General features: G+C 61.8%; 51 protein-coding genes, 1 tRNA gene and 1 pseudogene (2 of these 53 only partly in view). 22 read left to right on the top strand and 31 right to left on the bottom strand.

Translation table 11 applies throughout. The features are described from left to right. Window positions 1-223: the 5' portion of a VOC family protein gene (locus tag P9292_RS06250; protein ID WP_309958357.1), read on the bottom strand. Its footprint begins 176 nt before the window's first position; the window shows 223 of its 399 coding nt (coding positions 1-223); it begins with the start codon at window positions 221-223; its stop codon lies off the left edge, out of view. Window positions 224-403: 180 nt separating this feature from the next. Here P9292_RS06250 and P9292_RS06245 point away from each other — a divergent pair. Beyond that, window positions 404-480: transfer RNA gene (locus P9292_RS06245), tRNA-Val, on the top strand. A 77-nt stretch (window positions 481-557) separates the two neighbouring features. Here P9292_RS06245 and P9292_RS06240 read toward each other — a convergent pair. The 6 genes from P9292_RS06240 to P9292_RS06215 form a co-directional block, all read right to left on the bottom strand. Then, window positions 558-776, bottom strand: coding sequence for a hypothetical protein (locus P9292_RS06240; protein ID WP_244830044.1), 219 nt, complete (start codon window positions 774-776; stop codon window positions 558-560). 89 nt (window positions 777-865) lie between these two features. Continuing rightward, a complete protein-coding gene (locus P9292_RS06235; RefSeq protein ID WP_250494175.1) occupies window positions 866-3,100 on the bottom strand; it encodes an EAL domain-containing protein in 2,235 nt (744 codons plus the stop codon). 141 nt (window positions 3,101-3,241) lie between these two features. After that, window positions 3,242-5,359, bottom strand: coding sequence for a hybrid sensor histidine kinase/response regulator (locus tag P9292_RS06230; protein ID WP_250527957.1), 2,118 nt, complete (start codon window positions 5,357-5,359; stop codon window positions 3,242-3,244). 161 nt (window positions 5,360-5,520) lie between these two features. Continuing rightward, window positions 5,521-6,159, bottom strand: coding sequence for a DUF5074 domain-containing protein (locus P9292_RS06225; RefSeq protein WP_244830040.1), 639 nt, complete (start codon window positions 6,157-6,159; stop codon window positions 5,521-5,523). 393 nt (window positions 6,160-6,552) lie between these two features. Beyond that, entirely contained in the window at window positions 6,553-8,622 is a 2,070-nt protein-coding gene (locus P9292_RS06220; protein ID WP_309958356.1) for a YadA-like family protein, read from the bottom strand. 972 nt (window positions 8,623-9,594) lie between these two features. Then, a complete protein-coding gene (locus P9292_RS06215; protein ID WP_309958355.1) occupies window positions 9,595-10,815 on the bottom strand; it encodes a helix-turn-helix domain-containing protein in 1,221 nt (406 codons plus the stop codon). Between the two features lie 101 nt (window positions 10,816-10,916). Between P9292_RS06215 and P9292_RS06210 the strand changes: the two genes are divergently transcribed. The 4 genes from P9292_RS06210 (at window position 10,917) to P9292_RS06195 (ending at window position 16,183) form a co-directional block, all read left to right on the top strand. Continuing rightward, window positions 10,917-11,678: a DUF899 domain-containing protein gene (locus tag P9292_RS06210; protein ID WP_250527960.1), complete on the top strand. Its 762-nt coding sequence runs from the start codon at window positions 10,917-10,919 to the stop codon at window positions 11,676-11,678. A 241-nt stretch (window positions 11,679-11,919) separates the two neighbouring features. After that, window positions 11,920-12,894 carry a glycosyltransferase family 2 protein gene (locus tag P9292_RS06205; protein WP_309958354.1) on the top strand — a complete coding sequence of 325 codons (975 nt, stop codon included), beginning with the start codon at window positions 11,920-11,922 and terminating at the stop codon, window positions 12,892-12,894. A gap of 190 nt (window positions 12,895-13,084) precedes the next feature. Further along, window positions 13,085-14,641 (top strand): methyl-accepting chemotaxis protein, encoded by a 1,557-nt coding sequence (locus tag P9292_RS06200; protein WP_284503442.1) that lies wholly within the window; start codon window positions 13,085-13,087, stop codon window positions 14,639-14,641. Between the two features lie 225 nt (window positions 14,642-14,866). Continuing rightward, on the top strand, window positions 14,867-16,183 hold the full coding sequence (locus P9292_RS06195; protein ID WP_309958353.1) for an MFS transporter: 1,317 nt from the start codon (window positions 14,867-14,869) through the stop codon (window positions 16,181-16,183). A gap of 58 nt (window positions 16,184-16,241) precedes the next feature. Here the strand turns inward: P9292_RS06195 and P9292_RS06190 are convergent, their stop codons facing one another. Continuing rightward, window positions 16,242-17,165, bottom strand: coding sequence for a LysR family transcriptional regulator (locus tag P9292_RS06190; RefSeq protein WP_309958352.1), 924 nt, complete (start codon window positions 17,163-17,165; stop codon window positions 16,242-16,244). Between the two features lie 169 nt (window positions 17,166-17,334). Between P9292_RS06190 and P9292_RS06185 the strand changes: the two genes are divergently transcribed. Genes P9292_RS06185 through P9292_RS06165 form a run of 5 tightly spaced genes read left to right on the top strand, consistent with a single transcriptional unit; the run spans window position 17,335 to window position 22,777 of the window. Continuing rightward, entirely contained in the window at window positions 17,335-18,510 is a 1,176-nt protein-coding gene (locus P9292_RS06185; RefSeq protein WP_244830028.1) for an L-rhamnonate dehydratase, read from the top strand. 53 nt (window positions 18,511-18,563) lie between these two features. After that, on the top strand, window positions 18,564-19,850 hold the full coding sequence (locus tag P9292_RS06180) for an MFS transporter (RefSeq protein ID WP_309958351.1): 1,287 nt from the start codon (window positions 18,564-18,566) through the stop codon (window positions 19,848-19,850). Between the two features lie 22 nt (window positions 19,851-19,872). Next, entirely contained in the window at window positions 19,873-20,874 is a 1,002-nt protein-coding gene (locus tag P9292_RS06175) for a 4-hydroxythreonine-4-phosphate dehydrogenase PdxA (protein WP_244830026.1), read from the top strand. Between the two features lie 6 nt (window positions 20,875-20,880). Continuing rightward, window positions 20,881-21,837, top strand: a complete 957-nt coding sequence (locus tag P9292_RS06170; RefSeq protein WP_250527964.1) for an amidohydrolase — start codon at window positions 20,881-20,883, stop codon at window positions 21,835-21,837. A 19-nt stretch (window positions 21,838-21,856) separates the two neighbouring features. Continuing rightward, window positions 21,857-22,777 carry a dihydrodipicolinate synthase family protein gene (locus P9292_RS06165; RefSeq protein WP_309958350.1) on the top strand — a complete coding sequence of 307 codons (921 nt, stop codon included), beginning with the start codon at window positions 21,857-21,859 and terminating at the stop codon, window positions 22,775-22,777. A gap of 28 nt (window positions 22,778-22,805) precedes the next feature. Here the strand turns inward: P9292_RS06165 and P9292_RS06160 are convergent, their stop codons facing one another. From P9292_RS06160 to P9292_RS06130, 7 genes are all read right to left on the bottom strand, one after another. Continuing rightward, a complete protein-coding gene (locus P9292_RS06160) occupies window positions 22,806-23,195 on the bottom strand; it encodes a hypothetical protein (protein WP_309958349.1) in 390 nt (129 codons plus the stop codon). Beyond that, window positions 23,192-23,884: a substrate-binding domain-containing protein gene (locus tag P9292_RS06155; protein ID WP_309848164.1), complete on the bottom strand. Its 693-nt coding sequence runs from the start codon at window positions 23,882-23,884 to the stop codon at window positions 23,192-23,194. Before P9292_RS06155 ends, P9292_RS06160 begins: the two co-directional genes overlap by 4 nt. A gap of 1 nt (window position 23,885) precedes the next feature. Beyond that, window positions 23,886-24,569, bottom strand: coding sequence for a 4-carboxy-4-hydroxy-2-oxoadipate aldolase/oxaloacetate decarboxylase (ligK, locus tag P9292_RS06150; protein ID WP_250468575.1), 684 nt, complete (start codon window positions 24,567-24,569; stop codon window positions 23,886-23,888). Between the two features lie 2 nt (window positions 24,570-24,571). Then, a complete protein-coding gene (locus tag P9292_RS06145) occupies window positions 24,572-25,597 on the bottom strand; it encodes an amidohydrolase family protein (RefSeq protein ID WP_244830019.1) in 1,026 nt (341 codons plus the stop codon). A 14-nt stretch (window positions 25,598-25,611) separates the two neighbouring features. Then, complete coding sequence (locus P9292_RS06140; RefSeq protein WP_309958348.1) at window positions 25,612-26,964, bottom strand: aromatic acid/H+ symport family MFS transporter; 1,353 nt, start codon at window positions 26,962-26,964, stop codon at window positions 25,612-25,614. 30 nt (window positions 26,965-26,994) lie between these two features. Further along, the gene (locus P9292_RS06135; protein WP_309958347.1) at window positions 26,995-28,296 is read right to left on the bottom strand and encodes a gallate dioxygenase; all 1,302 of its coding nucleotides are present in this window, start codon (window positions 28,294-28,296) and stop codon (window positions 26,995-26,997) included. 304 nt (window positions 28,297-28,600) lie between these two features. Next, complete coding sequence (locus tag P9292_RS06130; RefSeq protein ID WP_309958346.1) at window positions 28,601-29,806, bottom strand: MFS transporter; 1,206 nt, start codon at window positions 29,804-29,806, stop codon at window positions 28,601-28,603. Between the two features lie 108 nt (window positions 29,807-29,914). Here P9292_RS06130 and gcvA point away from each other — a divergent pair, with 108 nt between their 5' ends. Both gcvA and P9292_RS06120 read left to right on the top strand, forming a co-directional pair. Beyond that, the gene (gcvA, locus tag P9292_RS06125; RefSeq protein WP_309958345.1) at window positions 29,915-30,847 is read left to right on the top strand and encodes a transcriptional regulator GcvA; all 933 of its coding nucleotides are present in this window, start codon (window positions 29,915-29,917) and stop codon (window positions 30,845-30,847) included. An 89-nt stretch (window positions 30,848-30,936) separates the two neighbouring features. Further along, window positions 30,937-31,713, top strand: coding sequence for an EAL domain-containing protein (locus P9292_RS06120; RefSeq protein ID WP_244830014.1), 777 nt, complete (start codon window positions 30,937-30,939; stop codon window positions 31,711-31,713). 352 nt (window positions 31,714-32,065) lie between these two features. On the opposite strand, the gene flgM is transcribed toward P9292_RS06120, so the two are convergent. Further along, the gene (gene flgM / locus P9292_RS06115; protein ID WP_309848168.1) at window positions 32,066-32,371 is read right to left on the bottom strand and encodes a flagellar biosynthesis anti-sigma factor FlgM; all 306 of its coding nucleotides are present in this window, start codon (window positions 32,369-32,371) and stop codon (window positions 32,066-32,068) included. Window positions 32,372-32,622: 251 nt separating this feature from the next. On the opposite strand from flgM, the gene P9292_RS06110 reads away from it, so the two are divergent. From P9292_RS06110 to P9292_RS06095, 4 genes are all read left to right on the top strand, one after another. Then, the gene (locus P9292_RS06110; protein WP_309958344.1) at window positions 32,623-33,228 is read left to right on the top strand and encodes a TetR/AcrR family transcriptional regulator; all 606 of its coding nucleotides are present in this window, start codon (window positions 32,623-32,625) and stop codon (window positions 33,226-33,228) included. Between the two features lie 128 nt (window positions 33,229-33,356). Continuing rightward, window positions 33,357-34,043: a type 1 glutamine amidotransferase domain-containing protein gene (locus tag P9292_RS06105; protein ID WP_250527971.1), complete on the top strand. Its 687-nt coding sequence runs from the start codon at window positions 33,357-33,359 to the stop codon at window positions 34,041-34,043. 358 nt (window positions 34,044-34,401) lie between these two features. Beyond that, window positions 34,402-34,620: a hypothetical protein gene (locus P9292_RS06100; protein WP_309958343.1), complete on the top strand. Its 219-nt coding sequence runs from the start codon at window positions 34,402-34,404 to the stop codon at window positions 34,618-34,620. 122 nt (window positions 34,621-34,742) lie between these two features. Continuing rightward, window positions 34,743-34,976 carry a hypothetical protein gene (locus P9292_RS06095; protein WP_309958342.1) on the top strand — a complete coding sequence of 78 codons (234 nt, stop codon included), beginning with the start codon at window positions 34,743-34,745 and terminating at the stop codon, window positions 34,974-34,976. A gap of 21 nt (window positions 34,977-34,997) precedes the next feature. On the opposite strand, the gene kdgT is transcribed toward P9292_RS06095, so the two are convergent. Beyond that, window positions 34,998-36,014, bottom strand: a complete 1,017-nt coding sequence (kdgT, locus tag P9292_RS06090; protein WP_244830008.1) for a 2-keto-3-deoxygluconate transporter — start codon at window positions 36,012-36,014, stop codon at window positions 34,998-35,000. Between the two features lie 238 nt (window positions 36,015-36,252). Between kdgT and P9292_RS06085 the strand changes: the two genes are divergently transcribed. The 3 genes from P9292_RS06085 to P9292_RS06075 all read left to right on the top strand — a co-directional run bounded on the left by P9292_RS06085 (window position 36,253) and on the right by P9292_RS06075 (window position 39,226). Continuing rightward, window positions 36,253-37,143: a LysR family transcriptional regulator gene (locus tag P9292_RS06085; protein WP_309958341.1), complete on the top strand. Its 891-nt coding sequence runs from the start codon at window positions 36,253-36,255 to the stop codon at window positions 37,141-37,143. A 146-nt stretch (window positions 37,144-37,289) separates the two neighbouring features. Beyond that, window positions 37,290-38,465 carry a CoA transferase gene (locus tag P9292_RS06080; RefSeq protein WP_309958340.1) on the top strand — a complete coding sequence of 392 codons (1,176 nt, stop codon included), beginning with the start codon at window positions 37,290-37,292 and terminating at the stop codon, window positions 38,463-38,465. Further along, on the top strand, window positions 38,462-39,226 hold the full coding sequence (locus tag P9292_RS06075) for an enoyl-CoA hydratase (RefSeq protein WP_309958339.1): 765 nt from the start codon (window positions 38,462-38,464) through the stop codon (window positions 39,224-39,226). The genes P9292_RS06080 and P9292_RS06075 overlap by 4 nt, the downstream gene beginning before the upstream one ends. 10 nt (window positions 39,227-39,236) lie before the next feature. Here P9292_RS06075 and P9292_RS06070 read toward each other — a convergent pair whose 3' ends face one another. The 9 genes and pseudogenes from P9292_RS06070 to P9292_RS06030 all read right to left on the bottom strand — a co-directional run bounded on the left by P9292_RS06070 (window position 39,237) and on the right by P9292_RS06030 (window position 50,550). Next, the gene (locus tag P9292_RS06070) at window positions 39,237-39,614 is read right to left on the bottom strand and encodes a response regulator (RefSeq protein WP_250468600.1); all 378 of its coding nucleotides are present in this window, start codon (window positions 39,612-39,614) and stop codon (window positions 39,237-39,239) included. A gap of 11 nt (window positions 39,615-39,625) precedes the next feature. After that, window positions 39,626-42,766, bottom strand: a complete 3,141-nt coding sequence (locus P9292_RS06065; protein WP_309958338.1) for a CheR family methyltransferase — start codon at window positions 42,764-42,766, stop codon at window positions 39,626-39,628. A 385-nt stretch (window positions 42,767-43,151) separates the two neighbouring features. Then, window positions 43,152-43,919: an ABC transporter ATP-binding protein gene (locus tag P9292_RS06060; protein WP_250469491.1), complete on the bottom strand. Its 768-nt coding sequence runs from the start codon at window positions 43,917-43,919 to the stop codon at window positions 43,152-43,154. A 20-nt stretch (window positions 43,920-43,939) separates the two neighbouring features. After that, the gene (locus P9292_RS06055; RefSeq protein ID WP_309958337.1) at window positions 43,940-44,731 is read right to left on the bottom strand and encodes an ABC transporter permease subunit; all 792 of its coding nucleotides are present in this window, start codon (window positions 44,729-44,731) and stop codon (window positions 43,940-43,942) included. A gap of 9 nt (window positions 44,732-44,740) precedes the next feature. Next, window positions 44,741-45,570: pseudogene (locus P9292_RS06050) on the bottom strand (ABC transporter permease). Window positions 45,571-45,599: 29 nt separating this feature from the next. Beyond that, window positions 45,600-46,661, bottom strand: coding sequence for an ABC transporter substrate-binding protein (locus P9292_RS06045; RefSeq protein ID WP_244830000.1), 1,062 nt, complete (start codon window positions 46,659-46,661; stop codon window positions 45,600-45,602). Between the two features lie 64 nt (window positions 46,662-46,725). Then, window positions 46,726-47,661 (bottom strand): TauD/TfdA family dioxygenase, encoded by a 936-nt coding sequence (locus tag P9292_RS06040; protein ID WP_309958336.1) that lies wholly within the window; start codon window positions 47,659-47,661, stop codon window positions 46,726-46,728. Window positions 47,662-47,809: 148 nt separating this feature from the next. Continuing rightward, window positions 47,810-48,901, bottom strand: coding sequence for a nitronate monooxygenase (locus P9292_RS06035; RefSeq protein ID WP_309958335.1), 1,092 nt, complete (start codon window positions 48,899-48,901; stop codon window positions 47,810-47,812). A gap of 137 nt (window positions 48,902-49,038) precedes the next feature. Continuing rightward, a complete protein-coding gene (locus P9292_RS06030) occupies window positions 49,039-50,550 on the bottom strand; it encodes a CoA-acylating methylmalonate-semialdehyde dehydrogenase (RefSeq protein WP_309958334.1) in 1,512 nt (503 codons plus the stop codon). 108 nt (window positions 50,551-50,658) lie between these two features. On the opposite strand from P9292_RS06030, the gene P9292_RS06025 reads away from it, so the two are divergent. Continuing rightward, window positions 50,659-51,600, top strand: coding sequence for a LysR family transcriptional regulator (locus P9292_RS06025; RefSeq protein WP_309958333.1), 942 nt, complete (start codon window positions 50,659-50,661; stop codon window positions 51,598-51,600). A gap of 94 nt (window positions 51,601-51,694) precedes the next feature. Here P9292_RS06025 and P9292_RS06020 read toward each other — a convergent pair whose 3' ends face one another. Beyond that, the gene (locus P9292_RS06020; protein ID WP_244829995.1) at window positions 51,695-51,994 is read right to left on the bottom strand and encodes a DUF4148 domain-containing protein; all 300 of its coding nucleotides are present in this window, start codon (window positions 51,992-51,994) and stop codon (window positions 51,695-51,697) included. A gap of 282 nt (window positions 51,995-52,276) precedes the next feature. Between P9292_RS06020 and P9292_RS06015 the strand changes: the two genes are divergently transcribed. Beyond that, window positions 52,277-53,515, top strand: a complete 1,239-nt coding sequence (locus P9292_RS06015) for an FAD-dependent oxidoreductase (RefSeq protein ID WP_309958332.1) — start codon at window positions 52,277-52,279, stop codon at window positions 53,513-53,515. 45 nt (window positions 53,516-53,560) lie between these two features. Here P9292_RS06015 and P9292_RS06010 read toward each other — a convergent pair whose 3' ends face one another. The 3 genes from P9292_RS06010 to P9292_RS06000 form a co-directional block, all read right to left on the bottom strand. Next, the gene (locus P9292_RS06010) at window positions 53,561-54,463 is read right to left on the bottom strand and encodes a fructose bisphosphate aldolase (protein ID WP_284503973.1); all 903 of its coding nucleotides are present in this window, start codon (window positions 54,461-54,463) and stop codon (window positions 53,561-53,563) included. 183 nt (window positions 54,464-54,646) lie between these two features. Then, window positions 54,647-55,063: a hypothetical protein gene (locus tag P9292_RS06005; protein WP_309958331.1), complete on the bottom strand. Its 417-nt coding sequence runs from the start codon at window positions 55,061-55,063 to the stop codon at window positions 54,647-54,649. Window positions 55,064-55,261: 198 nt separating this feature from the next. Next, window positions 55,262-56,131: an alpha/beta hydrolase gene (locus tag P9292_RS06000; RefSeq protein WP_309958330.1), complete on the bottom strand. Its 870-nt coding sequence runs from the start codon at window positions 56,129-56,131 to the stop codon at window positions 55,262-55,264. 106 nt (window positions 56,132-56,237) lie between these two features. Here P9292_RS06000 and P9292_RS05995 point away from each other — a divergent pair, with 106 nt between their 5' ends. After that, entirely contained in the window at window positions 56,238-57,089 is an 852-nt protein-coding gene (locus P9292_RS05995) for a LysR substrate-binding domain-containing protein (RefSeq protein WP_250527980.1), read from the top strand. Here the strand turns inward: P9292_RS05995 and P9292_RS05990 are convergent. Then, on the bottom strand, window positions 57,067-57,671 hold the 3' portion of the coding sequence (locus P9292_RS05990; RefSeq protein WP_309958329.1) for a phytoene/squalene synthase family protein. 457 nt of this gene lie beyond the right edge of the window; only the last 605 of its 1,062 coding nucleotides appear in the window; its start codon lies off the right edge, out of view; the stop codon is at window positions 57,067-57,069. The genes P9292_RS05995 and P9292_RS05990 overlap by 23 nt on opposite strands.

Raw genomic sequence — 57,671 nt, 5'->3', positions numbered from 1 at the left:
CGGCGACGTGTCCGTAGCCATCGCCATGGGTGTAGGGCTCGGCGCGTCCCTTGTTCCACGTAAGTTCGATTTCAGCGTCGGTTTCGTCGTTACGCAAATAGACGAGCGTGAAGTCCGGGAAGTCCAGCCGGTGCGCCGTCTCGAGATTCAGCGCGTTCTGGTAAAAGCGCAGCGAGCGGTCGAGGTCCTGCACACGAATCATCGTGTGGATCAGCTTTGACATGGCGTCTCCTCCTTGTGACGGAAGTTTAGGGAGACGCTTGGGGTCAAGGTAATGCCCGGCTAAATAGCCGACTCGGGACTTGCCCTGAGAGGCGAATTGAAAGCCTGCCGCGCCGCCGCAAAAATTTTTGCGTGCGCTCTTGTGCATTGCGATGCCGCTCTCTATAATCCGCCGCTCCACAGGCTCGTAGCTCAGTTGGTTAGAGCACCACCTTGACATGGTGGGGGTCGTTGGTTCGAATCCAATCGAGCCTACCAACGAATGCATTGCATCAAGAAAAAAACGCCGCGTATAAGAACGCGGCGTTTTTTTTCGTCGATCAGATCGAGTGTTTTCAGTCCCAGCAGTTACGGAACGCGACAGCGGCGATCACCGGCACGGTGAGAACGAGCGGAATGGCGAAGTAAGGCACTTCCAAATCCACGACCCAGCTATAGATCAGCCAGCCGATACCCACGCCAAGCGTGCCGATGCCAACGAGCGCGGTCAGCACGTTGAGCATGACGGGAGACATCCGCTTCTTGGGCGTTTCCTTGGTCGATGGAGTTTCCATGATGGCGGCAGGCGCATTCGAACGCGCGACAGATAAACAAGTCGATTGTATACCCGCCTGCGAGCCGTGCCGACAAGCAGGCCGCAGCGTCAGCCCGCTGCCAGCCGCTGCACTTTCGTGACTGTCTTGAGCAGCGAGTCGAGCGGGACCGGCCGGCTCAGCAAATAGCCCTGCACCTTGTCGCAACCCGCCTCGCGCAGACAGTCCAGCTGCTCTGCCGTTTCCACGCCTTCCGCGACGACCGTCACACCGAGCTTATGCGCGAGCTCGATCACGCCTTCCACCACGATGCGCATCATCTCGTCGGTGGCGATGTTATCGACGAAAGACTTGTCGAGCTTCAGCACGTCGGGCCTGAAACGCGTCAGATAGTTGAGACTGGAATAGCCGGTGCCGAAATCGTCGATGGCAATCCGCACGCCCATCTCGCGCACTTTCGACAGCACGTCCTGTGCATCGTCGACGTTTTCGATCAGCGCCGACTCCGTGATTTCCAGCGTGACGTTGTTCGGGTCGATACAGCATCGCTTGATCGCGTGCCTAAGCACGGAGACGAGACGCGGATCGCGAAACTGTTTCGGCGATACGTTCACCGCCATCGAATGCACGGCGGGCATTGCATGCGAGAGTCGGGACGCCGCCTGCACGGCTTCGCGAATGATCCAGTGCCCCGCTTCGACGATCAAGCCGCTCTCTTCGAGCATCGGCACGAACGCGCCCGGACCGAGCAGACCGAGCAGCGGATGATTCCAGCGCAACAGCGCTTCCACGCCCACGAGCGTGCCGGAATCCACGCGATATTGCGGCTGAAAATGCAGCAGGAACTGGTTCTGGCGAATCGCGTTCAACAGTTCGGATTCGAGATGCGCACGCGCCAGTTCGTCCTTCTCGCGCTCGCCGAACACGCGGAACGTGTTGCGGCCCGCGCGTTTGGCCGCGTACATGGCCATGTCGGCGCTGATGAAGAGCGACTCGGGCGAACTGCCGTGCTCGGGAAAGAGCGCCACGCCGATCGAACAGGTCATCGCGATGCTCTTGCAATCCATCGCTATCGGGCGATGACACGCAATGGCAAGCCGTCGGCACGCCCGCGCGATTTGTTCGTGATCGAACGCGCCCGGCAGGATCACGGTGAACTCGTCGCCGCCCGGCCGCGCGACGATTGCATCGGGCGGCAGCGCTTCCTGAATGCGCGAGGCCAGGGCTTTGAGCACGGTGTCGCCGGCGGTGTGGCCGGCGGTGTCGTTGATGGACTTGAAGCGGTCGATATCGACGAAGAGATAAGCGAACGGCTCGCCCGATGCGCAGCGCGCGTCGAGCGCCTCGACAATCGCGTTGCGATTATGAAGACCCGTGAGGCTGTCGATGTTCGCCAGGCGATGCAATTGCTGAAGCCGGTTGCGCTCCTCGGTGGCATCGACGCAAACGCTCACCACGCGCGACACCGCGCCGTCTTCGCTGACGGGATAGATATCCGCGCGAACCCAGCGCGTGCGTTCCTCCGGCAAGCGCAAACGGAAATAGCTTTGCGCGGGCATGGCCGTGTTGACGGCGGCGCGCATCTGCGTGCGCAGCCCGGCGATATCCTCGGGATGCACGCGCTGCGACCATGCGGTCTCGTCCGCTTCGAGCGCGGACACGGGCATTTCCCACATGCGCTCGAATGCCGAACTCACATGCAGCAGTTCGCGGAAGTCGTGGCTCGCGGTCCAGAACACGGCATCGACGTGATCTTCCATGTCTTTCTGCACGCGCGCCTTGCCCCGCAATTCGTCGATGAGCGTGCGCTCCGCCGTGATGTCGCGCGACTTGCAAAGTACCGCTATCAGCTTGCCGAACTCGCCGTAGACCGGCGCGAAAGTGGAAGTCCACCAGCGCAGATTGCCGCGCATGGTGCAGCACGCGCCGGTAAAGGACGTGGATTCGCCGGCCTTGGCGCGTTCGAAAGCGCGGCGCGCGTCGGGGCCGTCCCAGAGCGCGAGCCAGTCGATGCCGACGACATCGTCGGCGGCGCGCGCTTCAATCAGGCGCTGGCCGACTTCGGAGATGCAGACGACCTTGCCTTCCGGACTCAAAAGCTTGATGCAGTCGTCCGCGATGGAGAGAAGACCATTCGAGAGCTGACGCGCGACGAAGGTTTGCCGGTGCGCGCGCTGCATCTGCTGGATCACGACGACCGCCGCGATGGCGATGGCCGCCAGCAGCAGGTTCCACGGCAGCGGAATGAAAGGCGTCACCGCGGCGACCAGCAAGACGCCGAAGAACGCGGCTCCGAAGCCGTCCAGGCGCCGTGTGCATTCGACATAGTGAGATTCGCCGGCCACGCTTTCGCCGATGATCCCGAGAAAATCAGACGCTCTGCCCTGCACCTTCGACCCCGTCCGCTGTTGCTGTTGCTTTTGGTTTATCTTACTGATGCATAACGGCGGGATCGGTAAATACTTTAGATGGAATGGAAAGCGCGCTCACTCGCGTTTCAACACCGACGCAATTTCCTTCGCCAGTTGCTCCGCCCGATAAGGCTTGTTCAGCAGCGTCACGTTGGGTCGCAGCACGCCGTCGCGCGAGATGATGTCGCGGGTATAGCCGGACGCGTAGATCACCGGCACCGGCTGCGGCTGGGCGAACGCCCATTCGGCGAGATCGGCACATTTCACCTTGCCCGGCATCACCACGTCGGTCAGGATCACGTCCACGCCGATGCCGCTTTCCAGCACGCTCATCGCCGCGTCGCCGCTTGCGGCCTTGAGCACGGTGTAATGCATGGCTTCGAGAATCGCGACCGTCGAGGAGAGCACGGCGACGTCATCGTCGACGACGAGCACGGTTGCGCTGCCCGTGTGCGTGGGAATGCTGCCCGCTTCGGCCGACGAGGTCTCGTCGTCGTAACTGCGCGGAAAGTAGATCTCCACCGTCGTGCCGACATCCACCGTGCTCGACACATGGATATGGCCGCCCGACTGCTTGACGAAGCCGAACACCATCGACAAGCCGAGCCCCGTGCCGTGTCCTTCCGGCTTGGTGGTGAAGAACGGCTCGAAGGCGCGTTCGAGGACATCGGGCGGCATGCCGGTGCCCGTATCGGATACGGAAAGACGCACGTACTCGCCGGGACGCAGGTCGTTGCCCTCACACGCGGCGTGATCCAGCGACTCGTTCGAACACGTGAGCGTGAGCCGGCCATCGCCGCTAATGGCGTCGCGCGCGTTGATCGCGAGATTGAGGAGCGCGTTCTCCAACTGATTGCGGTCGACGCAGAAATTCCACGCCTGTTCCGGCAACGCGGCGCCGATCACCACCGACGCGCCCACCGCGTGCTGCAGAAGTTCGCGCAACTCGGCAAAAAGCCGCTGCGGATTGATGACCACCGGCGAGAGCGGCTGCCGCCGCGCGAACGACAGCAGTTGCGAGGCGAGCGTCGCGCCGCGCTGCACGGCGTCCAGCGCAGCCTGAACGCGTTCGGGCACGCGCGGGTCGGTCGGCGGCAGATACTGCATCAATTGCAAATTTCCGCTGATGGCCTGCAGCGTGTTGTTGAAGTCGTGCGCGACGCCGCCCGTCATCGCGCCGAGCGCTTCCATTTTCAGGCTTTGGCGCAATTGCGCCTCGACCGCGGTGCGCGCCGCCACGGCTTCGGAAATCTTGTCTTCGAGACCGCGCGTCAGCTCCTTGAGGCTTTCTTCGGCGATCTTGCGGTCGTTGATATCGACGATCACGCCGGGAAACCGCTGCGGCGCTCCGGCTTCGTCGTATTCGCAGCGGCCGGACGCGAGAATCCAGATCCAGCCCTCGTCCGGCGTGCGGATGCGATATTCGGCGCGATACGGCGCGCCATCGCGCAAGGTCGCGGCGATCAGCGAAGTCACGCGTCCGCGGTCGTCCGGATGGATGATCTCGAGCGCCGCCTCGATCGGCAAGCCGGTTTCCACTTCCTGAAGCGAGAAGAGGAAAGTGCGCGCGAAACGTTCGTCGCCCTTCACGCGGTTTTGCGTGATTTCCCATACGAAGGTGCCGCGCACGGCGCCCGAATTCAACGCGAGTTGCAGCCGCTCGTTGGTTCCGCGAAACGCCGCTTCGGCCGCACTGCGATTGCGTTCGAGCAGCACGCGCTCGGTCGTCTCGACGACGACTGCAAGCACGCCCACCGGCACGCCTTCATCCGATGCAACCGGGCTGTAGTGCAGATCGAGCCATGTTTCGACGGGATCGTGCTCGCGCGCCAGCACGAAGCGCGTGTCGCGGTAAGTCAGCGACTCGCCGCGCATGCCCGAATCGATCACGTTACGGTTGAAATCCGCCGCCTCGGGCCATGCCTTCTCGATAGCCATGCCGAGGATGCCCGGATGCCGCACACCCGAGAACTTCGCATAGGCTTCGTTGTAGACGAGCGTGCCTTCGTCGCCCCAAAGCAGGGCCATCGGCAATGCGTTGGGCAGCATGACCTGCACGACCGACCGCAAGACCGGCGGCCAGTCGTTGATCGGGCCCAACGGCGTTTTGCGCCAGTCGAAATCGCGTATGAAGCGCGCCGTTTCGCCGACCCATGAATCGAGTTGAGGGCGACCGAAAAAAGTCGAATCCAAATCGGGGAATCCTTTTCCTTTGAACGATGCGCGAAGGGCGCGCACCAATCCGACAGAGTAAAGCTAATTCGCGGCGCGCGAAATGTCGGAGTAGCGTGTTCGCAAGGGGGATGCCTGGTCTTCGACTCGAGGCTTGGCGGTTTCGGCACAGCGCCGGTGCATCATTCTGGCTTCGGCTTTTTCACGGCTCTTATCTTGCCTGTGCGCCCGCCGCCGCAAAAAAAGCGCTCGCCGCCGTCCGATTCGAGTCCCGAGACGCCCACGCCTTCCGGCATGTCGAGCCGCTCGAAGACTTCGCCGGTGGCCGGGTCGATGCGTCGCAGTTCGCTCGCGTCGCTTTCCCACGTGGCGTGCCAGAGTTCGCCATCGACCCAGGTGACGCCCGTGACGAAGCGATCGGAATCGATGGTGCGTAGAATTTTGCCATCGCCCGGATCGACTTGATGAATCTTGCGCTCGCGATATTGTCCGACCCAGAGCGTGCCTTCCGCCCACGCGAGACCGGAATCCGCGCCACCGCCGGGAGCGGGAATGGTCGAGACGACCTCGCCGGTTTTTGGATCGACCTTTTGAATGCGGTCCTCGGCAATCTGATACAGATGCTCGCCATCGAAGGCAGTGCCCGCGTGCGCCGCGACCGCGAGCTTGCGTCGGGTCTTGCCGCTTTCGGGGTCGAGCGCGTTGAGGGCATCGCCCGAGGCGAACCAGACTTGCTGTCCGTCCCAGCTCACGCCGTGCACGCCTTCCACTTCGGGAAAAGGTCCGTATTCGCGGATGATCTCCGCCTTTGCGCGTTTCATGTCGCCTTCCTCTTTGCTCACTGGTTGATCGAGACTTCATGCTAGTCGTAGGCCAAACCAGCAGGGAGTAACAAGGCCGTCGTGAAACCGGGCAGGGGCGGGACGACGCCCCGCATTTCGTTATCTTCGCCGCGTACCTAGCTTCATCAGCCGAATCCTGACCATGCCTTAACGAACCGCGGGCTTTGCCATGCTCCGGAAAATCGCGAGGAGTGGGTAGAGCACGTGGCCATAATCTTCAACGATTCAGATGCGTTGGTACCCGCTCAGCGAATCCGCCATTCCAGAGCAAATGTAAAAGCGGCAAGGCGTGAACCGCGCCTTGCCGCTTTTCTGCCGAAGTGCCCACGAAGAGCATCGATCGAGCGCACGTCCGTCGCTCGATCGCCTGGATTACCAGCGGTAGCCGGCCTGAGCCTTAACTGCGGTCGAACCGCCGTTCGCCGACGAAACGCCGACTCCCAAGTTCAAGTTCATTGTGACCTGATAGGCCGCGGCAACGCCCACAGCGGTGGCGCTACCATAATTGCCAACAGCCACACCGGCCCACTTCTCGCCCTTGTTCAGCGCCGGAATGCTCGGGATGGCAAGCGTCGCTGCGGCGGCGCGATCCGAATAGCGCTCCATGTCATGCTTTGCACCAGCGATTGCCTGATCTGTGTAGGCAGTCATGCCTGCTACTGCTTGGTCGGTGTAGCCGTTCGCCTGGGAAACGGCGCTATTCAACTGGCCCACGTTGACAGCATCGGTGGCCTGCGTGCCGGCCGCAACATTCGTTATCTGACGCTCGCTGCCCGAGGCGCCCACCGACACGGTGTTCGCACGATCCGCTACCGAGTTTGCGCCGAGTGCAACCGAATCGTCGGCGCTGGCGTTGGCGTTAGCGCCCGAGGCCGTAGAGCGCTTGCCGCTTGCCGTAGCGGCTTCCGAAGCATCGCCATCCGCCGCAAACAACGGACTCGATGCGGCTGCGGGCGCGACCGGAGCGGCATTCACGTTGGACGCTGCGCTTACAGGCGATGCAGCGCCGGTGTTGGAAGTGTCGGCGACTGCGTTCAACCGGGTCGACTGCAACAGTGGGCTGTTGGCGCGGAGATTCAGGTTGTGCTGCAGATCGTTGATGTCTGCGGTGTTCTGGGCCACTTGAGCGGAAACGGTATTCAATTGCCCCTTGTTCACGGCATCATTGTTCGCGATCCCGTCAGCGACGTTCGTGATACGTCGCACGATCCCATCGCCGCCCACGCTGAAAACGTAGCTTTGGCCACCATCGCTACTGTTCTGGCCAATAGCGATTGAACTCGTACCTGATGCGTTCGCGGATGTGCCAATTGCATAGGAATAGTCTCCCTTTGCATAGGCGCCATTGCCAACGGCGATGCTCTCTGAACCCTCCGCCGTGGCGTTAACGCCGATACCAATACTCTTCCACCCCAAAGCCGTTGAGAAGTCGCCGAGCGCCACGGAGTCCCGGCCGGTCGCATGTGCGGCATTTCCCACCGCGGTGGCGCCGAAGGTTCCTGCGCTGGAGAAAGCACCGATCGTGGTCGTACCGTCCGCGCTTGCCACTGCGTTAGAACCAAGCAGCGTGACGTTACCGCCATTTGCCTGCGCGAATCGACCGATTGCAATGCTCAAATCTCCGTTTGCAAGCACATGATCGCCGATTGCTATGGTATTAAGCCCAGTGCTCTGTGAGCTGAGCCCCATTGCGATCACGCCATCTCCTGACGCGATGGCTTGTTGCCCGAGCGCCAGCGGCCCGAAGCCAGACGCATTCGCCTGATTACCGACAGCGACAGCTGATTGATTTGCGTACGCTCCGAGGCCGAAAGCGACACTGTTATGGAAGGCCACCGAGTCCGATCCGACTGCGACTCCATAGTCATACGCGTTTGCTCTCGCGCCAATCGCGACCCCGCCTTGCGCAGCGGCCTTGTAGCCCATCGCAGTGCCGTCGTTGCCGCTAGTAGCCATCGAGCCTATGGCGCTTCCGAAATCGCCTCCAACGGCATTGCGTCCGACCGAAACACCATTTGCGTATGCCTGTGCGCCTGACCCGATTGCAGTACCGTACACGTCGCCGTGAGCATTCCCGCCAATAACCACACCTTCCTGCTTTGCATGAGCATTGGAACCGATCGCAACGGCGGCCGCATTACTGGAATTTGCGTCGCCGCCCTCGAAATACGGCGAAGTCGTATCTGCCGTGACGCTGACTCCATTGCCCATCAAGACACTTTGGGCAATATTGTTGTATTGACTGTCGCCGAACATGGCGACGTTGGCGGTCGTCGTATTGTTATCGCCAAAGATGTTCGTCCCGTCGCGCGACACACTGGAAGGCACCGTGTCATTCCAGCCAGTTATCGTCCCTGCGACAGCATTGGCCGCTGCCAGAACCGTCATGCCAGTCAAAACCGCCGACGCGATAGGCTTGAATCGAAGCGTACGAACTTTCATATAATTTTCCTTTTTAACAATGACCTAAACTCACTACTGCTCTGCATTCGGCGTCCGGCCAAGACGCCCTCAATGCAACACTCCGCTTGCGCGGAATCTGTTATGTCGTATGTGCTGTTTCTTTGAAATTAGAATGCTAAGTAGCTCAGAAGTTAATCGAATCAATGAGCCCTGGAACGACTTAACAAGGTAAATCTATCCCATCAACAAGAACGCCTAATTTATTGAGACGACGAAACACACGCCTGCAGCTGTAGACATAAGAGGCTTAATCACTACGCTTAATTAGGACGGACAAAGAGCATCCGTCGAGCGGATAGCCATTTTTAGCTTTGTTTATCGAGTTCCAGATAAATCAAATGCGTCTACATCTCAAGGGTGCGCATTGGCATCGTTCCGAAATGAGAATATTACGGCTTATTTCATTTTTTTCATTATAAGGACGAGACAGCGTCTGAATTTCATTTTGATTAATTTTCAAAGAAACGCTGAATTTGTTTGCAGACTCTCAAATTAGACAAAAACCCTTTCAAAGTCAGTGGATGATTTGAGAGCCGTACCGCCTGAAATCACCGAAGGTGGCGTTGAATAAGGGATAACGACGACGTGACGTCAGGAATACAGCTAGAGGTCGAAGTGAACTCGAACACAAGCGCGAAATGTTGTCGCCGATCAAACACTACCGCGAGCCGTTGATCCACCTTTTGCATTTCAAGAAATCTTGCAGAGTGCATAGTCTTGCTTGACTTGGTTATTCGGACGCACACCGCTTTACAGCGAGTCGAACGACATATAAAAGACGTAACGCGGATAGACGATCATGTGGCACGACCGAAATTCCACACGCCAACCAATGCAAGCGCCTTCGGCTCGGCTGTGCCACGCGAGCTATTTAATCAGACGTTTACCACGCGACCGCTCCCCATTCTGCCGCTGTCCCAAGTGCCAACGACCGCACGAGCCTCCAAGCAATCAGTCGTAGGCCAAACCAGCAGGGAGTAACAAGGCCGTCGTGAAACCGGGCAGGGGTGCGGTCATCCAGCGGCGCGCGCGTCCTTGTCCGTATGCCTGAATCTTGCCCGCCGCCGCGAGCGTCGTAAGCGCGCGCTGTACCGTGCGCTGGCTCGATCCAAGCGCCAACGCAAGCGCCGAACTGGACCACGTTTGACCATCGGCGAGAACGGCTAGCAGCGTCGCGTAGGCGTCTTCCGTCGGCTGCGCCAGAACGACGACTTCATCTGCCCGACGCGGCGTCAGCGTGAAGCCGCGCGGCGTCGCGCTCACCGTTGCGAGCGATTGCAGCATCGTCCTCAAGCGCCCGATCTCGACCCGCAAGCGCGCCCGATGCGTGTCGTCCGCATGCTTCATGCGAAACGCCCGCACGATGAGCGTGTCGCGCGGCACATCGTCCGGCCATGCTTCAGCAAGCGCGCGCGCCAGCGTGAAAAGCACCGGACGCGTGGCGAGCGCAATGGTCACGCCGCCTTCGCGCACGACATTGCGACACGCATCCACGATGAACGCAGCCGATGCAAACAGCGCCTCCACTTCATCGAGCCGCAGGAGCCGCGCTTCGCCTTGTGCGATACGTCTGGCCGCTGGCGCATCGAGCACGCTCGACGCGCTTTCCGCTTCGGCTTCGAGCGCGGCGATACCCGACCGATGCGCCGCCTCTCGCGCGCGCGTCAACGCTTCGCGCGCAGGCTGCGTCTCCACACGCCGTATCGCGATTGCCGCCGCAATGAGTTCGCGCGCGGCCTCCGATGCCGGTGGAAGACTTACCGCGTCGAGCGATGCGAGCAAGAGCCGAGCATCGTCCAACCGGCCGAGCAACGCGAGCCTGCGCACCGCCAAAATGCGCGCATGGACCGCGTTGACGTGGTCGCCATGCGCTTCGAGCGTGACGCGCGCGGCATCGAGCGCTTTCTGCGGCCACGCAAGATCGCGCGATGCCAACGCGATCTCCGCTTCGGCGACCACGCATCGCGAACGCGCAACCGCTTCCTTCGCGCCGAATCGACGCGCCGCGCTGCGCAGCAAGGTCTTAGCGCGCGCGAACTCGCCGAGCTGCGCCATGGCGATGCCACGCAGTGCGAGCGCGGCGGCGTCGTCGCGCAATGCAACACGATTGAGCGCGCCAAGGGGGTCGCCGCCCGCGAGCGCGCGCGCCGCCGCGTTGATCAGTGAATCCATGTCGCCTCAAATTCCCGCCACAATTGTCACTCCCCTCAGCTGTGCGTCCGGTACTAATCTAACACCGTGCATTTCGAAACCTCACTCGGGAGACAAGCACGATGACGAGTCATACGACAGGAACGCGCGACGACTGGCTGGCCGCACGCTTGAGCCTTCTTTCGCGCGAAAAGGAACTCACGCGGCAAAGCGATGAACTCGCCGCGGCACGTCAGGCGTTGCCGTGGGTTCGCATCGACAAGACTTATCGCTTCGATACGGAAACAGGAAGCGCCACGCTGGCTGACCTATTCGGCGGCCGCTCGCAGTTGCTCGTTTATCACTTCATGTTCGGGCCGGACTGGAAGGCGGGCTGCCCGTCTTGCTCCGCGATCGCGGATGGCTTCGACGGTTTCGCCATTCATCTCGCGCATCACGATGTCGCGCTGTGGTGCGTGTCCCGCGCGCCCATCGAGAAGCTCGCGGCCTACAAGAAGCGCATGGGATGGCACTTCCCATGGGCCTCCGCGCACGATGGCGACTTCAACTTCGACTTCAACGTGTCGTTCACCGAAGAGCAGCAGCGCGACGGCAGCATCGAATATAACTATGCGAAAAATCGCCACGCGATGGATCAGAAAGACCCGCCCGAAACCGTCAAGCAAGGCGCCGCCGATGTCGGCACGACCGCGCCCGCGTATTCGCTCGACAGACCAGGCTTGAGCGTCTTCGCGATGCAGGACGGCGACGTCTATCACACGTACTCGGCCTACTCGCGAGGTCTCGACAGTCTCTGGGGCATGTATCAGTGGCTCGATCGAGCGCCGAAAGGCCGCAACGAAACCGGCAACTGGTGGAAGCGTCACGACGAATATCCGGACTGACTGCGCGGGCATCGCGCCGGTTAGGCAGAGCGATGCACGCATAAATCGCGCGAATCGCGTAAACCGGTATGGCGTACGAATCCCGCCGCAAACGCCGTATTAATTACCCATTTTTTTCGGATTATTTTTCTTCCTCTTTCTTCTACCTTGCTAACGACGCGAAAGATTTCGCATTGTGAAGCGGCCGCTGAAAATCGCCGACAAAATCGCCGATATAAACAAACGACGAAGCGAGAAGAAGATGAAAAACGCGCTGACGGTCTCCATTTGCCTGCCCACCTGCAACCGACCCGAACTGATCGTACAGTGCCTCGACTCCTGCCTCGCGCAGAAGTATCCGCACATCGAAATATTGATCGGGGACGACTCGCGTGACGATCTCACGCAGCAGCTCATCACCGCGTGCTACGCGCACGACGCGCGCGTGCGATATCTACGCAACGACGTGCCGCTCGGGCAAGCACGCAATGTGTCGAGCCTCTTCGAGCGTGCGACGGGCGCGCTCGTCATGCTGATCCACGACGACGACTATCTCGTGCACGACGCCGTCGCGCGGCTTGCGGCGCTTTGGGCGACGTATCCGCATCTGCAAGTCGCGTTCGGCGATCAATACGAGGTCGATCCCGAAGGTCGCATCGATGTCCACAAAAGCGCGGCGCTCAATGCGGCGTTCCATCGAAAACCGCGCTCGCAAGGCATGCAGCCGCTGCCAGGACGAACCGGTCTTGTGCAAATGTTCCCCAACAATGGCTGGATGGCGCTCGCGGCGCTCGTGCGGGCAGTGGGGTATCGCGAGGAAGTCGGCGCGTGCTGCGATTACGTGTTCGGTGCGCAGTTGTGTCTGGCGGCCAAGCATGTCTACTATCTGCACGAATACGTTTCGTACTATCGCAAGACGACGGCTTCCGTGTCGCGCAGCACGCGCCGTTCGGTCAGCGCGGCAGCGTTTAGCGCCTACCAGTTCGTTTCGGCGATTACGCTCGATCCATCGCTCGAAGCGGCGCGCGGCATCGCGTTGCGCCGGTTGGCGCCGATCGTCGTTTCGCTGCACGCGCGGCACGATGCGCCGCTCGCCGCGCTGCGCGTCGCCTTCGAACATCCCGATGCCTATACGTATGGCGCAAGTCTCAGGCTCTACTATCACCTCTTGCTGATCGTGCGCGCGCTCGTCGCCATGCGTAGCCGGCAGCGTTCAGGCACGCCGCGTTTTCCCTGATGCGCTGAATGTCCGAGGTTTTCGCACGGTCGATCTCAAAGCCGCGCAGTTATCGGTAACCGTTTCCCTAAAGGCCATCGCGTTGCGGTCGTTATACAGGCGGCCGGTGACATTTCACTGGCCGCGTGGCAGGCGAGAGCATCGTCGCGTGCCGGCGCGCGAACAAGATGCAGCCACCTTTGGGACGAATATGTTTTCCACAATCAAGGGCCGCCTCGCCCTCGCCATGACTCTGCTGAGCATGCTCCTCATCGGCATCGGGCTGGTCGGACTCGTCGGCATGAGCAAGTCCAACGAGACGACCCACGACCTCTTCACGAATGAAATGCCGAGCGCGGTGTCGGTCGGCAATGCGGAAATGTTCATGGCGCGCGAACGTCTGAGCTTCGATCGCGCGGCGCTGAACATCGGCACGAACGCGGCGGACGAGGCCATCGGCCGGGGCGCGCTGATGCGCAAGACTTCCGACGACGCATGGACGAAGTACGCCGCCCTGCCCCAGGCTCCCGGCGAAAAGCAGCTTGCGGACAAATTCAACGAGCAGCGTCTGCAAATGCAAAAGCTGCTCGACGAAGGCTATGCCGACGTGCGCGCGAAGGACCAGGCGAAAGTCACCGCCGACGCCGCCACGATGCAGGCCGCGTTCAACGACTTTGCGAAGACCGGCGTCGAGTTGCGCAAGCTGCAGTTCGACCAGGCGCAAAGCGACTACGACGCGAGCCAGGCGACCTTCGCCATGTTCCGCATGGTGTCGATCATCGCGATCGTGATCGGGCTCGCTGCATCGTCGTATTCGTGGTTCTCGCTGCGCCAGCGCATTGCGCGCCCGCTCGACGCCGCGCTCGAACAGTTCGGCGCCATTGCCGCAGGCGACCTGCGCCGCGATGTGCGCATCACCTCGAACGACGAAATGGGCCAGTTGCTGCGCGGGCTTTCGACCATGCAGGCGAGCCTCGTCGAAACCGTGCGTTCGGTGCGCTCGGGTAGCGAATCGATTGCATCCGCGACCAAGCAGATTGCGGCGGGCAACGTGGACTTGTCCTCGCGCACCGAGGAACAGGCGTCGGCATTGCAGGAAACCGCGTCGAGCATGGATGAGCTCACGGGCACGGTCAAACAGAACGCCGACAACGCGCGCCAAGCGAGCGTGCTGGCCGCCAATGCATCGGAGATCGCGGGCAAGGGCAGCCATGTGGTGTCGCAAGTGGTGACCACCATGGGCGAGATCAACCAGAGCTCGACGAAGATCGCGGACATCATCGCGATCATCGAAGGCATTGCGTTCCAGACCAACATTCTCGCGCTCAACGCAGCCGTGGAAGCGGCGCGTGCAGGCGAAGAAGGACGCGGCTTCGCGGTCGTGGCAGGCGAAGTGCGCTCGCTCGCGCAACGCTCGTCGGCGGCGGCGAAGGAGATCAAGGAACTGATCGATACCTCCGTCGAACGCGTGCAATCCGGCGCGGCGCTCGTCGATGAAGCCGGCCGCACGATGAACGACATCAGCAACGCCGTGCAACGCGTGACCGACATCATGGGCGAGATCGCGGCGGCATCGGAAGAACAATCGAGCGGTATCGAACAAGTGGCGCGCGCCGTGACGCAAATGGACGAAGTGACGCAGCAGAACGCGGCGCTCGTCGAGGAAGCGGCGGCAGCGGCGCAGTCGCTCGAAGATCAGGCGGGCGCGTTGCGTACCGCAGTCGAAATCTTCCGTCTTCATGACGAAGGCGCACGCATCGCCGCTTGATCGTCTACTGGTTCACCCTGACGGCCCGCGTCTTCTCAAGGAAGCGCGGGCCGCTGCATTTTTTCGAAGCCGCTTTCAAGGACATAACCTGTGGTAATCGCCTCATAAGGCAAATTCAATAGACGGCTATCGCTGTTTTCTCCAGACTTCGGACGTCGGATCGATACACGATTCGCCCTCGATAAGAGCGCGCATGAAGCGCACAAGCCTCAGAGGAGACACGCTATGTTCCATCGACCCAAGGTCACCCGGTCGGTCCTCGCGCTCATGTGCGCGATGTCTTTCATCATGTATCTCGATCGCGTCAACCTGTCCGCCGCGGCAGGCCTGATTCGCGATGATCTTCATCTCAGCAATACCGATATCGGCTTCGTGTTCGGCGCCTTCGCCTACACCTATGCGATCTGCCAGGTGATCGGCGGATGGGTAAGCGATCGCTTCGGCGCGAAGACCACGCTCGTGCTGTGCGCGTCGATCTGGATCGTCGCCACGGTCGCGACGGGCTTCGCGGGCGGCGTCGTATCGCTCTTCTGCGCGCGCATGCTGCTCGGTGTTGGCGAGGGCGCGGCGCTTCCGGCGCAGGCCCGCGCGCTAGTCAACTGGTATCCGGCGCAAAAGCGCGGCTTCGTGCAAGGGCTCACGCATTCGTTCTCGCGCCTGGGCAATGCGCTGACGCCGCCGCTGATCGCGATTCTCGTCGCCTTCGCGTCGTGGCGTGCATCGTTCATTCTGGTGGGCGCGCTGACCGCGGTCTGGGTGCTGGTCTACGCGTGGTACTTCGCCGATAACCCGCGCAAGCATCGACACATCACGGCCGAGGAAATCGCCGAGCTGCCGCCCGAAAATAAAGTGGCCGTGGAGAAGACCCGCGAGCCGACGCCGTGGGGACGTCTCATCAAGCGCATCGGGCCGACCATGATGGTCTACTTCTGCTACGGCTGGACAGGCTGGCTCTTCTTCACGTGGCTGCCGACGTTCTTCATGCACGGACGCGGCCTCGATCTCAAGAGCTCGGCGCTTTTTTCAGCGGGCGTGTTTCTCTCGGGCGTCGTGGGCAATACAGCGGGCGGCGTGATCTCCGACCGCATTCTCAAACGCACCGGCAACGTGGTCGCCGCGCGGCGCAACATGATCATCGTCGCATTTCTCGGCGCGTTGATCTTTCTCGCACCCGTCATGGTGGTGAAGTCCTTGCCGGTCATGGCAGGCTGCATGAGTCTGTCGTTCTTCTTCCTCGAAATGACCATCGGTCCCATCTGGGCCGTGCCGATGGACATCACGCCCAAGCACGTCGGGATTGCGAGCGGGCTCGTCAATGCGGGATCGGCCATTGCGGGCATCTTCTCGCCGATCGTGTTCGGCTTCATCGTGGACCGCACCGGAAGCTGGACCTTGCCGTTCGGCGGCTCGCTGGGACTGCTTGCGGTGGGTATCGTGATGACGTTCTTCATGCGACCCGATATCGAACTCGATCCGGCGAACGATGCCGATTCCTCGTTGCGCGATGCCGAACGGAAACTGGCATTCGCGGATCGCCGATGACGGACGGCGACGGCGTCTCGCGCTCGACACGCATGACGCGGCCGCGCCGTCGCCCTAACTAGGCTGCCCGAATCGCCTCGATGACCAGTTGCGTAGCCGGACTGATGCGCCGGTTACTGCGCAGGATCAACCCATAAGGCGCGAGCCGTCCACGCAACGGCGTGGCAATGGAAGCGATGGTGTCGAGCGAAGCGTAGTAATCGGCAACCGAACTCGGCAGCACCGCCAACATATCGGAATCGCGCAACAGCGAAAGCGTCGTGAGAATGGAAGACGTCTCGACGGTGCTCACCGGCGGTGCGACGCGTGACTCCCTGAAAGTCTGATCGATGATCTCGCGCATCGGACTCGGATGCGGCTGCACGATCCACGCATACCCCGCGAGCTCATCCAGTTTCGGGCGCCCGGCCGATTCGAACACCGGATGCCCGGGCCGCGCGACAATCGACAATGCCTCTTCGGCAAGCGTTTCGAAACTCAAGTCGTTGGCGGGAAACCCGTAGGGAATGCGCCCGACCACGATATCGAGTTGGTCCTGCTGCAAGGCTTGCACGAGCACATCGCTGGTATCGATCTGCACGGTGATATGCAGACGCGGATGCGCGTCCTTCAACTGTACGATCACTTTCGTCAACAGCTCGGGCGCGGGCGCCATGACCGCGCCAATCCGCACCTTGCCGATATCCCCCGCTTCGATGGCCGCGAGTTCTTCGCGCAACTCGTCGAGGTCTTCGAACACCACGCGCGCATAACGCATGACCGCTTCGCCATATACCGTGGCCTGCATGCCGCGCGCATGCCGCACGAACAGCGACGCGCCCATGGTGTCCTCCAGTTCCTTCAACGCCTTGGTCGCGGCGGGCTGCGTCATGGCGAGTTCGTCGGCGGCGCTGCGCAGAGACTCTGTTTCGGAGAGCGCCATCATCAGTTGAAGATGACGCAAGCGCAGGCGTTTGCGGATGGTATTGGCAGGCGCAATCATGTCGGCGATAACCCTGTGAGCGCTTTCCCGCGATAACCGCAGGAAATAACCCGATGCAAATTATTCAATAGTCAGTTATCGCGCAGTTTCGCACACTAGCGTCACCCGAAACAGCCGCGCAAACCCTTCCTCGCGCGGCCTTCCATCAAACAAGAAGGAGACATTCGCGATGAAGATCAAGCATATCCGTGCACGCGTATTCGAATGGAAAGGCAAGGTCGTGCCGCCGCAAGCGCACTTCTGCACGAATGCCGTGGACATTCTCTACGAACGCGGCGACGCCATGGGCTCGTTCCGCTTTCACCAATGGCTCGTGGTCGAAGTGGAGTGCGACGACGGCACCATCGGCATCGGCAATTGCGCGCTTGCGCCGCGCGTGGCCAAGCAGATCGTCGACGAATATCTCGCGCCTATCGCCATTGGCGAAGACCCGTTCGATCACGAATATATCTGGCAGAAGATGTATCGGCGCACGCTTGCCTGGGGGCGCAAGGGTATTGGCATGGCGGCGATCTCGGCTGTCGATATCGCCTTGTGGGACATCATGGGCAAGGCGGTGAAGAAGCCCGTCTTCAAACTGCTCGGCGGACGTACCAAGGAAAAGATCTGGTGCTATGCCTCGAAGCTCTACAACAACGACGACCGCGACGTGTTTCTCGCCGAAGCAAAGAGCTATCTCGACGACGGATTTACCGCGATGAAGATGCGCTTCGGCTACGGCCCGAAAGACGGCCCGAGCGGCATGGCGAAGAACGTCGAACAGTTGCGTCTCTTGCGTGAACTCGCGGGCGACGACATCGACATCATGGTCGAATGCTATATGGGCTGGACGCTCGAATACGCACGCAGAATGTTGCCGCGCCTGGCCGAATTCAATCCGCGCTGGCTGGAAGAACCGGTCATCGGCGACGATATCGAGGGCTATCAGGAACTGAAGAAGATGAACGTGATCCCGATTTCGGGTGGCGAACACGAGTTCACCATCTACGGCTTCAAGGACCTGCTCGAACGCCGCGCCGTGGACGTCATTCAGTACGACACGAATCGCGTGGGCGGCATCACGGCGGCGCGCAAGATCAACGCAATGGCCGAGGCGTGGTCCGTGCCGGTCATTCCGCATGCCGGACAGATGCACAACTATCACCTCACCATGTCGAGCGTGGCGAGCCCCATGTCCGAGTTCTTCCCGGTCTACGACGTGGAAGTGGGCAACGAGCTTTTCTACTACATCTTCGACGGTGAACCGCAACCGGAGAACGGCTATCTGCAACTCTCCGATGAAACGCCGGGCCTTGGCATCACGCTCTCGGACAAGTATCTGGATGACTTCAACATCATCGAATAACGCATGAACGATGGGCCAATGCAGCCCTCGACATAAAGAATTGGAGACACGCAATGGAAAGCAGAATAGAGGCGCCCGCGCTCGACGCGGTTACGTCGGAGCGCGCGACGAGCGTGCGCTGGCGCATCTTTGGCGTGGTGTTTCTCATCACGCTGATCAATCTCGTCGATCGCATCTCGCTTTCCATCGCGATGCCCACCATCGCCAAGGAATACGCGCTCTCGCCCGCCATGCAGGGGCTGATCCTGTCGAGCTTCTTCTGGTCGTATGCGCTGTTGCAGATACCGGGCGGATGGCTCATCGACCGCTACGGTCCGCGCAAGATCATCGCGGGCGCGACGGTGTTGTGGGGCATTTTCCAGACCTTGATGGGCGCTGCCGGCGGCGGTCTGTCGATGCTGTTCCTGCGTGTGGGTCTGGGCGGCGCCGAAGCACCGCTCTTTCCCGCCGGCAGCAAGCTCAATGCATTGTGGCTCTCGAAGAAAGAGCGCGGTCGCGGCGCCGTATTGATGGATGCGGGCTCGCCATTGGGCGCGGCCATCGGCGGGCTTGCAATCTCCAATCTCATCCTCGCGTTCGGCTCGTGGCGCATGGCGTTCGTCGTGGCGGGCATCGCGACCATTGCGGCGGGCTGGCTCGCATGGCGTTATCTGCGCGACGATCCCGCGAAGCATCCCTTCGTGAATGGCGCGGAACTCGCGCGAATTCGTGACGGCGCGGCCCCGGTCGCCGCGAACGTCATCGCCGAGGAACCCTTGCCGCTGCGCTCGACCATCGCCATGTGCGTAGGCCGCATGAGCTGGGCGATGATCTTCTTCGGGCTCATCACGTGGGGACCGAGCTATCTGACGCAAGCGCGCGGCTTGAGTCTTTCGCAGATCGGCGCGGCCACGTTCTTCATCTTCTTTTCCGGCGCTTTGGGCTCGCTGTCGGGCGGCTTTCTCTGCGATGCACTTTGCACGCACGGCTTCTCGCGCGGCAAGGTGGTCAAAAGCATGATCGCGCTATCGGGCATCACGACGCTTGCCGTATTCGCCGCGCTGCCGACCATTCAGTCGCCGGTGAGCGCGGTCGCGGTGCTGTGCGCGGCGTCGTTCTTGCTGATGTGGGGTAGTCTCTACTGGAGCCTGCCTTCGTTGCTCGCGACGCCGGGGCGCGTCGGTCTGCTCGGTGCATGCATGAACTGCGCGGGCAGCGTCGGCGGCATCTCGATTCCGCTCATCACCGGCTTCATCCTGCAGCGTACCGGTTCGTTCGATACCGTGCTGCATTTCTACAGCGCCTGCGCGCTGGTGTATATCTTCGGCTCGATCGCCATCGATCTGCGCCGTACCCGCTAAAAAACTCAAAGGTTGATCCGTCATGAAACCTCGCATTGCTGTCCTTCTCGGCGACCCCGCCGGCATCGGCCCCGAACTCATCGCGCGTCTCGTTGCACGGCCGGAAAATCGCAAGCGTGCCGATCTGCTCATCATCGGCGACCGGCGCGAACTCGATCGCGGCATGGAGATCGCGCGGCAACGTTTCGATTACACCGTGGTGAACGATGAAGCCGCCGCCGCGCGCGATACCGACGTGCCTTCGCTCATCGACTTCCGCCTGCCCGACGACGCGCCTTACGAGCCCGCCGTATCCACGGAACGCGGCGGACGCTACAGCCTCGAAGCGTTCAAACAAGCCCTGCAACTGACGCGCGCGAACCGCACCAACGCCATGTTGTTCGCGCCCGTCAACAAGACCTCGCTGCACATGGCGGGCATGGACACGAACGACGAGATGGAATGGTTCGCGCATCAGCTCGACTATGCCGGCGCGTTTTGCGAATTCAACGTGCTCGATGAACTGTGGACCTCGCGCGTCACGTCCCACATTGCATTGAAGGACGTGAGCGCGCGGCTTTCTGACGAACGCATAGTCGGCGCGGTGCAGTTGATTCACGACGGACTCAAACGCGCGGGCATCGCGGCGCCTCGCATCGCGGTCTGCGGCTTCAATCCGCACAACGGCGACAACGGCGCATTCGGCCGCGAAGAGATCGATGTCATCACGCCGGCCGTGGAGCATGCACGCGCGCTCGGTTACGATGCGCAAGGCCCCTTTCCCGCCGACACCATCTTCGTGCGTGCACGCGACCAAAAGGTCTTCGATGGCGTCGTCACCATGTATCACGACCAAGGCCAGATCGCGATGAAGCTCATGGGCTTCTGGCGCGGCGTCACGGTGCACGGCGGCTTGCCTGTGCCCATCGCGACGCCCGCGCACGGCACCGCGTTCGATATCCACGGCAAGGGTTCCGCCGATGTCGGCGCTACACAGAAGGCCTTCGATATTCTCGTGCGCATGGCACAAGACCGCGTGAGCTAAGAGCCCATGATGCACGCCCATATCGATGCCTTGCGCGAGCGCTTCCTGCAAAGCGGCGACGATGCCGACCTGCCTGTCGTCGATGCGCATCATCATTTCTGGGACCTCGCGAACAACTATCATCCGTGGCTGCGCGATCTGCCGCGCATTCCGTTCCGTTATGGCGATTACGCGGCCATCTGCCATGACTTCCTGCCCGACGATTACTTTGCGCAGGCGGCGAGTCATCGCGTGGTCAAGACGGTGATGATGGAAGGCGAATGGGACGCGCGCGATCCGCTCGGCGAAGCGCGCTGGGCGAGCGCGCTCAACGCGCGCACCGGCCTGCCCAATGCAATGGCCGGGCAAATCTGGCTGGATCGCGAAGACGTGCGCGCGGTGCTTGATGGATATCGTGGCTTGCCGCTCGTGCGCAGCGTGCGTCATAAGCCCAAGACCGTGCCGCGCGCGGAGCATCGCGCGGATTTCTCGGCAGCGGGTTCCATGCGCTGCGAGCGGTGGCGGCGTGGTTACGCGCTGCTCGCGGCATATGATCTGATGTTCGAACTGCAGGCTCCGTGGTGGCATTTCGCGGAAGCGGCCGAACTTGCGCGCGACTTTCCCGATGTGAAGATCATCGTGAATCACACGGGCTTACCGGCCGATCGCAGCGAGGAGGCGTTGCGCGCATGGCGCGCCGCGCTCGATACGCTCGCGCGCTGGCCCAACGTGTGGCTCAAGATATCCGGCATCGGCGAAGCGGGGATAAACTGGAGCGTGGAGCGCAACGGGCCGGTGGTCTGCGAGGCCATCGCGAGCTTCGGCGTCGAGCGCTGCATGTTCGCGAGTAATTTTCCGGTGGATAGCCTCGTCGTTTCGCTGGACAATCTTTTCGGCGGCTTCAAGGCGATGGTCGCGCACCGAACGCCCGCGGAAAGACTGGCCCTTTTCCACGACAATGCCAGCGCCCTCTATCGCATCTAAATCCAGGAGACAACAATCAATGGCAGCTCCCCTTTATCGCGGCGTGTTCCCCGTCGCGCCTACCATCTTCGACGACGCAGGCAAGCTCGATCTCGAAGGCCAGAAGCGCGCCATCGACTTCATGATCGATGCCGGTTCGAACGGCTTGTGCATTCTCGCGAACTTCTCGGAGCAGTTCGCGCTGACGGACGCAGAGCGCGATGCCGTGCAGCGCACCGTGCTGGAACATGTCGCGGGCCGCGTGCCGGTGATCGTCACGACGACGCATTTCAGCTCGCGCGTTTGCGCCGAACGCAGCCGCGCGGCGCAGGACGCGGGCGCGGCCATGGTCATGGTCATGCCGCCTTATCACGGCGCGACTATCCGCGTGAGCGAGCGCGGCATTCAGGATTTCTACGCGAAGGTGTCGGACGCCATCGACATTCCGATCATGATTCAGGATGCGCCCGTCGCGGGCACGCCGCTGTCCGCGCCCTTTCTCGCGAAGCTCGCGCGTGAAGTCGAAAACGTGTCGTACTTCAAGATCGAAACGGCGCAGGCTGCGTCGAAGCTGCGCGAGCTGATCGAACTCGGCGGCGATGCCATCGTCGGCCCGTGGGATGGCGAAGAAGCGATCACGCTGATCCCCGATTTCGATGCAGGCGCGACCGGCGCGATGACGGGCGGCGGCTACCCCGACGGCATCCGCAAGATCGTCGATGCCTACGCTGCCGGCAACACCGACGAAGCCGCCGAGTTGTATCAGCAATGGCTTCCGCTCATCAATTACGAGAACCGCCAGTGCGGGCTTGCCGCATGCAAGACGCTGATGAAGGAAGGCGGCGTGATCGGCTCGGACGCGGTGAGGCATCCGCTTGCGCCGATGCATCCTAAAGTGCGCGAAGGCTTGCTCAAGGTGGCGCGAAAGCTCGACCCGCTGGTGCTGCGCTGGGGGCACTGACGCCGCTTTAATGGCCTGAAGTCCGCCCCTACTTTGCGCGGTCAATGAGCTGCCGTGCGGTCTCCGTCGCGAGATCCGCATGCAGCTCGGCCCACTTCCCGAGCAAGGTGGCGTCGTCGGTAAAGAAGATCGGCCGCTCGATCCAAGCTTGCACCTTGCCGTCTTTCGACGATGCTTCGAACACGCGCAGATCGGGGTCGTCGCTGACGCCCGCGCGAAGCAGCTCGCGAAACGACAGCGATTCGCGTACGCGCACTTCATGCACCGGCACTTCGCGAAGAATGGAGACGGCCGCGCGCGCGATGCGCAAGGCGCTCTCTCGTCCATCGGCCATCAGAAACACGGTGACACCGCCTGGCGCGGACAACGCCAGGCGGAAGAGTGCAAGTCTGCATCGTTCGCTCAAGCGCGTGCTCATCGAACGGGTTCCATGCCATGACGTTGCATGACAGCGCCGGCTTCCGGAGAACTCAGGTAAGCAAGAAGGGAGCGCGCGAGCACGGGTTCGCGCGCGGCCGTGCACACGGCGCCCTGAAATACCGTGAGCGTCTGAATGTCCGCAGGCAACGGACCCACTACGTCGATGCCCGCGACGCCGATCAGCTCGCTCATCTGCTGAAAGCCCAGCTCCACTTCTCCTTGCGCGATAAGTCCGCCCACGGCCACGCCGGGCGGCGCCTGCACGATACGCGACGACACCTCCTGAAGCACGCCCCAGCGCTCGAACAGCCGCATGAGATACGCGCCGCTCGGCCCGGTCGAATAGCCGATACTGCGCGCGGCCAACACTGCGTGACGCACGGCGCTTTCGTCGTCGATGGAAGGATGCGGCGCGCCCGCCTTCACCGCGACGGCCACGCCCGAACGCGCGATATCCACGCGGCTCGCCGGATCGATACGTCCCGCTTCGGCAAGACGCTCGATGGCGTTCGCGGCCAGCACGACGATATCGAACGCCTCGCCTTCCTCGATACGCCGCAACGCCGCCACGCCGCCCGTCGATTCGATCGCGACCGGCTGCGCGAATGCGCTTGCATAAGCATGGGCGAGATCGGCGAGCAGATGCTTCGTCGCCATCGACGAGATGCCGGTAATCGTCGTTGCCATATCAGTCGATGTAGCGCAGGCCCGCGCGTTGCAGCGGCTCGCGCATGTTGTACATGTCGAGACCCAGCACGCCGCTCGCGAGCTTGTCGCGCTTCTCTTCTTCCAGCGCCTCGCGCGCGCTCGCCTTGTCGAGCACCTGTCTCGCCGATGCAGCCGGCACCACGACCACGCCATCGTCATCGGCGACGATCACATCGCCGGGAGTAACCCATGCGCCCGCGCAAACCACCGGAATGTTGACCGAGCCAAGCGTCGCCTTGACCGTTCCCTTCGACGAGATCGCGCGGCTCCACACGGGAAAGTTCATTGCGGTCAGCACACGCACGTCGCGCACGCCGCCGTCGATGACGAGCGCACGCGCACCGCGCGCCTTGAAACTCGTCGCGAGCAAGTCGCCGAAGAAGCCGTCGGTGTTGTCGGTGGTGCAGGCGGCCACAACGATATCGCCGGGCTGAATCTGTTCGGCGGCGACGTGCAGCATCCAATTGTCGCCGGGTTGCAGAAGGACCGTCACCGCCGTGCCGCTCACCTGAGCGCCCGCATAGATGGGCCGCATGTACGGCTTCAACAGACCGACGCGCCCCATGGCTTCATGCACGGTCGCCGAGCCGAGCGCGCCGAGTTTGGTCGCGGCCTCTGCGTCCGCGCGATCGATGTTGCGATAAACCACTCCGAGTTCGACCATGTTCAACGTCCCTTTGACTTGAGCGCCGTATCGAGGCGCGGATACACACGGCGCGCGTTGCCTTCGTAGATCTTGTAGCGCGCTTCGGGTTCGATCTGCGCGGCTTCGACATAGCGCTTCGTATCGTCGAAATACTGTCCCGTTTGCGGGTCGATGCCGCGCACCGCGCCTATCATCTCGCTCGCGAAAAGGATGTTGTCGACGGGAATCACGCGCGTCAGCAGGTCGATGCCCGGCTGGTGATACACGCAGGTATCGAAAAAAATGTTCTTCAGCAAATGGTCTTCGAGCAGCGGCTTTTTCAGTTCCTGCGCCAGCCCGCGAAAACGTCCCCAGTGATAAGGCACCGCGCCGCCGCCGTGCGGAATCACGAAACGCAGACTCGGAAAGTCGCGGAACAGGTCCGAGGTCAGGCACTGCATGAAGGCGGTCGTGTCCGCGTTCAGATAATGCGCGCCGGTCGTGTGAAAGCACGCGTTGCAACTCGTGCTCACGTGGACCATCGCGGGAATATCGTACTCGACCATCTTTTCGTAGATGGGATACCAATAACGGTGGGACAGCGGCGGGCTCGTCCAGTGACCGCCGGACGGGTCCGGGTTCAGATTGATGGCGACATTGCCGTATTGCTCGACGCACTTCACGAGTTCGGGAATGCACGTCGCCACATCGACGCCTGGGCTTTGCGGCAGCATCGCGGCGGGGACGAAGTGATCGGGGAACAACTCGCTCACGCGAAAGCACAGCTCGTTGCAGATCGCGGCCCATGTGCTCGACACGTCGAAGTCGCCGATATGATGCGCCATGAAACTCGCACGCGGACTGAATATGGTGAGGTCGAGCCCGCGTTCGCGCATCAGGCGAAGCTGATTGCTCTCGATCGACTCGCGCAATTCGTCGTCGCTGATACGCAGTTCGGAAACCGCCGGCCTCTCCGAAGGATTGTTGATGCCGGCAATCTGCCGGTTGCGCCACGCTTCCAGCGCCTTGGGCGCGGTGGTGTAGTGGCCGTGAATGTCGATGATCATCCTTGCTCCAGAAACTAGTGTGCAGCGGCGTTCGTTTGCGGCGCGGATTCGCCGGCGCGCGTTTTCTGCGCGACGAGAATGGCGACGGCGGCAAGCGTGGCGGGCACGGCGAGCATCGCGAGGATCGCGCCGAATTGCCAGCCCAGACCGAGCAGCGCGCCGCCGATGGCCGAACCGAAGATGCTGCCGAAGCGTCCCATGCCGAGCATCCAGCTCACGCCGGTGGCGCGCGCCACGGTCGGATAGCGTCCCGGCGCGAAGGCGTTGAGGCCGGTCTGCGCGCCGCTCATGCAAAAACCCGCGGCGAACACGAGCACGGCGAGCGACGACGACAACGCGCCGACCCACGCAAGCCCCAGCACGCACACCGCGCCGCCGAGATACGCCGCGCTGATGACAGGCGCGGGCCGCGTCTTGTCCATGATGAAGCCGACGATGATCGCGCCGATGGTGCCGCCGATCTGGAACATCGCCGTGATGTTGGCGGCGGCGGAAACCGTGAGACCCGCATCCTTCATCAAGGTGGGCAGCCAGCCGGTCAGCAGATAGATCACGAGCAGGCCCATGAAGTACGTGACCCACAACGCGGCGGTCATGAAACCATAGCCTTGCGAGAACAGCACGCCGATAGGCTTCTTGGTCGGCAGCGGCGGTTCCGTCGATACGAAGACTTCATCGCCCTTGAAGCGCTCGCCGCAGACACGTCCGAGCACCGCGCCGATCCGTTGCGAGGTCGCGCCGCGCACCGACATGAGACGCGCCGATTCGGGCAGCAGCCAGATTTGCAGCGGAATCAACACGAGCGGCAACGCGCCGCCGAAGATCAGCACCGAGCGCCAGCCGTGCTCGGGAATCAGCCAGCCGGCGACGAAGCCGATCAGCGCGGAGCCGAGGTTGAAGCCCGTGAACATGATGGTGATGAGCAGCGAGCGCTTGCGCTGCGGCGCGTATTCGGAGAGCAGCGTCGTGGTGTTGGGCATGGCCGCGCCAAGACCGATGCCGGTCAGCAAGCGCAGGAGCGCCATCGACGAGGGCGAATTGGTGAACGCCGTCGCGATGGTAAAGACGCCGAACAGGAACACCGAGGTGATCAGCACCCACTTGCGGCCGATGCGGTCCGAAGCCGGTCCCGCCGTCAACGCGCCGATCACGAGTCCGATGGGCGCGGCGCTCATCACGAGTCCGAACGCGGGCCGCGAGATGTGCCAGTCGCCGATGATCGAGGGCGCCACGAAACCCATGATGGCGACGTCCATGCCGTCGGCCGCGACGACGAGAAAGCACAGCGCGACCAGCAACCACTGGTACGCCGAGATGGGCCGCGCGTCGATGAAGCCCTTGATGTCGATGGTTTTACCGCTGTTCATGTTCGTCTCCGTGTTGCATCGTTTTGGCCGTCAAGCCTTGTTCTTCTCTTCTTTGTCCCAGGCGAGACTGCCCGCGCCCTTGCCCGCCACTGAATAAAGCGCGCCGGGCGCATTGCGCGTCTTCTGGAATTCCTCGAGCGTTTCGCCGCGCATCGCCGCATAGATATGCAGGTTCGAGATGCCCGTCACCGCGCCCAGCTTTTCGAGCATGAAAAAGATCACGCCATAGTGAAGGAGACCGCGCCAGTCGCGGCGGCGCAGAAGATCGCGCTCCTGTTCGCTCAGACCCGCTGCTTCGTAGCTCGCCTCCTCGTCGGCCTTGAACGCCTCGCGATGCGCGGGCTCGACCATGCGATGCAGATAGTCGTTGATGCGATAAGCCCGCACCGCCGTTTCGATGCTGAACGGATACGTGCCTTGCAGCTTCTCGACATCGGTGAGTTGCACGGCCATCTTCTGGCGATGACGTTCGAGTATCGCGGGCTTCGTCTCGCTGTCCTCGCCTTCGTAGATGGCGGTCGCGATACCGGCCATCGACGGAAGGTAGTAGCTGCGGTGCTTGCACACGACGTTGTTCGACAGCGCGCCGCGCATGGTCAGCCACATGATCACTTCAGCGCCTTCGAAGCCGCCGAGTTCCGCGTATTCGGCCAGCGTCATGTCGGCGAGTTGCTCGGGGTCGCGCTCGAAGAGATCGAGGAAGCGGTGATCCCATTCCGTGTTGTTGAAGCCCGCGCGTTCGCCGTGAACCTGATGCGACAGGCCGCCCGTCGCGATGATCGCGACCTTGAGGTCTTCCGGATAACTTTCGATGGCGCGGCGCAGCGCCTGACCGAGCTTGTAGAAACGCCGCGCGCTCGGCACGGGCAGTTGCAGCACGCCCATTTGCAGCGGAATCAGTTGCATCGGCCAGTCGGGCTTGTGCGGGGTAAGCATCGAGAGCGGCGAGAAACAGCCGTGATCGAGCGGCTTGTTCTGGAAGAACGACATATCGAACTCGTCGGTCATGAGCGAGTTGCCGATGTGCGCCGCGAGCGCGGGATGCCCCTTGATCGGCGGCAGATCGCGCGCGCCGCCGCCTTCGTCCGCGACGCGCCATTCCGGACCGACGCCGAGCGCGAAGGCCGAGTAGTGATCGAAAAAGAACGACGTGATGTGGTCGTTGTAGATCGTCACGACCACATCGGGGCGCTTCTCTTCGAGCCATGTGGCGAGCGGCGCGAAGTTTTCGAAGATGGGAGCCCATACCGGGTCGTCGCGCTTGTTCTTGTCGAACGCGAAACCGATGGTCGGGGTATGCGAGGCAGCAATGCCGCCGATGATGCGAGCCATTGTGATGCTCCTTCGGGTGCCGGGCGACGCGTTACGCGTCCATCGGCAGCGGTGTCTGGTGCGGAAAACTGAATGGAAGATAGCGGCTGGCGGCAGCGCGGGAAACTACGCGTAAACCATGAAGATGGGCGCGATTCGATACGTCCGACGACGTTCGATGCCTTTGCTTGCTGGGGTTGGGCGAGCGATCGGCCGGCTGCTTGATGCGGCGTCCGATAAATAAAACTGATGCGCGAAGAAGGAAGACGCAAGGTCGCCCGACCGCCCGCATGTTCGCGGACGGATTGGCACGAACATGCGCGATCTAGGCCTCGTGCGCGAGGCGCGAGCGCAGTGCGATAGCCAGCGGGAAATTGGCGATGGCCGTGAGAGCCGTGGCAAGCGTGGCGCCGTGCACCCCGATCCGGTCGCCGAGGAAACCGTAGATGACCGGCGAGATCGCGCCCGACGCAATGGTGCCGGTATAGAAGAGCGCAAAGGCCCGCTCGGCTCCGTCGAGTGGCGCCAGTTCCGGCACGGTGCCGTAGAGCACGGACGAGGTGCCATTGAGCATCACGCCGAGGAGCGGCAGCAAGACCATCGCGACACTCAACGGGCAGAGCATCACCGCGACGATGCAGGCCGCCGTGCCGCCCTCGGTTGCGAGCACGGTGCCGATCACGCCCAGCCGCGCGCCGAGCCATCCGCAGGCGAACTTGCCGGCCGCGCCGCCGATGAAAACCAGCGCGAGCGCCGTGCCCAGCATCGGTTGAGAGATGCCCTTCTCTTTCAGCAAGAACGGCAGGAACGTCAGCAGGCCCATGCGGACGCTGGTGTCGAGCACGCCTATCGAGAGCAGCATCGAAAATCCTCGTCCTGAGCCGCCGCGGTTGCCGATTGATTGCGCATCGGCGGCCGGCGTGCTTCTCGGTACGACAGGGAAGAAAAGTGCAATGGATACAGCGACGACGCAACCCAGGACCGACATGATCCAGAGCGCGTGACGCCAGGGCATCAGCGTAACGAGAAGAGAGATTGCGGCCGGCAATGCCGATTTGCCGAGATCGCCGGAGAAGTTGTAGACGCTCAAGGGGCCGCGCGCGCGGCGGCCGTAGACGCGCGACACCGCGCCCGATGCAATGGGATGCTGCGTGCTCGACCCGCTTCCCGATACCGCCAACGCCACGCACAAACCGAGCAGGCTTCCCGACATACCCGCGAGCGCGTAGCCACCGGCTGCGAGCAACGTGCCGAGCGCAAGCGTCGCCCGGCTGCCAAGCCTTTGCGCCAGACGCCCGGCCGGTATCTGGAGACTCGCCATGGTTCCGGCATAGACGCCGCGCAGCATGGCGAGCGCGCCATACCCCAGACCGAAGTCCGCCTGCCACACCGGCAGCAACGCGTAGATCATGTCCGTGTAACCGTCGTGCAGCGCGTGTGCGACGCAGGACAGCCAAAGCACGCGCGAAGGTAGAAGCGCGGTCCGGTCGGTTTTAAGCAGAGACGGCAAGGAAAACGGAATAAAGCGCATGAGTGTCCCGGACGACGGCGTGACGAGGCCTAAAAGACAATTTTATGACTCGAGGAAGGCGCCTTCAATTGACGTAAGATCGCGTCAATGGAGAGATAAAGTCACGCCATGGACGAACCACCAAATCTGGCGCAGGACCGGGACAGGCTGCCGCCGCTCAATGCGTTGCGCAATTTCGAGGCGGTCGCCCGGCATGGAAGCTTCGCCGCGGCGGCGGCCGACCTGCATGTCACTCATTGGGCGGTCGGCAAGCAAATACGGCTGCTCGAAGACTGGTTCGGCGTGCCGTTGTTCGAGCGGCGCGCGCGCGGCGTTCAACTTACCGATGAAGGCGCGGCACTCCTCAACGACGTGAGCAGCGCGTTCGAACGTCTCACACGCGGGGCAGCGCGCCTCAGGCACGACGAATTCACGCGCCGCGTGTCCGGCGTCGTGCGCGTGAACGCGCTGGCGAGCTTCGCGTTGTGCTGGCTGCTGCCGCGTCTCGCCGATTTTCAGGCGCGCTTTCCCGATATCGACGTCAGGTTGTCGACCACGTCGCGCAAGTTGCGGTATATCGGCGATGCCTTCGATATCGGCATACGCTCGGGTCACGAACAAGGCGCGGGCGTCGTATCGCGCTCGTTGATGGCCGATGTGCGCCTGCCGGTGTGCAGCCCCGCGCTGCTGCGTCAGCGTCCCATAGCAAGCGTCGCGGATCTCCGTCATCACGCGCTGCTGCATTCCGCCAGCACGCGCACGAGTTGGTCGTCGTGGCTCAAGCAGGCGGGCGCGGCGGACTTGCGCGCGGCCCGGCATGTCGAGTTCGAGCACACATATCTGCAACTCGCTGCTGCAGCGGAGGGGCTCGGCGTGGCGCTCGCGTCGTTGCCGCTGATCGGACGCGATATCGCCGAAGGCCGACTCGTATGCCCGATCGCGGCGCCGGCGTGGCGCGCGCCCGATTACACACTGGTGATCAACGCAGACCGCGTCGGGGATGACGCCGTGGCTTCCTTCGAGAAGTGGATCATGGCGAGCGCGGGAGGTGCCGGAAGTTAAAGAAGCGCGTCCCATCGTCCGATATATTGAAGGCCGGCGCGCGATGGCAAGCGGTCGCTTCAAAGACCAACTTTTCAGACGAACGAAACATGATCAAAATTCACGAGGCGGGACAGCCGGCGAACGGCCCCGTTCGCTGCGGTGGCTGCAATAGCCCCGAAGTGGCGCAGATCGAAATGGCCTTTGCGTTTCAGCCTATCGTCGACGTGCGGTCGGGTAGTCCCTATGCCTACGAGGCGCTCGTACGCGGGCCGAATGGCGAATCGGCGGGTTCGGTGTTGTCGCAGGTCGACGACTCGAACCGTTATAACTTCGATCAGCGTTGCCGCACGACTGCAATCGAGCAGGCGGCAAGCATGGGCATGGACAGCTTTCTGTCGATCAACTTCATGCCGAACGCGGTTTATCAGCCTGCGGCATGCATTCGCAGTACCTTCGAGGCCGCCGAGAAACACGGCTTCCCGGCGAATAAGATCATCTTTGAAACCATCGAAGGTGAAAACATCATTAGCCGCTCGCATCTGGTGCAGATTTTCCGCGCGTATAAATCGTTCGGCTTTCAGACTGCGATCGACGATTTCGGCGCGGGTTATTCAGGGCTCACACTGCTCGCCGACTTTCAGCCGGACTTGATCAAGCTCGACATGGCATTGGTGCGCGATATCGACACCGACACCGTGCGTCAGCGGATCGTTGCCGGGGTCTTGAAGATTTGCAGTGATTTGGGAATTCGCGTGATCGCGGAAGGCATCGAGACGCAAGGCGAGCGAGATTTTCTGGAAGCAGCCGGCGTGAGCCTGATGCAAGGCTATTTGTTCGCCAAGCCCTCGTTCAAAGAGATGCCTGCGATTGCCAATGTGCGTTAATGCCGGGTGCCAAAGTGTTGAAGGCCGCGCTTGGGACGTTGCTAATCGTTTTGGTGGGATGCGCGGTGCCTGGTGCGCCGGCATCGCCGGAGAATAGCGTTGGAGCCGAAGGGTCGGCCACCCAAGCTCCGGCATCGACTGATCATTCACATTCAGAGCGTGTCGAGGCGCCGCACAGATATCCGAAGATGTATGGGCCGCCAGGCGAGTGATAGGTGTCGGGCTCGCTACGCGTCGGTCCGCTCGACTACGAATCTGCAGAATCGGCCATGCCATTTGAACGGGGCATTTGGTTTTGTCCCCCGACGCTTTGCGCTACGCCGTCCGCGCTCCATTCCCGCTTAACCACCCATCAACGCATCGTCGTCTTGAGCAAATCGCCTGCGGTGCTCAACATCCCGCTCGCAATCTTGCCCGAGTCGATCTTGTAGGTTCCATCACGCAGAGCCGCCTTGATCGATTCGACCTTCGCCGCGTCGATGTCCGCGCCGCCCGTGACTTGCATCGACGACAACGAGGACAACGTCACTTTCGAGCTGGTTGCGTTGGTCGCGCTGGTTTGCTGCACGCCGCCCGTAGCCTGCACATCGCGTTTGCTTGCTACGCGAAAGGTGTCGGATTGGAGTGCGGCGGGCGTGTTGTTCGATTCGATCTTCATGGCTTTGGCTCCTTGTCTGTTGAGTTCTTTAACGGAGTGGGGCTTGAAATCTTTACCAAGCCCGGCGGCCTGCCGACACCCTCGCAACCTCGTCCAGCCCGCAAAGCCTTATCCAGTAAGCCTCCCATGTATTTGCAACAAATTGAAACAAAGTGTGAGGAATCGCACATAGACCGGACTTGGCGTCCGTGAGGGGCAAGAAATTTCCGAAAGTACTAGACGACTGGTCTACTGCAAGCTAAAGTCCACCCATGCCTACCGCAAACACATCAGAAACCGTCGACGTCCGCGAAAACATCATTGCCGTTGGTCAACGGTTGATCGGCGCCAAAGGCTTTTCCGCCGTCGGCCTGAATGAGATTCTCACGGAAGCCGGCGTGCCGAAGGGCTCGTTCTATCATTATTTTGGCTCCAAGGATGCGTTCGGCGTGGCGCTCCTGGAAAGCTATTTCGAGGACTATCTGAACGACCTCGACCAGACGCTAGCGCAGCCCGGACTGAGCATGGCGCAGCGGCTGACGAACTACTGGAGCATCTGGCAAGAAACCCAGTCCTTCTTCGATTGCCAGGGCAAATGTCTCGCGGTCAAGCTCGGCGCCGAAGTGGCGGACATGTCGGAGGCCATGCGCGCCACGTTGAAGCGCGGCACGGCAGGGATCGTTAGCCGTCTTGCAAGTGCAATCGAAATCGGTGTGGCGGAAGGCTCGCTTTCGATCGAAGGTGATCCGCAAAGCGTCGCGCAGAGCTTGTATCAACTGTGGCTCGGCGCCAGCATCATGGTGAAGATTGTTCGCAACACGCAGCCGTTTGAAGTGGCGACGACGACAACGCAGCAGATCTTGCGACTTGCTCCCTGACGAAGCAGGGAGCAAGGTGCCAGCACTTCCTTAGAGGTGCTCTTTTTGAAGCATTTACTAGACGACTGGTCTACTAACATCATCAACCTTCTTTACGGTTTCGCCTTACTCACCCACGGAGATGCAACATGAAAGTGCTCATGGTTCTGACCTCGCATGACCAACTCGGCAACACGGGCCGCAAGACGGGTTTCTGGCTCGAAGAGCTGGCCGCACCCTACTACGCCTTTAAGGATGCGGGCGCGGAAATCGTGCTGGCATCGCCTAAAGGTGGTCAGCCGCCGCTCGACCCGAAAAGCAACGAGCCGGCCAATCAGACGGAGATGACACATCGTTTCGAAGCCGATTCGCAGGCTACCGCGCAGCTTGCCAGCACGGTAAAGCTCGATCTCGTCTCGCAAGCCGATTTCGATACCGTGTTTTATCCGGGCGGTCATGGTCCGCTCTGGGACCTGGCCGAAGACAAAAACTCGATCGCCCTGATCGAAGCCTTCTTGGCCGCTGGCAAGCCTGTCGCGCTGGTCTGCCACGCACCTGGCGTGCTGCGCCATGTCCGCACGCCGGAGGGCGCACCGCTTGTCGAAGGCAAACGAGTCACGGGCTTCACCAACTCCGAGGAAGCCGCGGTCGGACTGACCGATGTCGTGCCGTTCCTCGTTGAAGACGAACTCAAGGCGAAGGGCGGCATCTATTCGAAGCTCGAAGACTGGGCACCTTATGTCGTCACCGATGGCCTTTTGATTACCGGGCAGAACCCGGCTTCATCGTCGTCCGCTGCGGCGACGTTGATGAAGCACCCGGCGCTCGCGCAATAACCGACGTTGACGTTACCGGCGCGCGCGGCCATTGGACGGCCGCGCGCCAGGGAACTCACGCTCGTGCCAGGACTCGCGATGCACGGGCAAATCGCCGGGCGCGTGAGCTCGTCGATCCCACATCACGAAACCAGCCCGCGTGTCGTGAGAAATCCTGCTGCGTGGCAGCATGCACGCGTTGCACATAGCCCCGGTGCGTTTCTCATTGCGGAATTTCTTCTCCAACCCTTTGATTCAACGCGCAAATTTAGTCGTCATTCTCCCCGATGCAGCGCCACGCTTAAGGGCTACGCTCTTATATAAGAGGCAGCCGCAGTCACGGCGCTTGCCCGACGCTTCCTACAACGCCGGAGTCATCATGATGCAAATCTACGTTGAACCCTTGCCCAAGGGCCGATGGGGCCCAATCGATGGATACACACTCGAGTATCCCGATGGCACGAAGATCACCGAGCAGGTGTTCAGTTCGGAAAAGCTCGCGGTCAGCGAAATCAGGCTGCGCGGCTATACGCCCTTGCTGGCGAAGGTGCGTATCACGGACAAGGGCGAGCCGGACCACTGGGAAAGCGTCGAGTGACGCATCGTCGATACGAACGTGCTTCGCCGATTTTCTTTCGCGAAGCACGTTTTATTTTTGTGATATTGCTGCTTCATCCGGAACGCAAATAACGGCGCGGCTACATGGCCGATGGAGAAGCGATGCGACGAGGACCCTTCAGCGAAGCCGGCAGAAAACGCCGGCGTCTCTTTTTGAGCAAGGCGCATGTCGCGCTCGCGGCCTTCGGGACGCTCGGCTCGGTGCTCGGCATTGGTATCGCCATCGACGGCGGGCTCGAATTCAATCGCACCAAGGTGTTCACGGGCGTTGGCCTTATCGCCGTTTCGACCATTCTTTATGTCTCGATGCTGTTCGTGAGCGACGAGCCATCCTGACGGCTCGTCGGCCGCACGAAATCACACGTGCACGTCGCGCTCGCCGAGCGGCCGCACCGGTTCTTCCACACGTTGTTCTTCAAGGCCATGACGCGCCCGATGCCGGCGCACCCAGAGCGCGGTCAGAATTGGCACGAGAATGGCCGTCACGAGACAGGCGGTCGCGACCATCGCGGTGGCCGCCGGCACGAGCGGCTTGAAGCGCGGAATCATCTCGCCGATGATCGCCGGATTCGCCACCGCCGCGCCCGCCGTCGATGAAGCCGCGAGTCCCGCCGCGCCATTGCCGCCCGCAATCCAGCGATCCGCGAGAATCAGCGGAATGCCCGTCACGACGATCACGCCCAACCCAAGCGCAACCCCCGGCAAGCCGCTCGTCGCGATCACGTGCAGGTCAATGCCATTGCCGAGCGCGAAGCCGAAGAACGGGATCAGCGGATGCACGCAGCGGCCGAACAGTTCGCGCAGGTCGCTGTCCAAATTGCCAAGCGCGAAGCCAATCAGAAACGGCAGCACCGCGCCGACGAAAAGGCGTGGCTCGAAGAACGCGACGCCCGTCGCGCCGAGAATCAGCATGCTGACGAGCGGCCCGGATTCCACCGACATCAGCACGAACGCGCCCGCTTCCTCGCGGCTGCCGTACTGCTGCATCACGGCGGCGTAAAGTCCGCCGTTGGTCATGTCCATCGACGTGGTGATGGCGAGCACGGAGAGGCCCGCGAAGAGACCGGCCTTGACGCCATCGATGGGAATGAAGTGCGCGGCGACGATGGTTGCGATCCACGCAACCGCCATCTTCGTCACGAGCAAGGTGCCCGACTTGCGCAGCACGGTGCCGGTCGCGCGCAGGTCGATGGTCGCGCCCATGCAGAAGAACCACACCGCGAGAATCGGCACGGTGCCCGTGATCAACCCGTTCGTGAACGAGCCGAAGTACTTGCCCGCGCCCGGTGCGAACGTATGGACGCAGGCGCCGAGCAGCAAGGGCACGAGCATGAGACCGCCTGGAATGCGGTCAATCGCTTTCTTTATATTCATGTCTCCTCCGTGGACTTTGGCGTCCGGATGGCGGGCTGTCTACCCAGTGCAATGCGCCGCTTTAAGCACGGCCGCATCGGTTCGGCGCAATATAGCATCGCTGTTTTATATTCGCTGAATGCAAGGCCGGGGGGCGGGTTAATCGTTTACCCGCGCGCGGGCAGAGTTACCGGGTTTGCCTGTCCGGTGGGCCTTCGCGGACACTTCACATTCGCGAGCACGACAAAACGGAGCCTTAGTGAAATTCGATACGACCACCATCCGTCTGGTTCTCGCCATCGCGGACGAAGGCAGCATCTCGCGCGCCGCGGACAAGCTCAGTCTCGCGGTGGCCGCCGCCTCGCGGCGCGTATCGGACCTCGAAGCGCAACTGGGCGCGAAGCTCTTCACGCGCGTTCCGCACGGTGTGCAGCTCACCGAGCCGGGCGCGAAGCTGCTGCTGTACATCCGCCAGATCGACAATCTGATCGACCGTCTCGAAGGCGATGCGCGCGCGCTCAAGGAAGGGCGCCACGGGCGCATCATCATCGGTGCGCCGAAGGCGGTGGTCATGCAGTTTCTGGCGGGCGCCATCGCCGGGATTCAGCGCAAGCATCCCAGCATCTCGCTCATGGTTCAAGAGGAGAACAGCAAGATCGTTCAGCAGTTGTTGCGCGACAAGGTCATCGATATCGGCATCTACGAAAAGAAGAGCGGCTTTCTCGACCTCGACCGCGTGCCGTATCGCGAAGACCGGCTCGAACTCGTGTATAGCACCGAACATTTTCAGTTCGACGATGCGCCGCTCGGTATCGACGAGATCATGGACTTGCCCGTGATCAGTCTCGGCAAAGGCTCCGCCATTCTGTCCGCGCTGCAACGCGCACATCAGAGCCGGGGACGACTTTTCGCGAACAATTACGCCGTGAGCGGCTTCGACACCATGCTCGTGATGGTGCGTCAGGGCTTGGGCGTCGGCCTCATGCCCGCGGCTGTGCTGCGCAGCTTTCACCCGGAACGCGCGATTGCGTCGCAGGAGATTGCAGGCGACTGGCATAAGCGCAGCTACGTGCTTTCTTGCGTCGAAGGTCACGCTCAGGAACAGACGCTTCAACGCGTCGTGGCCGAGCTGCTCGACGCAGGCAACTAGTCTGAACGAGGAAGCACGCTCGAGGCTTTCGCGAATTGCGAAACCAGCCTTGCCCGCGCAAGCCTTGCGGCATTGCAAGCGGTGGTCGAAAGTGAAGGCATGACCCGCGCCGCAGGTCGAAGCCCTTCTCCACCGAACCAATCGACATGACCCAGACAAAACCTCTCCCCCTGGACGGAATCCGCGTGCTCGACGTAAGCCAGGTCATGGCGGGCCCGTTCGCCTGCATGCTGCTCGCCGACATGGGCGCGGATGTCATCAAGGTGGAACCGCCCGAAGGCGATCAGACGCGCGGCGCGATGGGCTTCAAGATGAAAGGGCCCGACAGCATGGGCTTTCTCAACATGAACCGCAACAAGCGTTCGGTGACGCTGGACCTGAAGAGCGACGAAGGCCGCGAGCTCTTCTACAAGCTCGCGAAAACTGCCGATGTGATCGTCGAGAACTATCGGCCAGGCGTGGTGCAGCGGCTTCGTATCGATTACGAGTCGATCCGGGAGATCAACCCGAAGATCGTTTATGTGAGCATCTCGGGCTTCGGGCAAAGCGGCCCGTGGTCCACGCGGCCCGGCTTCGATCTGATGGCTCAGGCCATGTCCGGCGTCATGAGCGTGACGGGATATCCCGGCGGCAAGCCGGTCAAGGCGGGCGTGCCGGTGGCGGATATCGGCTGCGCGCTCTTTGCGGTGTCTGGGCTGTTGTCGGCTTATATCGGCGCGCAAAAATCGGGCGTCGGTCAGCATATCGACGCTTCTCTCTTCGATTCCGTCATGGCCTTCTCGATCTGGGACATGTCGGAATACTGGGGCACGGGCGTGCCGCCGACACCGCTTGGCACCAGCAACAAGATGAGCGCGCCGTATCAGGCCGTGAAGGCGCGCGATGGCTACTTCGTGATGGGCGCGACTAACCAGAAGCTGTGGACGAAGCTGTGCGGGTTGTTAGAGCGGCCCGATCTGATCGACCACGCCGACTATGCGAACGTCTCGCTGCGCCTGAAAAACCGCGAGGCCATGATCCAAGTGCTCGAAGAGGAGTTCGCCAAGCGCGACAGCGCGGAATGGGTCGATACCCTGCTCGCGGCCGGCATTCCAGCCGGCCCTATCCTGACTTATCCGGAAGCATTCGAGAGCGAACATGCCACGCATCGCCGCATGGCAATGGAAATCGATCATCCGCACGAAGGCAAGGTGAAGAACATCGGCTTTCCGGTCAAGCTGCTCGGGACGCCGCAGACCGTGCGCCGCCATCCGCCCCTGCTCGGCGAACATAACGAAGAGATCTTCGCGGAGATCAACGGAACCAGTGGAATGAAGCCATGAGCGAACATGTCCGGCTTACGCTGCATGCATCGGGCGCGGCGGAGATCGTCATCGACCGGCCCGAGCGTCACAACGCCATGTCGATTCCCATGTACGAAGCGCTGCTCGCGCGTATCGACGAATGTCAGCGCAATAAAGACGTGCGCTGCATTCTCTTTCGCGGCGCGGGCGGCAAGTCGTTTATCGCGGGAACGGATATCGAGTACTTCAAGGACTTTCGCGGCGGACGCGATGGCGTGGCCTACGAAGCGCTGGTCGAACGCGTGATCGATACGGTCGAGCGCATCGCGCTTCCCACGCTCGCCATGATCGATGGCTGGGCAGTCGGCGGTGGTCTCGCGCTCGCCACGGCCTGCGACTTTCGCGTGTGCAGCGAAAACTCCCGGTTCGGCGCACCGATTGCCAAGACGCTCTCGAACACGCTTTCGTCGCGCAATATCGCGCGGCTACATGCGGCTTTCGGCGTGCCGCGCGTCAAGCGCATGCTGATGCTCGCCGACTTTCTTGCAGCGAACGAGGTCCTGGCGTGCGGCTACGTATATTCGGTGGTGACGAAAGACGCGCTCGATGCTAGCGCGCATGCGCTTGCCGAGCGGCTCATGGCGTTGTCGCCAATCACGCAGAAGGCGGTGAAGGAGAGCCTGCGGCGCATCGTGATCGACCAGAGCTTCGCGGACGAAGACATCATCGAGGAAGTCTATGGAAGCGCGGCTTTTCGTGATGCGGTGACAGCATTCACTTCGGGCAAGCCGAAACGGTGAGCGCGATTCTTCAACGCCCGCTCAGTGCGAGCGTGTTGAAGAGCGTTTGATGATCGAAGGGTTTTTGACAACGCGGATGATGCCGGTAGGCGATATCGATCGAATCGACACCGTACCCGGTTGCAAAGATGAAGCGGATCTCACGCAGCGTCAGTTCATCTGCTACGGCGTATGACTTCTCGCCGTTGAGGTCGATGTCGAGAATAGCAACGTCGATGTAATGTTCGTCGTCGTCTAGAAGCGCCAGCGCGTCCTGCGCCCACGCCACCGGCCCGACGACGATTGCCCCTGCAATTTCGAGCAACGCGGACAGCGCGAGCGCCACCAGGTAATCGTCTTCCACGACCAAGATGCTCAAACCTTCGAGCGGTGTCCCGACTACTGCCATTTTCGGACCCCCTAGGGACTGCTGCCGTGCATATGCGCTGGTCGCAGCGGGATCTCGATATGACACGAAACCCCATCCCAGTTGAAGTCGAGCTCGGTGCGAGCGTGTAGCGTGAAACGAAGCGCTTTCTCGATGAGTTGCCGGCCGAAGCCGATTTTCTTGTCCTCGGGCGTGATGCGCACACCGCTTTCGATCCAGTCCAGAACGAGCCATTCCGGCCCGGACTCTCTTTTCTCGACAATCCAGCTGACGACGAGCCGTGCGCCTTTATGCTTCAACGCGCCGTACTTGAGCGCGTTGGTCGCGAGTTCGTGAAGCACGAGCGCGATCGTCTGAACGTTGCGAAAGCCAAGCGGCACGACCGGTCCACTCACCGAGACCCTGTCGCTGCTGCCCACACCGAGCGCCTCGAATTCAAGGCGAACGATGTCACCCAAATTGATCAGATGCCCGTTCGCTTCGCCGATCAAGCCCTGCAGCCTGCCAAGCGCGGCGAGGCGACTCGTGAACGTGTCGAGCGCTTCGTCGCCCGAGAGCGTCTGTTGCGCGATCGACTGAATCACCGACAACAGATTTCGCGTCCTGTGTTGCAGTTCCGCGATCAAAACGTCCTGTCTACCCTCAGCATGAACCATTCCCGTGATATCGACGAAAGCAATGACCACACCGTCGATCTTGCGATCGCCGTTGAGATAAGGTGCGAGACGCACGAGGAAATGATTCAGCCCATCCTTGCTGCTGACCTGCTGTTCGCGTGTTTCCTGACTCCTGAATACCTCACGGATGCCTTCTTCCAGCCCCGGAAGGTCGAGACGGCTGACGAGCTCCGAAATGGGACGCCCGCGATCGACCGGACGGATATGGAAGATATCGGCCATTGCCGGGGTAAACGAGCGAATGGAAAATTGCCGGTCGAGAAACACGGTGGCGACCGACGTGCTTTCGAACAGGTTGTGAAGATCGCTGTTCGAGCGGTCGAGCGCGTCGATCTTGCCATTCAGTTCCAGATTGACGGTGTGCAGCTCCTCGTTGAGCGAGACGAGCTCTTCCTTGGACGCCTCCAGCTCTTCGTTCGACGATTGCAGTTCCTCGTTGACCGAAACCAACTCTTCGTTCGACGACTTAAGTTCTTCGAGCGCGGTCTCGTATTCCTCTATCATCGATTGCAGGCGTTCACGGGTATCCCGTAGTTCCTTTTCGATTTGCTCCGCGGTGCCGTCGTGCATGGCCTCGGCGCGCGCAAGCGCCTCTTCGCGCGTGAGCACGGGCCCTTGGTCCTGGAACACGACGAGATACATGCGCTCACCCGGCGCTTGCTGGACGAGCGGCTCGATGGTCAGATTGATCACCTGTACACGGCCGTCCTCGCCCTCGACCACCACCCCCTCTCGCGCGATCGTGCGGCCCGAGTCGACCGCTTCGCGAAACACCGAGCGCAAGTCGAGGCCCAGCCCCTTGCGCGCCATTGCGAATAGCTGGCGCGTCGGCATGCCGGGCGCTGCCTCGAGATATTTGCCGGTGCGGCCCGAGTAGTAGACGACATCGCCATCGCGCGTCACGAGCACGTGCGGCGGCGTGAAGCGGTCGATCATATGACCGTCGACAGCCAGGCGCAGCGCGGCGCCGCCCAGGGGCGGACGGCTTGGCGTCAACGCGGACAGATGGCCGATAGTCAGCGCGGATACCGCGAGCGGCAGGCGCACTTGCGACACGACATCGGCGCGGCGCTTGAAAAGCCTGTGCTTCTTGTCGAGCGGAACGAACAACTCGTCGAACTGGCTCACGTTCTCCGACGGGCCGAGGAACAGAAAACCGTCCGGGCGCAGCGCATAGTGGAAGGTCGGAATGACCTGATTCTGGACCTCGATGCCGAAGTAGATGAGGAGATTGCGGCACGACACGAGATCGATGCGTGAGAAAGGCGGATCGCGAATGACGCTGTGCGGTGAAAAGATGCACAGTTCGCGCACTTCCTTGGCCACCACGAAGCTGCTGCCGTCCGGCACGAAGAAACGGTCGCGCCGCTCTTGCGATACATTGTCGAGCAACGCCAGCGGATAGCGCGCCGCACGCGCCACCGTGAGCGCTCCGTCGTCGATATCGGTGGCGAAGATCTGGATGCGCGGCGCCTTCTCGACACCTGCGATCTGTTCGGACATCAGCATGGCGATGGAATACACTTCCTCGCCCGTGGCGCAGCCCGGCACCCAGACACGCACGACATCCTCGGAGGTGCGGCCTTCGAAAAGCTTCGGCAGGACGAGTGTGGCGAGACTCTCGAACGCGTGCTCATCGCGGAAAAAGCTCGTGACGTTGATCAAGAGATCGCGAAACAGTGCCGTCACTTCCTGCGGATCGGCCGCGAGCCGCGCTACATAACTCTCCGGAGTTGCCATCGCCCGGACCTGCATGCGCCGCTGCACCCGCCGCGAAAAAGTCTTGACCTTGTAGCCGCTGAAGTCGTGTCCGACGTTATCGCGCAAGATGCCGTAAATGGCTTCTCGCGCCTCGTCGAATGCTTTCGCGGCGGCTTCGACTTCGGGCTCTTCCACGACGGAATCGAGCCTGAAGGCGCCCGCGGCAAAGCTCGCGAGCTTCGCGCCCATTTGGTCGACCGGCACGGCGAAATCGACCAGGCCAGTGGCAATGGCGCTATTGGGCATGTCCGGGTGATGCGGTCCGAAGCCGTCCGCAACCTGTGCGAGCGTCAGTCCGCCCCGCTCCTTGATGGCCTTGATGCCGAGCGTGCCGTCCGAATCGCCGCCTGAGAGAATGACGCCTGCCGACAGTTCGCCGATATCGAGCGCGAGCGTGCTCAGAAAATGGTCGATCGGCTTGCGCTCGCGACGCGGCTTGTCCAGTGACTGCACGTGCAAGGTTCGGTTCGAGACGCTGACGATGGCATCGCGCGGCAAGAGATAGACGCTATCGATCTCGATCGGCTCGCCTTCGGCAATCGCGTGTACCTGCATTGGCGTAAAACGCGAAACAATCTCCGGCAACAAGCTGATACGGTCCGGGCTCAGGTGCGTGATGATCACGCAAGCGAGGCCTGGCTTTTCCGGCATGCCGCGAAAGAAGCCTTCCAGCGCCTCGACGCCGCCCGCGGACGCGCCGACGCCGACAATGGGGAAGTCGGTTGCCGGTGTCATGACTTCTCCCGCATCGACGCATTGTCGCTGTGGTCCAGGCGCCTTGCCTCCGGGAGAAGTCCGGCTTCGCGAGCAAGGCCTGAGCGCGCCCTGACGAAAACCGCGAGATGTTCCGTAAGACGGACGTCGATTGCGTGCTTGCTGGTCATGGACCGCCTCGAAGAACAAAGGTATCAGTCTATATTACCGCGCGCGCAACGGGCGTCGAAGCGTGCATGCAAGGCGGGCAGACATGTATGGCGTGACGCGAGCGGTCAGCCAGAGTGTTGAACATAAACGGCCCGCGCGGGCCGCTTCACGAATATAAGCCTTGACTCGCCGTCGAATCCGTTCGATTTTATTTCACGGCGATGGCGACGGCGACGAGCGCTGTCTGGCAGCGCTTCTACGCTTCGTGAAAGAACCCTTCGAGAATACCGTCCCTGAGCGCGACGACATCGAGACTGCCGCGCTTGCGCGGACGCGGCAGGTCGACATCGACGATTTCGCCGATACGTCCCGGACGCGCTTCCATCACCACGATGCGATCCGAGAGCAGCACCGCCTCCTCGACGTCATGCGTGACGAGGACCATCGTGATGCGCTCCTGCGCCCAGATGCGTTGCAGTTCGTCCTGGAGCCGTGCGCGCGTGAGCGCATCGAGTGCGCCGAACGGTTCATCGAGCAAGAGCAAACGCGGCCGGTTGACGAGCCCTCGCGCAATGGCGACACGCTGCGCCATGCCGCCCGAGAGCTGATGCGGATACTGTCCCTCGCACCCCTCGAGGCCGACGAGCGCCACATGCTCGGCTACCGCACGCGCTTTCTCGTGCTTGCTCAAAGGCGCGTTGCGCAAGGCCACCGCGACGTTCTGTTCGACGTTCAGCCATGGAAACAGACGATGATCTTGAAACACGATGCCGCGCGAAAGATCCGTCGAGACCACGCGCTCGCCGCCGAATTCGATCTCGCCTTCATACGACGCATCGAGGCCTGCGATCAACCGCAAGAGCGTCGACTTCCCGCAACCGCTCGCCCCGACGATACTCACGAACTCGCCGCTTCGGATCGAGAGGTCGATACGATCCAGCACGGGCGCACCTGCATCGCCCTCATAACGCTTGCTCACCCGCCGCAGCGCGAGGCCGCTCGTGTCCGTTGCCATCGTTGGTATCGCTGCCATCGTCATTCTCCTCAAGCCGCGCGCGCTTCGCTGAACCAGCGCCGCTGCACCGCACGCGCGAGCGCGTTGAGCGCCCACCCCGTTATTCCCACGACGATCACGCCAAATACGACGAGATCCATCCGAAACTGTTCGCTGCCATCCACGAGCGTATTGCCGATCCCGCTTCCCGCGACGAGCAGATACTCCGCGCCGAGCGTCGCGAGCCACGAATAGATGAGCGCGAGATAGATGCCCGTGAAGATCGAAGGCAGCGCGGCCGGCAGCACCACGAACGCGAGCGTCTGCAACTTGCCGTAGCGATACGCGCGCGCCACTTCGAGAAAACGCGGCGGCACGGCGCGGATGCCGTCGCTCGTATGCATCACGACCGGAACCAGCGCGGCGAGCGACAGGAACACGACCTTCGCGACATCGCCGAGACCGAACCACACGGAGATGAGCGGAATCCACGCGAACAGCGACACTTGCTTGAAGGTGTTGAAGCTCGGCGCAATGGCGCGGTTCGCGAGCTTCGACACACCCAGCAACGCGCCGAGCGCGAGCCCGAGCGAAGTGCCGATCGCAAAGCCCGTCAACTCCCGCGCAAGCGACGCCGACAACGCACGCGCCAGCGCGCCGTTACGCAACTGTTCCCACGCGACATGCAGCACTTGCGCGGGCGACACCATCATGCCGTGGGCGGGCTTGGCATCGCGCGATACGAGCCACCATATCGCCAGAGCCGCGAGCGGCAGCACGAAGCCGCGCCAGCGCTTCGGCACGGCGACACGCGGGACTGCTTCGAGTTCTATCGATGACATCGTCCGCTCCTAGACCGCGCCGCGCTGCAACTTGCGCTCGAGCGCGGTCAACAAGCGATCGGCGACATAGCCGACCGCGCCCACGATCAAGACCGAAGCCAGCACCAGATCGAGCTGAAAGAGCTGGCGTCCGTACACGATCAGATAGCCGAGCCCTTCCGACGATGCCACGAGTTCCACGACCACGAGCGTCAGCCATGCTTTGGTGAAGGCGAGGCGAATGCCCGTGCCGATCATCGGCACCGACGAGGGCAAAACCACACGCACAATGGTTTGCCAGCGCGTATAGCGATACACCGCCGCGACCTCACGCAACTCGGGCGGCGTGCTGCGAAAGCCCTGCAAGGTGCTCAGGGTCACCGGCACGAGCGCGGCATGACCGATGAGCGATACTTCAACGGCTCACCGATGCCCACCACGATCATCAGAAACGGCAGCCAGCCGAGCACGGGCACCTGCACGATCGCGTTGAAGCTCGGCAGCACATACGCCTCGACCGTGCGCGACAGGCCGAGCACGCCGCCTAGCAGAATGCCGAGCACCACGCCGCCGCCAAAGCCGACAGCCGCGCGCGACATGCTCGCGCCCAAGTGCATCCATAGTTCGCCGCTCTTGATGAGCACGGCAAGGGTATCGAAGACCAGCGAGGGCGGCGGCAGAACCTGCGCGGAGATCCATCCAAGACGCGAGCCCAGCACCCATAGCAACGCGCAGGCGAGCGGCAGAAGCCACGGCAATACGGCCCAGCCAAGCGAACGCGCCGTGCCGCCGGATGCGCGCGCGACCGAAGCGTTGCGGCGTGCCGCCGGCACCAGCACACGCGAGAGAGCATTCGCCATCGGAAGTTCTCCGTTAAGAAAGAAGCGGGTCAGGCGACCGGCTTGCCCGACGCATCGAAGCGCGGCCAGTAGCTTTCGAGCTTGAGCGACTTGAGCGCCTGATCGAGATACTTCGGCTCGAACCAGCCGTTCACGCTGACAGGTTGGCGAATGAGGTTCAGCCGCAAGGCGTCATCGGCGACGGACTGATAGCGTGCCTGCACGAATGGATCGATGAGCGGCGAATTGCGGTCCTTCAAAGGCTGATTCGCATACTCCGATGCCCACGACTCCGACGGCACGCCGCTCTTCGACCACAACGTGAAGAGCGCATTGCGATTGCCTTCGTCGGACGACCATTGCGCGGCCTGCACCACCGAAGTCACGACCTTTTGCACCACGTCGGGATGCGCGCTTTCGAAGTCGTCGAGTACGAGCAGATGCGCTTGCCGCGTCAGTTGCATGCCGCCATCGCGCGACGCATAAACGATCTTCGCGAGACCCTGGCGCTGCAACTTGAAGAGCGAGTAGTCGAGAAACACGGCATCGACGCCCTTCGACGCAAGCGCTGCCTGCGCCGCGGCCGTATCGAGATTGATGACGCGCAGATCGCGTTCGGTCAGGCCGTTTTCCTTGAGCACGTTATCCGCCACGAGCTGCAGATTCGTGCCCCGAAAAATCGCCACGCGCTTGCCCTTGAGGTCTTTCACCGACTTGATGTCGGAGTCCGGCGGCACCGCGACATACACGCCCGCGCGCACATTCGATTCGAGCAGCAAGTGCGTCTTCAGGCCGTTCGCGCGTCCGAGCACGGCGGGCAAGTCACCTTGATACGCGAAGTCGATCTGCTTGTTGGCGAGCGCCTCGTTCACGGCCGGACCCGCGCCCTTGAAGAAGATCCACTCGACCTTGATGTGATCGCCCTGCAATGCATCCTCGACGCGATGCTGCAATTGCGCGGTGGCGGCAGGCGAGCCGCCGAACGTGGGCGGGTCGCCCGCGCCCTGCTGCGCGACGCCGATGCGCACCGTTTCCGGCGCCGCGGCGTGCGAGATGGAAACGAATGCGGCGCACAAAAGAGCGCCCGCGAAGCGCGCGAATCTCGTTGTCATCTTGTCCTTCGGCGTTATTCGATGATCGACTGGCGATGACCCGCGTCATCGCCAGTGAGGGCGTTCAGGCGCGTGCTTCGCGCTTGACGGTGCGGCTCTTTCTGCCGTCGATGGAAACGGGCACGTCGCCGTGAACGGTCGCGCGACGCACGACGCGGTGGTCATCGCCGTAATCCGCCACCGCGTAGTGCTGCGTCGCGCGGTTGTCCCAGATCGCGACATCGCCTTGCGTCCAGCGCCAGCGCACCGTGTTCTCGAGGCGCTGAATGTGATCGTGGAAGATTTCGAGCAGTCGGTCCGAATCGCGCTGCGACAGCCCGACGAAGCGCTGCACGAAGTGACCCAGCACGAGCGTGCGTTCACCCGTTTCCGGATGCACGCGCACCACGGGATGTTCCGTCTCGTAGAGCGTGGAGGTGAACTGCTTGCGGTACTCGCGCTCCGTCTCGGTGTCGGGCGCGTTGCGCGTGGCTGCGTAGTCGTAGGCGTTCGAATGCAACGCCCAGAGGTTGTCGGCGAGATCGCGCAAGGGCTGCGGCAGGTTGCTGTAGGCGGTGGCGGTGTTGCCCCACACGGTATCGCCGCCGGCGGGCGGGATCACCACGCCGCGCAGGATGGAAATCTTCGGATAAGCATCGACGAAAGTGACATCCGTATGCCATGAATTCGCGCGCGTGCCGTGCTTCGAATCGAGTTCGAGCAGACGGCTCGTGCCTTCCTTCGAAGGCACCGTGGGATGCGCCACGGTGTCGCCAAAACGCGCGGCGAACGCTTCCTGCGAAGCGTCGTCCAGATGCGACTGGCCGCGAAAGAACAGCACCTTGTGCTTGAGCAGCGCGTCGTTGATGCGAGTGATGGCGGTATCGTCGAGATCGCCTGAGAGCGTCACGCCGCGCACTTCGGCGCCAATGCGGCCGCCTATGGGACGGACCTGCAAAGGCTCCTGCGTGGCGGCGGGCTGACGGACGGAATCGTGGTCGAGCGTAGCGGAATCGGACATCGGTTGCTCCGTTGGTTTCGGATATCGTGGGCAAGCCGCGAAAGAACGCGACCGAAACATTGAAGCATCGACTGCCCATCCGACCAACGAAGCGTTTCGACTAAGCTTTACAGCGCCGAGGTGATGACGCCTTGCTCGAATCCGCTATTCAACGCGAATAACGCTGTAAGGATTCGATCGTTTCATCGAGTTCCGCTTCGAGCCGCGCCATCAATTCCGCGGCGGACATTTCGCGCGCGAGTGCGGCCGCCTGCCCGCCCCATTGCGCGCCATAGCCGAACTCGCCTCGTGCCTTGGCGGCCGCATGCAGCGCCTTGCCCGCGTCGTAAGTCACGGGATACGCGGGGTTGTTCGGTGCGTTTGCCTCGCGCCCGAGTTCCGTGAACTTGTTGACGAGACTGCGCGCCGGGCGGCCCGATATCGCGGCGGTAAACGTGGTGCGATTCGCGGCATCGCTCAGAAGCGCGCGACGATATCCCGCATCGATTGCGGACTCGGTGGTCGGAACGAAAGCCGTGCCAAGCTGCGCCGCCTGCGCGCCGAGCGCGAGCGCGGCGGCGATTCCCGCGCCATCCATGATGCCGCCCGCCGCGATCACCGGTACGTCGAACTTGCGCACGAGCAAACGCGTGAGGGCGAAGGTGCCGAGATAATCGTCGTCGGCTTCGCTGTCGAAGATACCGCGATGCCCGCCCGCTTCGATGCCTTGCGCGACGATCGCATCGATACCCGCTTTTGCGATTTGCTCCGCTTCACTCACATTAGTTGCAGATGCAATCAGTTTGATGCCCGCGTTACGGAGGGCATCGATATAGTCCTTCGAAGGCAGGCCGAAGTGAAAGCTCACGATAGCCGGCTTTTCTTCGACGAAGACCTTGAGCATGGCTTCATCGACGACAAAGCTCGTGTAGATTTCGCTGAGCCGCGCGGGCGGCGTGGCGCCGTATCGCGCGAAGACGGGCGCGAGCCATTCGATCCACGTGCTTTCCAGAGCGGCGTCGGCTTTAGCCGGGCTATGACAGAACACGTTGACGTTGAACGGCTTGTCGGTCAGCGCGCGCGTCTCACGAATGACCTTGCGCGCCGCTTCGGCGTTCATCGCGCCCACGCCGAGCGACCCCAGTCCGCCCGCATTCGATACCGCCGCCGCGAGAGCAGGCGTCGTGACACCGGCCATCGGCGCTTGAATGATGGGCTTGTTGATGCCGAGTAACGGCAATAAAGCGTTGCTCCTGCTCATGACCATGTCCTCTCGATAGTGGCCTCGAGCTTCTCGACGATGAAACCGCACGCAAGGCTGCGAGGCCAGATAACAAATCGCCCGCTCCTTCCTGCACGGAAGCCAAGCGGGCGACGACTACCTATGCTGCGTATGTCTTACTTCGCGGTCGGCATCACGAATTCCGCGCCCTTTTCCGTGCTTTCCGGCCAGCGTTGCATGATGGACTTTTGCTTCGTATAGAAGCGCACGCCTTCTTCGCCATAAGCGTGCATGTCGCCGAAGAGACTGCGTTTCCAGCCTCCGAAGCCATGCCATGCCATCGGAACGGGAATGGGTACGTTGATGCCGACCATGCCCACTTCGATGCGTCGGCCGAACTCGCGCGCAACGTGACCGTCGCGCGTGTAGCAGGCGACGCCGTTGCCGAACTCGTGCGCATTGACGAGTTCCACGGCTTCGCCGAAGTCCTTCACGCGCACGCATGAAAGCACCGGCCCGAAGATTTCTTCCTTGTAGATGCGCATGTTCGGCGTCACATGGTCGAACAGCGTGCCGCCCGTGAAGAAGCCGTCTTCGTGACCGGAAACCTTGTGGCCGCGTCCATCGACGACGAGTTTCGCGCCTTCATCCACGCCCAGCGCGATATAACCTTCGATCCGTTCCAGCGCGGCGCGCGTGACGATCGGCCCCATTTCGGCATCCAGCTCCATGCCGTTCTTGATGACGAGCTGCTGCGCACGTTCGGCGAGGCGCGGCACGATCTTGTCCGCCACGTCGCCCACCAGCACCGCGACCGATACCGCCATGCAGCGCTCGCCCGCCGAGCCATAGCCCGCGCCGATGAGCGCATCGATAGCCTGATCGAGATCGGCGTCCGGCATCACGACCATGTGATTTTTTGCGCCGCCGAGCGCCTGCACACGCTTGCCGTGCTTCGCGCCGGTCTCGTAGATATAGTTGGCGATAGGCGTCGAACCGACAAAGCTGATCGCGCGCACATCGGGATGTTCGAGCAATGCATCGACCACGACCTTGTCGCCTTGCACCACGTTGAAAATGCCATCCGGCAGACCCGCTTCGTTCAGCAGATTAGCCATGAAAAGCGACGCGGACGGATCGCGCTCGCTCGGCTTCAGGATGAACGCGTTGCCGCTTGCAATGGCCACGGGGAACATCCAGCACGGCACCATGCAAGGGAAGTTGAACGGCGTGATGCCCGCGACGACGCCGAGCGGCTGACGCGTCGTCCAGTTATCCATGCCGGTGGAGACTTGTTCGGTGTAATCGCCCTTCAGCAATTGCGGAATGCCGCAAGCGAATTCGATCACGTCGATACCGCGCGACACTTCGCCTTGCGCGTCGGTAAAGACCTTGCCGTGCTCGGCGGTGATGATCGCCGCGAGTTCATCGCGACGCAGGTTCATGAGTTCGAGGAACTTCAGCATGACGCGCGCGCGCCGAATGGGCGGCGTATCGCGCCATGCGGGGAACGCGGCTTTCGCGCTCTCGACGGCGGCATCGACATCGGCGACTTCGCCGAGCACGAGCTTGCGCGGACGCTCGCCCGTCGCGGGATTGAAAATGGGCTGCGAGCGGGCGCCCGAGCCATTCACGCGTTCGCCATGAATGAAGTGAACCACGTCGGCGGTGTCGTTATACGCTTTCATTTCGTCTCCTGTCCAGAAGTGTCAATGCCAAGAGTGTAGGACGGAATCGTGCGCCGCGAACGCGTTATGATTAAACTCATTGTTCATAACGGCAAACAATCCCCGCGCATGGACGCACAAAAAGTCGAAGGGCTCTGGACGCATCTGCATTGGCTCACGGTGCTCGCCGAGCAGGGCAGCTACACGGCGGCGGCGGCGCGGCTCAACGTGAGCAAAGCCGCAATGAGTCAGCGTATCGCCGAACTGGAGCGCGCGGCAGGCGTGCCGCTTGTCACGCGCACCACGCGCAGCGTGCGCTTCACGGAGGCAGGACGGCGCCTCGTCGACGATACACGCACGCAGTACGAGCATATCGCCGCGAGCTTTTCGAGCGTGAGGGAAATGGCGGGCGTGGCGCGCGGCTTGATCCGCGTCACCGCGCCAATGGCGTTCGCGCGTCAGCAATTGGTGCCGCGTTTAGCGGGCTTTCTGCATGCGCATCCGGAAGTGCGCGTGCAACTGGAAGCATCGGACAGGTTGAGTTCCATTGCGACGGAGGGCTTCGATCTCGCCATCCGGCACAGCGCGCAAGCGCCGGAAACGCATGTCGCGTGGAAGTTGTGCGATACCAATTCGGTGATCGTGGCGACACATGCATATCTCGAACGGCGCGGCATGCCCGCGACGCCCGCCGATCTCGCGGTGCACGACTGCCTGTTTTATCCGCGCGCGCAGACATCGGGCGTGTGGTCGTTCGTGCGTAAGGGCGCGCGCAAGACGGCGGCCGGGCCTCATACGCTTGCGGTCAACGGGCCATTCTCCGCGAACAATAGCGAAGTGCTGCGCGATGCCGCGCTCGACGATCTGGGTATCGCGCTGTTGCCCGACTTCAGCGCGCAAGCCGCGGTGCAGGCGGGAAAGCTTGTGGTGTTGCTGCCGGACTGGCGTTGCGTGGGCACATTCGCCGATCAGCTTTATGTCGTGCGTCCTTATGCGCCTCATGTGCCGCGTGCGGTCGCACTTTTCATCGGCTATTTGCGTGAGACCTTTGCGGGCGGCTTTCCGCTTTAGCGTTTTCTTTAGCGCTTGCTTTAGCGCTTGCTCTAGCCAAAGAAAAAGCGCCCGCAATTGCGAGCGCTTTCTTTATAGCGAGACTACCTGTTGCTTAGTGATGCGCAAACGTCGGGAACACGTCGGCTTGCACCGCACGCGAGCCGGCTTGCGCCGAGCCTTCAGTCGCACCGCCAAACGAGTTGCCTTGACCCGCAACGCGCGCTTCAGCAGCTTGAATGTCCGACGGATAGTGCGAGTCGCTCACGAAGCCGGGGTTATAACCGGCCTTTTCCAACTGAACGATCTGTTCGCGAACTTCAGCGCGCGTAAGCGGTTGGTTCGATTGTGCGAAAGAAGCAACCGGTGCGGCGAAAGCGATGGCAACTGCTGCGATTCCAATGAGCTTGTTCATGATTGATACCCTCCAGCTTAGGTTTTTGGGGCTGTCGCTCACTTGGCATTTTTGCTCGTGTGCGACCGTTGAAGAGAGTTTAGTGAGTGCTTCGCTAAGGGTAAATACTTAATCCACGAAATTAGTTTTGGTGAAATCGCGACTAATCCAGGCCTGAAAACTCCAGTTCTTTAGCATCGGCGGGAAACTGCTTAGCGCATCGCCTATAAAGTAAGCAGGACGTTGTCCACGACACATCATGCCAAATGGATCGAACGTTCGGTTTGCAAAGGAGGCAATGCCTTGAAGCGAATCGTGGTCGTTGGGGCGGGTTTTGCCGGACTATGGAGCGCGCTCGCCGCCGCGCGCAAACTCGATGAATTGCAGCAACCAGCGGATCAGGCCGAAGTGGTCGTCCTCAATCCGCAGCCTTATCACAGCGTGCGCGTGCGCAACTACGAGCAACCGCTCGATCCCACGCTCGTGCCGCTCGACGGCGTGTTCGGTCCGACCGGCGTGCGCTTCGTCCAGGCGACCGCGCACACGGTCGATAGCGCGAATCGGCGCGTCATGTTCACGCGGGAAGACGGAGAAGTTTCGCTGGAATACGACCGGCTCATCCTCGCGGTAGGCAGCGAACTGGTACGCCCGGAAATTCCCGGGCTGGATCGCCACTCGTTCGACGTCGATACCTATGCGGGCGCCTGCAAGCTCCAGGCGCATCTGTCCACCCTGCCCGCATTGCCCGACTCGCCCGGACGCTATACGGCTGTCGTGATCGGCGCAGGCCTGACGGGAATCGAACTCGCGGCGGAATTGCCCGGCCGCCTGCGTGAGATCGTGGGCGAAGCGGATCGCGACAAGGTGCGCGTGGTGCTCGCGGATCGGTCGCCGAAAATCGCGCAATCGATGGGCGGCGCGCAAAGCGTCGTCGTTCAGGCCATGACCTCGCTCGACGTCGAGCTTAGGCCAGGCGTATCGCTGGAAGAACTCGACGGACACGGCGCTTCGCTTTCGGACGGCGTCAACACCGATTACATCCAGGCATGCACCGTGGTCTGGTGCGGCGGCATGCGCGCCAACGCATTGGCGAGCCAGCTTCCCGTCGGACTCGATTCCATGGGCCGCGTGCCCGTCGATGCCTATCTGCGCGTCACGGGCGTTCCCGGCGTATTTGCGGCGGGCGATTGCGCACGCGTGCTGATCGACGGCAAACGGCCTTCGGTCATGTCGTGTCAGCATGGCCGGCCGATGGGCCGCTACGCCGGCAATAACGCCGTCTGCGATTTATACGGAGAAGAGATGCTGCCGTTGCAGATCGACTGGTACACGACGGTCTGCGACCTGGGCCCGTGGGGCGCGGTCTATACGGAGGGATGGGAACGCAAGCTGGTCTCGGAAGGCGAGGCTGCCAAGGCGACCAAGCGCACGATCAACGGGGAGCGGATCTATCCGCCGAGGAGCGGCTGCCGCGAAGAGTTGTTCCGGGCTGCCGCGCCTATCGTGCAGACGCCGCCATCGACGACACGCGCCGATTCATGATCGTGGCGATGAGGGCAGACACCACGCCTCATCGCCACTGAAGCGTCAAACCTTGTCGACCGATGCTTCGTAGATCTCGTCGATGGACTCGCCGAGCGTCGCGTTGAACTCTTCGTCGCTCATCGACTTCTTCAGTTCGTTGATAAGCGCGCGCGAGAAGCTCGCAATCATGCCGTGGTTCTTCGCCAGACGCTGGCATGCGTCGGTGCGCGTATAGCCGCCCGAAAGCGCCACCACGCGCACGACACGCGGATGCTCGATCAGCGGCGCGTAGAAGTCCACTTCATCGGGGATGGTCAGCTTGATCATCACCTGACTGGATTCCGGCAGCGCGTCGAGACCTTTCAGCAATTCGTCGCGCAGAATTTTTTCCGCACCCTTCTTGTCCGTGCTCTTGATGGACACTTCGGGTTCGAGAATGGGCACGAGACCGTGTCCGATGATCTGATTGCCCACTTCGAATTGCTGCTTCACGACTGCGGCGATGCCCTTTTCGTTCGCGTCCTTGATGACCGAACGCATCTTCGTGCCGAAGATGCCGAGCTTGACGGCGCGTTCCAGCAGCGCGTCGAGGCCGGGGTTCGGCTTCATGACCTGCACGCCGTCGGCTTCCGCTTCGAGGCCCTTGTCGACCTTGAGGAACGGCACCACGCCACGGTCTTCCCACAGGAACGCAGGCACGGACTTGCCATTTGCCTGACCGTCCATGGTGGCTTCGAAGAGAATGGCGCCAATGACCTTTTCTCCCGTGAATGACGGCGCGGTGATGATGCGCACGCGCATTTCATGCATCAGCTTGAACATCTCGGCGTCGCCGTTGTAGGCGTCTTCAGCAATGCCGTACTGCTTGAGCGCGCCCGGCGTCGAACCGCCGCTTTGATCCAAGGCGGCGATAAAACCTTGCTTCTCCGCCATTTGCGACAGCATCTTTTCGTTAGCCACGAACATTTCCCTCCTCAAAGTTCAAACACCGGAACGCGCGCGAGCACGGCCCGGGCTTCTGGTTCCACTACGGTAAGTGTAATGGTTTTGAGGCGCGACTTGACTGTGCATATCCGCCATTTCCCCTGCCACACACTCAAGTCGAGGAGAGAAAGGGCGACGCGGCAGGGCTTTTGCGGCTCGATCTGCTCAAGGCGCAGCGGAGTTGAAGTCCCCGGCGTTCACGGGTTCGACCGCGCGTGCGCTTCGCCCGAGCATGAACGCAGCGCGGCGCAGGAACGATGGCGCGCCTTGCGCCGCCATGATTTCAAGGGTGGGTAATTCGGGCGCTTCTAAAACCGGCTGAGATTGCGCCTGTAATTTTTCAGGCGCTGGCGCTTTGACGTTCAAGAGCGCTTCACGCGCATTTGCGCAATGCACGTTGAGCAAGCGACGCATTTCCGGATTTTCGATGAGTGCTTGCGCCGTCGCGAGACCGCGCTCGAATTGCAGCGCATAAGCGATATCGGCGAAATTCTCGTATTGACCGCTATCGGCCAGTTCGAACGCCAATTGCTGGGTGCGCTGGCGCTTCCATACTTCGAGATCGTCTTGGCCCGTACTCACATTGGCCTCTTCTTGGCGATGAGGTGGCAATGATGTTAGCCCGAGACCCGCGCGTTTGCGTTGTCCCGCCACAACAAGCAGACAAAAAGTCGGACGATAAAAGCTTGCCTTCCATTACTTCCTTAGCAATAGCCAAAGATATTCTTAAGCGTGACTTTCGAGCGAACGAGCGTTCTTGCTAAAGAATCGCTAAGGAAATTACCAGGCACCGGCAAACGCCTGTACAGCACGATTGAATGCGGCCGGGCTTGCCACGTTCATTCCGTGCGATGCCCCGGCAATAGTTTGCCGATCCGCGAATTCAATCCATTCCGCCAGCTTGTCGACGTTATTGCGGAACATGCGCGGGCTCTTTTGTCCGTCTATCAGCAAAGTGCGGCACTTGATATCGCGCGCGGCGTCGCGGGTATAAGCGGGCAAGGGATCGCGAAGTTGCTTCGGCACCGTAAGCGCGTTGTCTATCGCCATCCGTCGAAAAGCCGGCGTGCTCTTTTGCCAGAAGCCCGGCATGCTGACCGAGTTGACGAACAGTTCCAGCCCCGGCTCGATTTCGCCCATTTCGATGAGTTCCGCCACGCGCGTGCGCAACGCGTTGGTCGCGGGCGGCAAGCTGGCGGCCGCAGGCTGCGGCGAAACCTGGAGCGGTCCGCCCGGGTCCGCGAGCGTGAGCGTCTTCACGAGACGCGGATATTCCCTTGCGAGATGAAACGCGACGCACCCGCCGCGCGAATGCCCGACCAGATGCACGGGTGCGATGTCGAGCGCCTCGATGAATTCCGCCATCTCCGCGACATGCGCTTCCCAGCTGAATTCGCCCTGCACGAAGGCATCGACGGCGGGCCAGTAGTGGCTGAGACTCGGCGCGATGCAACGAAACTGCCTGGCAAGCGGCAGAATCTGCGCGCTCCAGTAGCGGTAATCGCAGAGCGAACCATGCACGAACAGGAGCGGCTCGCCTTCGCCGCAATCCACGTAAGGCACGGAAATGCCGGACGCGGTCGTCGCGAAAGACGCTTCGGGCAAGGCTTGCAAGGCGGACAGTACGGCGGGATCGGTACGGGCGTTCATTGGTTCGCTCCTTTCCCGCACTATGCCGTCCGCCAATTTAAAAGAAAATCGCATAATATTGATAACATCGTTCAGATTTTCTGATACCAAGTCGTCATACACAGGCATGAAAGCACTCGACCTCGATGTCCTTTCCATGATCGTCGCCGTCGCGGACACGGGCAGCATCAGCCGCGCGGCGGAACTCGTGCATCGCTCGCAATCGGCCGTCAGCATGCAGATCAAGACGCTCGAGACCGCGCTTGGCAAGGCGCTATTCGTGCGCAAACCGCGCAGCGTGACGCCCACGCAAGACGGCGAAGTGTTACTGACCTACGCGCGCCGCATGCTCGCCTTGCGCGATGAAGCATGGGCCGCCGTCGTGCGGCCGGACGTGACGGGGCGCGTGGTGATCGGCGTACCGGACGACTACGCGTCGTCGCTGTTTCCGCCCATCCTCAAGAAGTTTTCGGCGACCTTTCCCAAGGTCGAGATTCAGGTGGTCGGCTTGCCGAGCGTGGCGCTTGCGCCGATGCTGAAAGACGGCTCGGTCGATCTGGTCTGCGCCACGCGCGTGAAAGGTCTGAGCGGCGAATTCCTGCGTCACGAGCCGATGGTCTGGGCCGCCGCGCCCGGGGCCACGGAAATCTGGCGCGAACGTCCCTTGCCCATTGCCGTGTTCCTGCCGGGCAGCGTGGCGCGCGAGAACGCCATACGCAGCCTGGAACGCGCGCGTATCGGCTATCGCACGTCGTACGAGAGCCCGAGTCTGCTCGGTCTTCTGACGATGGCCGAAGCCGGTCTTGCCGTCACGCCGCTTGCCAAGTGCGCTGTCCCCGCGCATTTCACGCTACTCGGTCAGGCGCAAGGGCTGCCGGAAATCGCCGCGCTCGAAGTGGTGCTGGCGCGCAGCGCGGCATCCAAACGGCCGCCTTGCGACTTCCTGGCCGAACGCATCATGGCCGAGCTGCGCCGTTGAGTGCGGCTTGGATGTCGCTGATCCTGCGTTCGGCCCACACCTTCAGAAGCCCATTCGATGCAACCAGCGGCATCGACGCCGCCATGATGCGATAGACATCGTTGCGGCGCACCTTGGTAATGCGCTCCGGCGCGAGCCATGCGTCGTTACGCGCCAGCAGCACCAGCGTTTCCAGCCCGATCATGATCGGCCACAGGCACGCGAGCCGTAGCCGAATGGCGCTCGATGGAATCGCCATCGTGTAGGCCAGCGCGTCGCCATAGAGCGCGATGGTGGTTTGCAACAGCTCGTCCTGCACGGGACGCGCTTTATCGGATGCATCGGGCGCGAGCAGTTCTCGTGGCGCGATGCCATGACGCGCCAGCATCGACGAAGGCAGATAGCAACGCCCGATACGCAGATCGCGCGCGCAATCGCGCAGCACGTTGGTCATCTGCAGCGCCTTGCCGAAGCGCACGCCGCGCGCAAGCATGACATCCGGCGCGGCCTTGAGCGTGCCCGGCATATGCGCGTAGGTCATCTTCGTCCAGAACTCGCCCACGCAGCCCGCGACGAGATAGGTGTAGCGGTCCAGTTCGTCGA

It is taken from the genome of Caballeronia sp. LZ001 (assembly GCF_031450875.1).
Lineage (GTDB): Bacteria > Pseudomonadota > Gammaproteobacteria > Burkholderiales > Burkholderiaceae > Caballeronia.
Note: the sequence above shows the minus strand (reverse complement) of the source record. Positions and strands in the feature narration are given on the sequence as shown.

Excerpts from the sequence above, each read along its gene's own strand:
- P9292_RS06055 (WP_309958337.1), bottom strand. The coding sequence starts at position 44,731 with ATGTCATCGATAGAACTCGAAGCAGTCCCGCGTGTCGCCGTGCCGAAG.
- P9292_RS06020 (WP_244829995.1), bottom strand. The coding sequence starts at position 51,994 with ATGAACAAGCTCATTGGAATCGCAGCAGTTGCCATCGCTTTCGCCGCA.
- P9292_RS06120 (WP_244830014.1), top strand. The coding sequence starts at position 30,937 with ATGATCAAAATTCACGAGGCGGGACAGCCGGCGAACGGCCCCGTTCGC.
- P9292_RS06030 (WP_309958334.1), bottom strand. The coding sequence starts at position 50,550 with ATGAAAGCGTATAACGACACCGCCGACGTGGTTCACTTCATTCATGGC.
- P9292_RS06155 (WP_309848164.1), bottom strand. The coding sequence starts at position 23,884 with ATGGCAACGACGATTACCGGCATCTCGTCGATGGCGACGAAGCATCTG.
- P9292_RS06135 (WP_309958347.1), bottom strand. The coding sequence starts at position 28,296 with ATGGCTCGCATCATCGGCGGCATTGCTGCCTCGCATACCCCGACCATC.
- P9292_RS06185 (WP_244830028.1), top strand. The coding sequence starts at position 17,335 with ATGAAGATCAAGCATATCCGTGCACGCGTATTCGAATGGAAAGGCAAG.
- P9292_RS06075 (WP_309958339.1), top strand. The coding sequence starts at position 38,462 with ATGAGCGAACATGTCCGGCTTACGCTGCATGCATCGGGCGCGGCGGAG.
- P9292_RS06210 (WP_250527960.1), top strand. The coding sequence starts at position 10,917 with ATGACGAGTCATACGACAGGAACGCGCGACGACTGGCTGGCCGCACGC.
- P9292_RS06035 (WP_309958335.1), bottom strand. The coding sequence starts at position 48,901 with ATGAGCAGGAGCAACGCTTTATTGCCGTTACTCGGCATCAACAAGCCC.
- P9292_RS06175 (WP_244830026.1), top strand. The coding sequence starts at position 19,873 with ATGAAACCTCGCATTGCTGTCCTTCTCGGCGACCCCGCCGGCATCGGC.
- P9292_RS06225 (WP_244830040.1), bottom strand. The coding sequence starts at position 6,159 with ATGAAACGCGCAAAGGCGGAGATCATCCGCGAATACGGACCTTTTCCC.
- flgM (WP_309848168.1), bottom strand. The coding sequence starts at position 32,371 with ATGAAGATCGAATCGAACAACACGCCCGCCGCACTCCAATCCGACACC.
- P9292_RS06165 (WP_309958350.1), top strand. The coding sequence starts at position 21,857 with ATGGCAGCTCCCCTTTATCGCGGCGTGTTCCCCGTCGCGCCTACCATC.
- P9292_RS06025 (WP_309958333.1), top strand. The coding sequence starts at position 50,659 with ATGGACGCACAAAAAGTCGAAGGGCTCTGGACGCATCTGCATTGGCTC.
- P9292_RS06080 (WP_309958340.1), top strand. The coding sequence starts at position 37,290 with ATGACCCAGACAAAACCTCTCCCCCTGGACGGAATCCGCGTGCTCGAC.
- P9292_RS06100 (WP_309958343.1), top strand. The coding sequence starts at position 34,402 with ATGATGCAAATCTACGTTGAACCCTTGCCCAAGGGCCGATGGGGCCCA.
- P9292_RS06110 (WP_309958344.1), top strand. The coding sequence starts at position 32,623 with ATGCCTACCGCAAACACATCAGAAACCGTCGACGTCCGCGAAAACATC.
- P9292_RS06240 (WP_244830044.1), bottom strand. The coding sequence starts at position 776 with ATGGAAACTCCATCGACCAAGGAAACGCCCAAGAAGCGGATGTCTCCC.
- P9292_RS06070 (WP_250468600.1), bottom strand. The coding sequence starts at position 39,614 with ATGGCAGTAGTCGGGACACCGCTCGAAGGTTTGAGCATCTTGGTCGTG.
- P9292_RS06065 (WP_309958338.1), bottom strand. The coding sequence starts at position 42,766 with ATGACACCGGCAACCGACTTCCCCATTGTCGGCGTCGGCGCGTCCGCG.
- P9292_RS06215 (WP_309958355.1), bottom strand. The coding sequence starts at position 10,815 with ATGGATTCACTGATCAACGCGGCGGCGCGCGCGCTCGCGGGCGGCGAC.
- P9292_RS06040 (WP_309958336.1), bottom strand. The coding sequence starts at position 47,661 with ATGTCCGATTCCGCTACGCTCGACCACGATTCCGTCCGTCAGCCCGCC.
- P9292_RS06220 (WP_309958356.1), bottom strand. The coding sequence starts at position 8,622 with ATGAAAGTTCGTACGCTTCGATTCAAGCCTATCGCGTCGGCGGTTTTG.
- P9292_RS06045 (WP_244830000.1), bottom strand. The coding sequence starts at position 46,661 with ATGACAACGAGATTCGCGCGCTTCGCGGGCGCTCTTTTGTGCGCCGCA.
- P9292_RS06010 (WP_284503973.1), bottom strand. The coding sequence starts at position 54,463 with ATGTTCGTGGCTAACGAAAAGATGCTGTCGCAAATGGCGGAGAAGCAA.
- P9292_RS06130 (WP_309958346.1), bottom strand. The coding sequence starts at position 29,806 with ATGCGCTTTATTCCGTTTTCCTTGCCGTCTCTGCTTAAAACCGACCGG.
- P9292_RS06205 (WP_309958354.1), top strand. The coding sequence starts at position 11,920 with ATGAAAAACGCGCTGACGGTCTCCATTTGCCTGCCCACCTGCAACCGA.
- P9292_RS06000 (WP_309958330.1), bottom strand. The coding sequence starts at position 56,131 with ATGAACGCCCGTACCGATCCCGCCGTACTGTCCGCCTTGCAAGCCTTG.
- P9292_RS05995 (WP_250527980.1), top strand. The coding sequence starts at position 56,238 with ATGAAAGCACTCGACCTCGATGTCCTTTCCATGATCGTCGCCGTCGCG.
- P9292_RS06180 (WP_309958351.1), top strand. The coding sequence starts at position 18,564 with ATGGAAAGCAGAATAGAGGCGCCCGCGCTCGACGCGGTTACGTCGGAG.
- ligK (WP_250468575.1), bottom strand. The coding sequence starts at position 24,569 with ATGGTCGAACTCGGAGTGGTTTATCGCAACATCGATCGCGCGGACGCA.
- P9292_RS06145 (WP_244830019.1), bottom strand. The coding sequence starts at position 25,597 with ATGATCATCGACATTCACGGCCACTACACCACCGCGCCCAAGGCGCTG.
- P9292_RS06140 (WP_309958348.1), bottom strand. The coding sequence starts at position 26,964 with ATGAACAGCGGTAAAACCATCGACATCAAGGGCTTCATCGACGCGCGG.
- P9292_RS06160 (WP_309958349.1), bottom strand. The coding sequence starts at position 23,195 with ATGAGCACGCGCTTGAGCGAACGATGCAGACTTGCACTCTTCCGCCTG.
- kdgT (WP_244830008.1), bottom strand. The coding sequence starts at position 36,014 with ATGAATATAAAGAAAGCGATTGACCGCATTCCAGGCGGTCTCATGCTC.
- P9292_RS06105 (WP_250527971.1), top strand. The coding sequence starts at position 33,357 with ATGAAAGTGCTCATGGTTCTGACCTCGCATGACCAACTCGGCAACACG.
- gcvA (WP_309958345.1), top strand. The coding sequence starts at position 29,915 with ATGGACGAACCACCAAATCTGGCGCAGGACCGGGACAGGCTGCCGCCG.
- P9292_RS06200 (WP_284503442.1), top strand. The coding sequence starts at position 13,085 with ATGTTTTCCACAATCAAGGGCCGCCTCGCCCTCGCCATGACTCTGCTG.
- P9292_RS06190 (WP_309958352.1), bottom strand. The coding sequence starts at position 17,165 with ATGATTGCGCCTGCCAATACCATCCGCAAACGCCTGCGCTTGCGTCAT.
- P9292_RS06170 (WP_250527964.1), top strand. The coding sequence starts at position 20,881 with ATGATGCACGCCCATATCGATGCCTTGCGCGAGCGCTTCCTGCAAAGC.
- P9292_RS06095 (WP_309958342.1), top strand. The coding sequence starts at position 34,743 with ATGCGACGAGGACCCTTCAGCGAAGCCGGCAGAAAACGCCGGCGTCTC.
- P9292_RS06195 (WP_309958353.1), top strand. The coding sequence starts at position 14,867 with ATGTTCCATCGACCCAAGGTCACCCGGTCGGTCCTCGCGCTCATGTGC.